This window comes from Streptacidiphilus melanogenes (assembly GCF_000787835.1).
Taxonomy (GTDB): Bacteria; Actinomycetota; Actinomycetes; order Streptomycetales; family Streptomycetaceae; genus Streptacidiphilus; species Streptacidiphilus melanogenes.
Map to the genome: position 1 here is coordinate 293,999 of NZ_BBPP01000004.1, position 45,023 is coordinate 339,021.

The window sequence follows — 45,023 nt, forward strand, 5'->3', positions numbered from 1 at the left end:
CTGGCGTCCCCCGCGCGGCGTACGCGCGGGTCCCTGCCCGACCTGCCCCGCACCAGGAGGAACCCCGCCGTGACCACACGAGAAGGCGTCCCGCACGACCCCTACGCCTACCTCTACGGGGACGACCGGCCCGCAGCGAGCGCCGTGCCCGACGCGGCGCCGGTGGGAGCCACCCGGGTCGTCCACCGCGCCGTCGCCAGCCACCGGGGCCCGCGACGCCGCCACCCGGTGCAGGTCGCGGCTGCGGGCGGGCTCGTCGCCGTCGCGGCCGGGATCGTGATCGCGGTGACGCTGACCGGTGCCGCGCCTGCGCCCCACCCGGCCGCCGCCCCTCCCGTCGCCGGGCGCACCAGCGGCGCGCCCGGCGGCCCCGGACCGCTGGCCGGCGCGACGAGCCCGCTCGACGCTGCGCACACGGCGTCGGCGGCCGCCTCGGCGTCGACGCGCACGGCGGGCACCGTCTTCTCCTCGACGCCGACATCGACGTCGGCCCGGCCCGCCGCCACGCACGGACTCGCCGCAGCGGCCGCGCCGTTCCTGACGCATGCCACCACGACCGGCAGCACCCCGCCCACCGCTTCCTCCGCGAGCTCCGCGCAGGCGGCGCCCGCCGCGTCGCAGCTCGGGACGGGAACTCCGACGGCGGCCCAGGCCACCACGACGAGCGCCGCTCCGGCTCCCGCCCGGACGACCACGTCGTCGCGCCCCACGAGCCCGCCCGCCACCACGTCGCCCGCGACGGAGCCGTCGTCCTCGCCGTCGCAGACCGGGTCCTCGCCGTCGTCGGAACCGACGTCACCGACGTCCACCTCGTCGGCGCCTGCGGAATCGCCGACCGGCACGACCACGCCCACGCAGGCCGCCGCCTCCCCGTCCGCGACCGGGACGGAGAGCGCCGCCCCCACCGGCAGCACCACGCCCTGACCCGGCAGGCGCTACGCCGGGCCCTCCCCGACACGGACCGTCGCGGGCGCGCTCTCACGGTTGGCGCGGTCGACCGCCGTCGCGGTGTAGACCCAGCCGTCGGGGGCAGCCGGGCCGGTCCACGCCGTGGAGAGACGCCCCGGGAGGACGGCCACCAGCGTGCCGGAGCGGGGAGCGGCCCCCTCGCCCCGTAGCCGGATCGCGTAGCGGCTCGGGGCCTCGCCTTCGCGCGAGCGCAGGCTCAGGACCGTTCCGGCGGAGCCGACCCGCCCCGTCGCGATCGGCGGGAGCGGAGGCCGACCGGCCGCCAGCCGGGGCAGCACCGGTGGCAGGGCGGGACGCGGCCAGTGCTCGGCGACCATGGTGCTGACGGCGCCGAGGCGGTCCGCGACGACGTCCGAGCAGCTGTAAAGGATCTCGCCGCAGATCTGCGGCAGTCTCGCGTCGAGGGTCAGATGCCGGCTGAGCTCGCCCGGATCCTGCCAGGCGGCGGACGGGCCGGGGACGCCCACGCGGGAGACCGCCTGCCCGATCCACAGCTGGACGTCCGTCCCGTCGACGGCCTGCGCCCACCACGGGGCCAGTACCGCGTAGTCGGCGACGGGGAGGCTGATGCTCCAGTACAGCTGGGGCGCGACGTAGTCGACCCAGCCCTTGCGGACCCACCCCAGGGTGTCGGCGGCCGACGCCCCGTAGGACTCCAGACCGTGTGTCGCCGAACCCCGTGGATCGGTCGAGGCGTTGCGCCAGATGCCGAAGGGGCTGATGCCGAACGCGGCCTCGGGGCGCACCGCGCGGACCCGGGCCTGCACCTCGCGGACCAGCAGGTCCACGTTGTGCCGCCGCCAGGCCGCCCGGTCGGTCCAGCTCCCGCCGTAGGTCCGGAACGTGTCGTCGTCGGGGAAGGGCGCGTCGCCCACGGGATACGGGTAGAAGTAGTCGTCGAAGTGGACGCCGTCGACCTCGTAGCGCTCGACCGCGTCCAGGATCGCGTCCTGGACGAAGGCGCGGGCCGCGGGCACCCCGGGGTTGTAGCAGAGCCGTCCGCCGTAGCTCACCACCCAGTCGGGATGGAGCCGGGCCGGGTGGTCGGGGACGAGCGCCCCCAGGTCGGCGCGCAGGGAGATCCGGTACGGGTTGAACCAGGCGTGGAGCGCGAGTCCGCGGGCGTGCGCCGCCTCGACCATGAAGCCCAGCGGATCGTATCCGGGGTCCCGTCCCTGCACACCCGTCAGATACTGCGACCACGGCTCGAAGCGGGACGGCCAGAACGCGTCCGCGGTCGGACGCACCTGCACGAAGACGGAGTTGAGCCCCAGCGCGTGGGCGTGGTCGAACCACGCCACCAGTTCCGCCCGCTGTGAGGCCGGGCTCAGTCCCGGCCGGGAGGGCCAGTCGGCGTTGGCGACCGACGCGATCCACTCGCCGCGCACCTCGCGGTCCGCGCCACGGGACGGCGCCGCGCTCGCCGGGGTGCCGGGGAAGGCGAGTGTCGCGGCTGCTGCGGCGGTTCGCAGCACGGCGCGCCGCGAGGGGCGGCCGGGCACCCGAGCGGGCCGGCGCTGAAGCTCCGACACGGGCGCTCCTGGGCTCACGGGACAGCTGGTGACTCCGCCCAGGCTCTCCGGCAGACGCCCCCGGCCACTGCTCCGACGCCCGAAGCGTCCTCGCTCTCACCCGATCGGCCGCCGAACGGGGGTGCCGGGCGGCCCGGCGCCGACGCCACGGCGCGGTGAACGCCACGGCGTGGTGAACGCTACGGCGCGGTGAAGTAGGTGGGGAAGCCAGGGGCCAGCCACGGCTTGCGGCCCCAGGCGAGGATCCGGCCGCGGGCGATCGCCGCCCACGGGTTGCACCGGCCGAGGGCCAGGAGCAGGAAGGTCACCGGCTCGGACACGATCGTGCAGTCCGGCCGCTGCGGCGGCGCCTCGCTCACCTCGGCGACGCCGTCGTCGATCCGGACCCCGAAGCGGAGGCCGCCGCGCACGCCGATCGTGTAGCTGGCCCGCACGCCCGCCGCCGTACGGGGCTCGACCACCCGGGGCATCGCCGTGAGCAGGAACGGCATGGAGAGGTCGACCCGCTGACGGTCGATCATGTGTGGGCGGCCGAGTGCCCGGGCGAGGTCGTAGCCGTGGCCGAGCATGTGCACGATGAGGTAGGAGCCGAGGACGCCGAGGTCCATCGGACCCATCGGCGTCGTCACCCGGTCGGTCGCCGACCGCGCGGACGCGGCCGTGACGAAGCCGCGCGCGTGCTCCACGATCGCCTCGGCCAGGACCACCGGATCACGTTCGGGGAAGGCCGCGAGCGAGGCCGTGTTCGCGTCGGCGAGCGAGTCCGGAGAGCCGTCGCCGTACGGGCGGTCGACGCCCCGGGCGAGGTCGGACATCAGCTGGTTGGCCAGCGCCAGATGGGCGGCGGCCTCCCCGACGGTCCAACGCGCGCCGGGGATCGGCACGTCGGCGTCCGGTCGTGCCTTCAGCACGGCCGCGATGTCCTCGGCCACGGTGACGACCTCGGCGAGGAGCAGCGGACTCAGGGCGGCCTGGACGGGGGACTCGGTCATGGGGCCGAAGCCTGTCCCATGGCCGCCCGCCTGTCCAGGCCTCGGAGCCGGCGAACCGGACTCGCGCGGTAAAGGTCAGAGCGACTCGGCGAGGAGGTTCAGGGTGTCGACGACGCGGTTGGAGAAGCCCCACTCGTTGTCGTACCAGGCGACGACCTTGATGTGGCGGCCGTCGACCCGGGTCAGCTCGGAGTCGAAGATCGAGGAGGCCGGGTTGCCGGTGATGTCGGCGGAGACCAGCGGGTCCTCGCTGTACTCGAGGATTCCCGCCAGCGGACCCGCCGCGGCCTCGCGGTAGGCAGCCAGCACCTCGTCGCGGGTGACGTCGCGGGAGACCGTGGTGTTGAGCTCGACGATCGAGCCGACCGGCACCGGGACCCGGATCGAGTCGCCGGACAGCTTGCCGTCCAGCTTCGGCAGGACCAGGCCGATCGCCTTGGCGGCACCCGTCGTGGTCGGCACGATGTTGACGCCGGCGGCGCGGGCCCGGCGGGGGTCGCGGTGCGGGCCGTCCTGGAGGTTCTGCTCCTGCGTGTACGCGTGGACGGTCGTCATGAAGCCGTGCTCGATGCCGGCCAGCTCGTCGAGCACGCTCGCCAGCGGCGCGAGCGCGTTGGTGGTGCAGGAGGCGTTGGAGATGACGGTGTGCCGGTCTGCGTCGTACTCGCCGGTGTTGACGCCGAAGGCGAGGGTGACGTCCGCGCCGTCGGACGGGGCGCTGACCAGGACCTTGCGCGCCCCTGCGGTCAGGTGCACGCGGGCGGCCTCGGCCGACGTGAAGCGGCCGGTCGCCTCCAGCACCACGTCGACGCCCAGCTCGGCCCAGGGCAGCTGGGCCGGGTCGCGCTCCGCCAGCACGGTGATCCGACGCCCGTCGACGACCAGCGTGTCGCCCTCGACGGTCACCGGGCGGCCGAGGCGGCCCGCGGTGGTGTCGAAGGCGAGCAGCCGGGCGAGCGCGGTCGGCTCGGTGAGGTCGTTGACGGCGACGACCTCGAGCTTGCTGTCGCGCTCCAGCAGGGCGCGCAGCACGTTGCGTCCGATCCGGCCGAATCCGTTGATCGCGATGCGGGTCATGGGTGGTGTCCCTTCCTTCTGGGTGAGCACCTCCACCCTGTCGCGCCGAGCCGGTCCACGGCCGTGGCAGGAGCGCCACGGTCCGCAAGGATCGCGCCAAGCCTCAGGGAGCTACTCGCCGCGGGTGAAGGTGCGCCGGTACTCGCTCGGGGTGGTCCCCAGGATCTGCTGGAAGTGCAGGCGGAGGTTGGCGCCCGTGCCCAGCCCCACGTCGGCGGCGATCTGCTCGACGCTGCGCTCCGAGCGCTCCAGCAGCTCCCGGGCCAGGTCGACCCGGGCGCGCAGGATCCATTGCATCGGCGTGTAGCCCGTGTCCTCCACGAACCGCCGCGAGAAGGTGCGCGGCGACACGGCCGCGTGCCGGGCCAGGCTCTGCAGGCTCAGCGCCTCCCCGAGCCGCCCGAGCGCCCACTCGCGCGTGGCGGCGAACCGCTCGCCGATCGGCTCGGGGACGCTGCGCGGCACGTACTGCGCCTGCCCGCCGCTGCGGTACGGCGCGGCGACCAGCCGCCGGGCGGCGTGGTTGGACGCGGCCACCCCGAGGTCGCCGCGCAGGACGTGGAGGCACAGGTCGATGCCCGAGGCGGCACCCGCGGAGGTCAGCACGCTGCCCTCGTCGACGAACAGCACGTTCTCGTCGACCCGCACCCGCGGATGGCGGGCGGCCAGCGCCCGGGTGTAGTGCCAGTGGGTGGTGGCGCGGCGGCCGTCGAGCAGGCCGGTGGCGGCGAGTGCGAAGGCGCCGGTGGAGATCGCCGCCAGGCGCGCGCCGCGCTCGTGGGCGGCGAGGAGGGCGGCGACGACCGCGGGTGGCGGGTCCTCCCGGTCCGGGTGGCGGTAGCCGGGGACGAAGACGATGTCGGCCCAGTCCAGCGCGTCCAGGCCGTGCGCCACGTGGTACGACAGACCGTCACCGCCGGTCACCAGCCCGGGCGACGCGCCGCAGACCCGCACCTCGTACGGCATGCTGGCCCGGGTCGTGAACACCTGCGCCGGGATGCCGACGTCGAGCGGCTTGGCGCCCTCGAGCACGAGCACGGCCACACGACGCAGGCGGGAGACGAACACAAGGTCAAGGGTATGGACTGCGCGCAGCGCGCACGTGCCGCGCCCGAACGGCGCGGACGGGTGCGGACGGGCCGACCGGTGCAGACTGAAAGCCATGCGCATCTGGTCCCCCGGGATCCCCGACGCGGCGGACAGGGACGCGGTCGAGGAGATCCTGCGGGCCCACCAGCGGCGCGCGGTCCGGGTCCAGGCGGCGCTGCGCGTCTCCGTGGTCGTGGTCGCCTTCGCCGTCATCCTGCTGATCCGGCCCCGCGAGCACCTGTGGGCCACCGTCGCGCTCACCACGCTCTACGCCGCCTGGAGCGCGGCGATGATGGCCGTCACCTGGCACGAGGAGGGCCGGGTGGGCCGTGGCCCGCTCGCCTACGCGGTGCCGCTGGTGGACCTGCCGTTGCTGACCGTGATCCTGATCGTGTCCGGCGACTTCACCGACCCGAGCTGGTCCTCGCCCTTCAGCGAGGACGCGTTCGTGTTCATCCCGCTGCTGGCCGCCTTTCAGCTGCGGCCGTGGATCACGGCCCTGTCCGGCGCCGCGGCGACCCTCACCTACGCGGTGGCCTCCGGCCTCGGGCACCTGCACGCCAACCCCGACCTGCAGTTCACCGTCGGGCACGCGCTCTTCATCGCGATGATCAGCATCGCCAGCGTCGTGCTCTCGCTGATCCAGCAGTCCCGGGTGGCCATGATCACCGAGCTGGCCCGGCAGCGTTCCGAGCTGCTGGCCCGCACGGTCGCGGCGGGCGACCGGGAGCGCCGCGATCTCGCCGAGGCGCTGCACGACGGCCCGCTGCAGAACGTGCTCGCCGCCCGACTCGACCTGGACGAGGCACGCGGCACGCCGCCGGACGGCGGCGGCCTCGCGGAGGCACTCGGCCGGGCGGAGGGCGCGCTGCGCGACGCGGCACGGCAGCTGCGCTCCTCCGTCACCGAGCTGCATCCCGCGGTGCTGGAGCGGGCCGGGGTGGCCCGGGCCCTGGAGGAGCTGGCCCAGCGCTCCGCGCGGCGCGGCGGGTTCGAGGTGCGCTTCACCAGCGACGTGACCACCGCCGGCCGCGAGGCGGACCGGGTGCTCTACCAGTGCGGTCGCGAGCTGCTCGTCAACGTCGTGCGGCACGCGGAGGCCGCGCACGTCGAGGTGCTGCTGACGCTGGCGGGGCCGGTCGCCGTGCTGGAGGTCAGGGACGACGGCGTCGGCCTGCCGAGCGGACACCTGGCGCTCGGCGACCGCCTCGCCGACGGGCACATCGGTCTGGCCGCGCAGCGTGTGCGGGTCGAGGAGGCGGGCGGCACCATGGTGCTCACGGCGAACACGCCCAAGGGCACCGCCGCCCGGATCACCCTCCCGCTGGACCGGCCCCGGTCCGGTGACGGTGCGGGATCCGGCAGCGCCGGCGCAGGAAACGGACGGTGAGGCGATGGGACGCACCGTCCTGGAGAACGCGAGGATCCGCGTCGTCGTGGCCGACGACCACCCCCTGTACCGGGAGGGGGTGTGCCGGGCGCTGGTGCAGAGCGGGCGGATCGACGTCGTCGCCGAGGCGGACAACGGCCGCGACGCGCTCGCGGCGATCCGGGAGCACCGGCCCCAGGTCGCCCTGGTGGACTACCAGATGCCCAGCCTCGACGGCATCGCCGTCGTCCACGCCGTGGTCCGCGACGAGCTGCCGACCCGGGTGCTGCTGCTGACCGCCTTCGAGGAGAGCGCGCTGGTCTTCAAGGCGGTCCAGGAGGGCGCCGCCGGCTACCTGCTCAAGGACTCCTCCCGGGACGAGATCGTGGGCGCGGTGGCCCAGGCGGCCTCCGGCGCGACCGTGCTGCCGGCCGGGCTGGCCACGGGGCTGGCCGCGGAGATCCGGTTGCGGCACGAGTCCGACGAGCCGGTGCTCTCCGAGCGCGAGCGTCAGGTGCTGGAGCTGTTCGCGGCGGGCAAGAGCGTGCCCGAGGCGGCTGCCGAGCTGTTCCTGTCGCCGAGCACGGTCAAGAGCCACGTGCAGCACCTGTACGCCAAGCTCGGCGTCTCCGACCGCGCCGCGGCCGTCGCGGAGGCGCTGCGGCGCGGCCTGCTGGAGTAGACCGGTTCATCCCCCCGATCCACCGATCGGATGACCCTGCGCGCGCCCGTGCCGAAGGACCTTGGTGGTGCGGGCCGAACGGCCTGTACGGACCGGCACGACGGTCCGGGAGCCAGCGAAGCAGGTATGTGATGAAGACCATTCTGATCTCCGGAGCCGCACTCACCCTCGGGGCCGTCGCCCTCGCCACCGCCCCGGCGTTCGCCGCCACCCCCTCTCCCTCGGCGTCCGCCTCGACGGCCCCGGGATCCGGTGGGGTCATCAGCATCACCTCGGCCAAGGACGTCTCGGCTCCGATCTATGGAGGCAGCAACGTCACCATGAGCGGCACCTGCCCCGATGACGCGGTCACGCTGAACAGCATCACCTCGCAGTTCTTCGCGGGCGGCCAGGCGACGATCGGCAAGGACGACCCGCAGGCGTTCACGGGCAGTGCCACCGTGCTGCCCGACATCCCGGCCGGTTCGCACGGCGTCACGGTCAGCTGCACCAACCAGAGCGGCCGGACCGAGTCCTTCACGGGTTCGTTCACCGTCACGCCGACCTCCACGCCGACCACGCCGGTCGCCCCCGTGACCCCGACCCACCCGACCACGCCGACGACGCCGGTCACTCCCACGCACCCCACGACGCCGACCACGCCGACGACGCCGGTCACGCCCGCGCACCCGAGCACCTCCGGGACGACGCCCGCGCACACGATCCCCTCCGGTGCCCCTGACACCGGTGCCGCCGCGGGCACCGGAGCCAACGACTCCGTCTGGCCGATCGCACTCGCGAGCGCAGGCGTGGTCGCCGGGGCCGGGATGATCTGGTGGGGCACCCGTCGTCAGGCCCGCGGCAAGTGAGCGGCGACTCGTCCCGGGATCGCGGTCCCGGGAGGCCCGCTCCGGCCTCGGCCGCGGGGAGCGCCGCACGCTCCCCGGCCGGGTCCGGCCCGGCCCGGGGCGCCGGGGGGCGTCCCGGACGGCGGGGCCGCGTCGCGGCCCTCGGCCTGGCGGTCGCGGCCCTCGCCTTGGCCGCCGGGTGCGCCGGAGGGCTGACCACCGACCATCCCGTCGCCGGAGCGCCCGCGCCGGGCACGACCGGCCGGCCGGGCGGCTCCTCCGCCCCGGCGGGCTCCCCGGCAGCCGCCCCGCTGGCGGCCTCGACGCCGGAGCGCCTGGACATCCCCGCCATCGGAGTGGACACGTCGCTGATGCGCCTCGGCCTCGCCGCGGACGGGACCGTCCAGGTCCCGCCCATCGCGGCGAACGCCCCGGCCGGCTGGTACGACGGCTCGGTCACCCCGGGCGAACGCGGGTCCTCGGTCATCCTCGGGCACGTCACCGTCGGCCGGTACGGCGACGGCGTGTTCCTGCGGCTCGGTCACCTCGCCGCCGGGGACCGCGTCGAGGTGAGCCGCGCGGACGGCACCACCGCCGACTTCACCGTCACCTCCGCGCACCGCTACACCAAGTCCTCGTTCCCCGACCAGCAGGTCTACGGCCCGAACCCGCAGCCGGTGCTGCGCCTGGTCACCTGCGCCGGGGCCCCGAACGCGGCCACCCACAGCTATCCGGACAACCTCGTCGTCACCGCCGTGCTGACCGGCTCCACCGGTCAGGGTGGCTGACCCGCCGAAAGACCCCGCCCATGCGCCACCACCGCCCGCTGCGCCCCTGCGGCACCCCCGACCCGCGTCGCCTCGCCTTCCAGGCGCGCCCCTGCCACGGCTCGCCGCGTCCCGCCTGCTGCCCGGTCCTGCACCTGGCGGGCGAGCTCGACGTCGCGGCCGCGCCGTCGCTCCTCCTCGCGGTCGCCCGCACCCTCGACCTGCCGCGCGGACGCGCGAGGCAGGGCCTGGTGCTGGACCTGAGCGCGCTCACCTTCTGCGACGCGGCCGGGCTGACGGGCCTGCTGCGGGCCCGGCGGCTGGCCGAGGCCGCCGGTGTGCCCGTCTTCCTGGCGGCGCCGCCGCGCACGCTGTCGCGCATCCTCCTGGTGTGCGAGCTGCAGCCGTCCTTTCCGCTGCACCCCTCGACGCCGGGCCGACGCCGTCCCTGCTCCACGCGCTGATCAGCCCTCCAGCACCTCGTGGAGAACGGGGAGGCAAAGGCCCTGGCGGACTCAGGCCTTGGACTCCACCCGCCCGAACGGGTGCGGGTCCGCTGACAGCGCGTCACATGCCTTCTGCCAGGCGGGGTCGGCCGGGTCGAGGGCGGTGCGCAGGTAGGCCCAGGTCAGGTGCCGGACCGCGGTGACGCGGGCGGGGTTCTCGTCCGTGGTCTCGGCCACGTCGTAGCCGGAGACGCCGCCGAGGCCGTGACCGGCGTCGAAGAGGGTGAGCAGGGTCTTGGGGGCGGGGGACAGATGGTACGGGTCCGTGTGCCAGGACGGGCCGCGGACGGTCAGGTGCGGGGAGGGGTCGTCGTCGCCCGCGACGACGAGGGCGGGCGTGGCCATGGTGGAGAAGTCGGTGGTGGCGAAGAACGAGTAGTGCTCGACCACGAACTCGGTGAGCGCGTCACCGCCCCGACCGGGTGCGGCGAGGAGCACGCCGGCCTTGATGCGTGGCTCGGTGAGGTCCACCTCCGCGCCGGTGCCGGGGTCGGTGAGCCGGGCCCCCAGGAGCAGGGCGGCGGTGTGGCCGCCCATCGAGTGGCCGGCCACGGCCACCTTGTCGCGGTCCAGGCGGCCGCGGAGCTGGGGGACGGCCGCCTCGATCGCGTCGAGCCCGTCGAGGACGCGGCTCATGTCCTCGGCGCGGGAGCGCCAGTAGAGCGGGGCCTCGGGGTCGTCGGGGTCCAACTGGAGTGTGCGCGAGCTCAGATGGGTGGGCTGGATGACGGCGAAGCCGTGCGCCGCCCAGAAGTCGGCGAGCGGGGCGTAGCCGTGCAGGGACGAGAGGTGGTTGGACGGGCCGTGGCCGTGCGAGAGGAGCACGATCGGCAGATCGTCCCCGCTCGTGGGCACGGAGACGCGGACCTGCAGGTCGACGGGCCGGCCCGGGGCGGCCAGGGTCACCGGGGCGACCGACAGGACGGGGGTGGGCGTGCCGATGGCGGCGGCCGCGTAGGTCGGTGCGGTGGTCATCAGGAGTCTTCCCTTCCGAGAGCTCCGCCGCGGGCCCGGTCGGGCGGGGGCAGGAGCGGGGGACAGGAACGCCGCGCTCGGCTAGGCTCTAAGCGGAGCGCTGTTCCGAAAAAAACTATACGGATCAGCGTTCCGTTTCGTCAACGGTCCTCGGCGCCGCGCGCCCGGGGCGTCGGAGAGGGGAGTGCGGTGTCCGCAGCAGAGCAGCCCGCGTCGGTGGCGGTACGAGGCAAGCGCGCCGATGCGCTGCGCAACCAGCAGACGCTGCTGAGCGCCGCCGCCGAGGTGTTCGTCGCCTCCGGCGTCGACGCGCCGATCCGGCAGATCGCGGCCAAGGCGGGTGTCGGCATCGGCACCATCTACCGCCACTTCCCGACCCGGGCGGACCTCGTCGTCGCCGTCTACCGCCACCAGGTCGAGGCCTGCGCCGAGGCCGGCCCCGCGCTGCTGGCCGAGGCCGGCTCCCCGCTGGCGGCGCTGGGTCGATGGGTGGACCTGTTCGTGGACTTCCTCGTGACCAAGCACGGACTCGCCAACGCGCTCCAGTCCGACAGCGGCGGCTTCGAGGCCCTGCACGCCTACTTCCTCGACCGGCTCGTCCCCGTCTGTGGCCAACTCCTCGACGCCGCCGAGAAGGCGGGCGAGATCACGCCCGGCACCCGCCCGTACGAACTCATGCGCGGCATCGGCAACCTCTGCGTCGGCCGCGACGGCGACCCGGACTACGACCCCCGCCGCCTGGTCGGGCTGCTCCTGCGGGGACTTCGGCAGGAGCAGCCCTGACGGGTCAGCAGCCCTGACGGGTCAGCTGAGCGGACGGCAGAGCAGGGCGTCGGGAACGCCCCCGTCGTTCCAGTTCCAGGTGTAGGCGACGCCGGCGACGTACTCGTTGTCGGCGCACTGGCCCTTGTAGTAGCCGGGGGCCCAGTCGCTCGCGGTGGAGCCGCCGGAGGCGGGGCGGTTGTCGCCGTGGTCGAACCAGACGTCGTGGCCGGTGGTCGGCAGCGGCGCGGCCGAGGGGGCGCAGAGCAGGGCGGCCATGGCGTTGTTGTGGACGCTGTAGCCCACCGCGAAGGTGTTGTCGGGGCACTGGAGCTTGTTGTACCCCGAGGCCCAGTCGCCTTCGGTGACGTAGCGCTCGTCGGTGACCACCGTCCAGGCGCCGGAGGCTTTGGCGGGTTCGTTCGCGTCCGTGCACAGCCCGCGGCTGTCGCTGCGGCCGAGCGCGACCAGGCGTTCGGTGTCGGGGCAGTCGCCCTTGCGGTTGCCGTAGGACCAGTCGGGCTGGGCGAGCATGGTGGCCGACACGTCGTAGTCGGCGTGGTCGAGGTCGAGCATGTTCCAGTGGTTCACCGGCGCGACCTGGCCGGTGTAGCCCGGTGCGGAGACCAGCTTGTTCCAGTCGGCGGCGCGCCAGTCGCCGCCGTCCTCGATGCCCTGGCGGACGCCGCTCGCGGAGTAGGACAGCAGGGACCAGTTGTCCTGCTGGTTGCCGCTCGCGTCGGTGTAGCCGATCAGCGGCCAGACGGCGAAGTCCGTGTCGTTCTGCTCCAGGATGTTCGTGAAGCCGTCGAACCAGGCCTGCTCCTTGGTGTCCGTCGAACCGCGCCCCGCGGCGCCGAACTCGCTGACCCACACCGGTGCGGTGAAGTGCTGGCCGGACTGGGTGACGAACAGCGCCTCGGAGTTCACGACCTGGGCGAGCTGGTCGGGCGTCATGTCCTCGTAGCGTGGGTCGCTGGTGACGCCGAGACCGCTGGTGGCACCGGAGTTGGCGGGGCCGGTGTAGGCGTAGAAGTGGGCCGAGTAGACCAGCTTGCCCGAGTCGATCAGGGTGTTGGAGAGGTTCGCGACCGGGGTCAGCATGGGACGTCCGTGCGGCAGCCCGTTGAGCGGGATGCCGTACCAGTTGATGCCCTCCATGATGACGAGCATGTCCGGATCGGCCTGGAGGATCTTGTTTCCGGCGTCCTCGAAGGCGGCGTACTCGTCGTGGTCGTCGTACCAGCCCCAGTTGGGGTCGTCGAGGGTGTCGCGGCGGACCTCGTTGCGCAGGTCCGCGCCGACCACGCGCTTGTTCGCCCGGTAGCGGTTCACCATGAACAGCCAGTCGGCCTCCCACTGGGCGGTGGTCTGGCCGCTGTTCCAGCGCTCGTTGCCGTCCAGGCCGCAGCACCAGCGGTAGCCGGTGGTGTGGTTGTTGAGGATCACCGCGAAGCCGTCGGCGGTCAGGGCCGCGACGACCGCGTCGTAGACCTGGAGCGGGGTGTCGCCGCGCAGTTGCGGGTTGGCGGCCACGGCCGCGTCCGGAACGGTGGAGGTGTCGTGGATCAGTGCGTCGGCGAACGGGAGTCGGATCGCGTTCAGGCCCAGGGAGTGGTAGTCGGCCAGGATCTGCGCGATCGGCGCCCGGTCCAGGCCCAGCGGGATGTCGTACGACACCTCGCCGTGTTCGTTGTTCGCCGGGTCCGCCGCGTCGCCGCTGCCCAGGTAGTGGCCCTGCGCACCGTCCCAGTTCCCGGCCTTGAGCTTGAACCGGTTCCCGTTCGCGTCGACGACGTACCGCCCGCGCGTGCTCAGCGGCCCCGTCCAGGACGCCGAGAGCTGCTCGCCGGTCAGCGCGACGGGCGCGGCCGTCGAGGCGGCGGCACGGGCAGCCGTGACGGAGGCCGATGCGGGTGCGGCGCCGACCAACAGGCCTGCTGTGGCCAGCGCGAGGGGCATCACCCGGGCGACCGCCCGGGTGACGGCCGACGGGCGACTGGTGGATGTCATGAAGGTGCCCTCCAAGGCTGAGGGTTGGGGAGAGGAGGGTGACAGGAGCGGTGGTGCGTGCCGGGGCGGGGCCCCGGTGTCGGAGGCTCCCGGACGGGCCATGTCCCCGTCAAGGAGCGGGCTTTGGGCGCGGCACGGGGTCGGCCGCATCGCTGGACGCGGTCGCGTCCGGTGCCGGGTGCGTCAGTCGAGCGTCCACTGCTGGTTGGCGCCGCCGTTGCAGGTCCACTCGTCGATCCGGGTGCCGTTGCCGGTGCCCTGGCTGTAGGCGTCCAGGCAGAGGCCGGAGGCCGTGTTGGTCAGGCTCCCGTCCGGGTGCGGGACCCAGCTCTGGCCGGGGCTCCCGTCGCAGCTCTCGATCTCGACCCCGGTCCCGGGCGAGGTGCCGCCCTGGGCGGCGCCGAGGCAGCTGAGGGTGCTGCCGCCGTAGACCGTCACGGCGCCGGAGGCGGTGAGGGTCCAGCGCTGGTTGCCGCCGCCGTTGCAGTCCCACAGTTCGAGCCCGGTGCCCTCGGTGGTGCTGACGTCGGGGACGTCGAGGCAGCGCCCGGACTGGGCGCCGACGAGCGCCTGGCCGGCCGGGGCGCTGCTGCCGGGCCGGCCCGCGCTGGCCAGGACGTAGGTGGTGATGCTCTGTGCGGGCAGCGTCGCGCTGAGGGTGGAGCCGGAGATGCTCGGCGCGGCGACCGGGGCGAGGTTCTCGGTGGCGCTGGTGCGGTAGCTGCCGGTCGGGGTGAGCGCGCCGCTGCCCGCGTTCAGCGAGAGGGCGGTGGCCGAGGTGTTGGTGTTGGCCGCGACGACCGTCCAGGCGTTGTTCTGCCAGAAGGCCAGCGTCTGCACGCCGCCCGGGGATCCGGCGACGGCGTAGCGGACGGCGCCGGGGCGCACGTACCTGCTGTACTGGCCGAGCGCGTAGAACCGCTTGGTCGGGTAGACGTTCTGGTTGCCGTCGCTCGCGTAGTTCGGGTCGTAGTAGATCAACCCGTCGTTCCACCCACCGGAGTTGACCGACGTCGTGCAGGAGCTGCTGGTCACCGGGTCGCAGCCGAGCTCGGGGGAGAGGGCGGTCCACCACTGGAAGGCGCTGTCGTCCCCGTAGGCCAGGTCGTCGTAGAGCGAGTCGACCATGGTGAGCGCCCCGGTGACGGTGGGGTCGTACTGCTGCCCGTAGCCGCCGCCGCTGACCTGGCAGCAGATCTCGGTGGCCCACACCGGTTTGCCGGCGGCGGCGCCGAGGGCGCCGACCTGCTCGAGCCGGCTGCCGGAGGGGAAGTCGTACGTGTGGTGGGCGATGGCACCGACATGGCCGGGAGCTTGGGCGTCGGCGAGCCAGGTCGGGGCCTCGGAGGTGAGCTGGGTGGTGAGGCTGGACTCGTCGGCGATGACGGTGGTCGGCAGCCCGGCGCTGCTGAGGGCGGAGCCGACGGCGTCGATCACCCCGGCCCGGTCCGAGGCGGAGACCGACATGCCCTCCTGGCCGCAGGTGCCGAAGGAGTCGTCGGGCTCGTTCATGGGGCTGATCTGGCCGAAGCTCTCACCCTGCGCGGCGAAGTGGGCGGCGACGGTGGCGAGGTAGCTGCCGTAGGCGGCGTCCTTGCCGGTGCTGATGGACCCGCCGCAGTTCCGTCCGTTGGTGGTGAAGGCGGCCGGGGCGCTGTTGACGAAGCCGATCAGGTCGGGAACGCCGTCGGCGGCCGCGAGCGAGAGGAACGCCCGGCCGCCCGGGTCCTTGGTCCAGTCGTACCCGCCGCCGGAGGTGAGGAAGGTCTGCGGCGCGCGGGCGGCGTTCGTGACCCCGACGCCGCCTCCTCCGATGTTGTAGCGGTACTGGCTCAGCTGGATGCCGGAGCTCGTGAAGAGCAGGTCGCCCACCTGCTTCTGGGCCGAACCGGAGAAGTTCGCGAGGTCGTCGGGCCACCAGGCGCCCGAAGCGCCGAAGCCGCTGATGGTCTGCGCGGCTCCGGCGATCTGCGCGGTGCTGCCGGTGGTGGCCGCGGCGGTCGCCGACGTCTGGGATGTCGGTATCAGGACGGCGCCGACCAGGGCGCCGAGGGTGAGCGCGGTGCGGGCCGCTCCGCGCCGCCGGGCAGCGCGTATCGCAAGGAGCATGGAGTCGTTCCTCCAGGGAGGGGTGGGTGGTGGCGACGGCACGAGCCGCCACCCGGCCACCCCGAGGGGAGCCGCTTCCCTTTGTTGGTGACGGACCCGACGTCGGACGGCGCAGCCAAAATGATGTTTACGTAAACATCACTTCGCTGGCGGCGAGTCTGGGTCCCGGCGGGGTGGAAGTCAAGACCGCTGCACCAAAAGTGACGAAGCGTCAGCCTGCGTGTGGCGGCGGTGCGGTGCTGGCTCGGGCGACGAGCCGGGTGGGTACCAGGGCGGTGCCGTGCTCAGCGGTCCGGTTGCGGATCTGCCGCAGCACGCCCTCCACGCAACGGCGGCCCACCTCGCCGAAGTCCTGGTGGACCGTGGTCAGCGGCGGGATGAAGGACCCCGACTCGGGGATGTCGTCGAAGCCGACCACGCTGATGTCCTGCGGCACCCTGCGCCCGCGCTCGTGCAGGGCGCGCAGCAGCCCGAGCGCCATCTGGTCGTTGGCGGCGAAGACGGCGGTGCAGTCCTCCGGGACGAGCTTGCCGACCGTGTAGCCCGACTCCGCCGACCAGTCCCCGAACAGCAGCGGCGGCACGGGCCGGCCCGCCTCCTTGAGCGCGGCCAGCCAGGCCTCGGTGCGGCGCTGGGCCGCGAAGGAGTCCGGCGGGCCGGCCAGGTGCCACACCGTGCGGTGGCCGAGCGCGAGCAGGTGCTCGACGGCGGCGCGGGCGCCGCCGCGCTGGTCGGTGTCGACCACGGCATAGCGGTCGCCGGCGTCGGAGTCCACCACGACGACCTGCACGTGCGGCGGGAGCGAGACGGTGGAGGAGTCCAGCAGGTGGACCTCCATGATGACGATGACGCCGTCGACCGCGAGCTCGCCGAGGCGGGTGAAGGCACCGTCGACCTCCGACTGCGTGGGGATGGCGACGGGAAGCAGCGTGATGGCGTAGCCCTCGCGCGCGGCGGAGTCCGCGATCGCCTCCAGGGTGCGCACGTTGCCGGTGGTGGAGAGGTTGAACAGGATGACGCCGAGGGTGCGGAACTCGCCGTGCTTGAGTGCGCGGGCCGCGCTGTTGGGGCGGTAGCCGAGCTCCTTCATCGCCGCCAGGACGCGGCGCCGGGTGTCCTCGACGACCCCCGGGCTGCCGTTGGACACCCGCGAGACGGTCTGCGAGGACACGCCTGCCAGGCGGGCCACGTCCGCCATCGACGCGCTGCGGCGTCGCTGCGCCGCCCCGGCCTGAGCACGGCTCTCCACGCGCTTCCTCGTTCTGTCGTTCAAACCTTTGATCCAAGAGACCTCTTGACGCCTCTCGGAACCCGATGCCAGCATCAGGTTACGCGATGTTTACGTAAACATCCAGGCGTCGGAGCTGTGTCGACACGCCGGTGTTGCGCAGGCGGCACGTCCGCCGGGCGCCAGTGACGAACCCTCGAAGGAACTCCATGACGGTTGCCGCACCCCCCGCACCCCCAGGCCGGTCCGGTCGCGCCCGCTTCGCCCGGGTCCGGCGCGACTGGACCGGTCTCGGGTTCGCCGCGCCGTTCCTGGCGGTCTTCGCGCTGGTCTTCCTGGCGCCGATCGCCTACTCGGTCTACCTGAGCCTGTTCCAGGACCGGCTGATCGGCGGCACCACCTTCGTGGGCATCGCCAACTACCGTCAGGCGGTGGACGATCCGCAGTTCTGGGACGGGCTCGGCCGGGTCGGGCTGTTCCTCGCGGTGCAGGTCCCGGTGATGCTCGGCATCGCCCTGCTGGTGGCCCTGGCCCTGGACAGCGGACGGCTCTACGGGCGGGACTTCTTCCGGATCACGGTGTTCCTGCCGTACGCGGTCCCTGCGGTGGTTGCCACGCTGATGTGGGGCTTCCTGTACGGCACCCGGTTCGGCCTGGTCGCCGACCTCGACCGCAGCTTCGGCATCACGCTGCCCGACCCGCTCTCGCCGCACCTGATCCTCGGCAGCATCGGCAACATCGTGACCTGGGAGTTCATCGGCTACAACATGCTGATCTTCTACTCCGCGCTGCGCGTGATCCCGAGCTCGCTCTACGAGGCGGCGGCGATCGACGGGGCCGGCCAGTGGCGGATCGTCGCCGCGATCAAGCTGCCCGCGATCCGCGGGGCGGTGGTGATCGCCACCGTCTTCTCGATCATCGGGAGCTTCCAGCTGTTCAACGAACCGAGCATCCTGCGCCCCCTGGTGCCGGACTCCGTCACCACCTCGTACACCCCGAACCTCTACACCTACTCGCTGGCCTTCTCCGGGCGGCAGGAGGACTACGCCGCCACGGTCGCGATCGTCATGGGCGTCGTCACCATGGTCGTCGCGTACGCCTTCCAGCTGCGCGGCATGCGAAAAGAGGCGTGAGCGATGACCGCCACCACGACCCCCGCCCCCGCCAGGGCCGGGACACCCGACCGCCGTGACCGGGTGCGCACCCCGCTGCCGCGACCGCGCCGCCGGCACTCCGTGGACCGGCCCCGCCGCAGCGTCACCCTGACGCTGCTGTCGAGCCTGGTCGTGCTCTACACCCTGCTCCCGCTCGCCTGGCTGGTCGTCAGTGCGACCAAGACGCAGCCCGATCTGCTCGGCTCACCGGGCCTGTGGTTCAGCGGCCGCTTCGCCCTGTGGGACAACATCACCCAGACGCTGAGCTACGACCACCACGTCTTCCTGCGCTGGCTGCTCAACACGCTCCTCTACGTGGTCCTGGGCGCGGGCGGCGCGACGCTGCTGGCGGTGCTGGCCGGATACGGCCTGGCGAAGTTCGACTTCCGGGGCAAGAAGGCCGTGTTCGCCGTGGTGATCGGCGCCGTCGCGGTCCCCGCCACCGCGCTCGCGGTCCCCACCTTCCTGATGTTCAGCAAGATGGGCCTGACCAACACCCCCTGGGCGGTGATCATCCCCTCACTGGTCTCGCCGTTCGGCCTCTACCTGATGTGGGTCTTCTCCGCCGAGGCCGTGCCCGCCGAACTGCTGGAGGCGGCCCGCGTCGACGGCTCGGGGGAGGTGCGCACCTTCTTCCGCATCGCACTCCCACTGCTGGCCCCGGGCATTGTGACGGTCCTGCTGTTCACCGTGGTCGCGACCTGGAACAACTACTTCCTGCCGCTGATCATGATCAAGGACCCGAACTGGTACCCGCTCACCCTCGGCCTCAACGCCTGGAACGACCAGGCCGCGACGGCCGGCGGACAGCCGGTCTTCAACCTCGTCATCACCGGCTCGCTGCTCACGATCGTGCCGCTCGTCGCCGCCTTCCTGCTGCTCCAGCGCTACTGGCAGTCGGGGCTGGCCGCAGGCAGCGTCAAGGAGTAGCCGCCCTCACCCCTCAGGACCCCCTGCGGCCCCACCCGGCCGCAGGGCCGCTCCACCCTGCCCGTTCCACCCACCCTCACCCGAGTACCACGGAGCCACGACCTTGAGAGCCACCACTCCCCGCACCCTGAGCGGCCTCGCCCTGCTGTGCGCCACGGCGCTGAGCCTGACCGCCTGCGGCTCGTCCGGCACCGACGCCGGATCGGCCGCCGGTTCCGGCGACGCCGCCGTCTCCGCCTCCGCCCTCCAGTCGGCCCTGGCCAAGGGCGGCACCATCACCGTCTGGGCCTGGGAGCCCACCCTCAAGCAGGTCGTCTCCGACTTCGAGGCCACGTACCCCAAGGTGCACGTCGACCTGGTGAACGCCGGGACCGGCGACAAGCAGTACACGGCCCTGCAGAACGCCGTCCAGGCCGGCAGCGGCGGCCCCGACGTGGCGCAGATCGAGTACTACGCGCTCGGCCAGTTCGCACTCGGCAAGTCCGTCCAGGACCTGGGCAAGTACGGCGCCGCGAAGCTGTCAGGCTCCTACTCCACGGGTCCGTGGAACTCGGTCGACATCGGGGGCGGCGTCTACGCCCTGCCGATGGACTCCGGCCCGATGGCGCTGTTCTACAACAAGAAGGTCTTCGACAAGTACCACCTCACGGTGCCCACGACCTGGGCGCAGTACCTCGACGACGCCAGGAGGCTGCACGCCGCCGACCCCAACGCCTACATCACCAACGACACCGGCGACGCCGGTTTCACCACCAGCCTGATCTGGCAGGCCGGCGGCCACCCCTACAAGGTGGACGGCACCAAGGTCTCCGTCGACTTCACCGACGCGGGCAGCAACGCCTTCACCGGCACCTGGCAGCAGTTGGTCTCCGGCAAGCTCCTCGCTCCGATCAACTCCTGGAGCGACCAGTGGTACAAGGCCCTCGGCGACGGCAGCATCGCCACGCTCGCCACCGGCGCCTGGATGCCCGCCAACCTCGTCTCCGGCGTGCCCGGCGGCTCCGGCGACTGGCGGGTCGCGCCGCTGCCGCAGTGGCAGGCCGGCCAGAACGCCAGCGCAGAGAACGGCGGCAGTTCGCTGGCGGTGATGAAGGCGAGCACCCACCAGGACCTGGCCTACGCCTTCGCCCAGTTCGCCGCCGCGGGCGCGGGCGTGCAGGACCGCATCAAGGGCGGGGCCTTCCCCGCGACCACGGCGGACCTGAACTCCCCGGCCTTCCTGAACACCGCCTTCCCCTACTTCGGCGGCCAGCAAGCCAACCAGGTCTTCGCCCAGTCGGCGAAGAACGTCGTCAAGGGCTGGCAGTACCTGCCCTACCAGGTCTACGCCAACTCGATCTTCAACGACACGGTCGGCAAGGCCTACGTCTCCTCCACCACGCTCGCCGAGGGCCTGAAGAACTGGCAGGACGCCTCGCTCAACTACGGCACCCAGCAGGGCTTCACCACCGGCAAGTGACCCGTCCGGGCTGATCCGCCCCCGACCGCCCGGCGGCGGCAGGCACACCCCGCACCGCCCGCCGCCGGGCCCGGCGCCGAACCGCCCGCGCATCCGAAGGGATCACCATGACCACGAACCCGTCCGTCCAGCATCGCTGGATCCGTTGGCCCGAGGGCGCCACCCCCCGGCTGGGCTACGGCGCCGACTACAACCCGGAGCAGTGGCCACGCGAGGTGTGGCGGGAGGACGTCCGACTGATGCGCGAGGCGGGCGTGACCATCGTCTCGCTGGCGATCTTCTCCTGGGCCCGGCTCCAGCCCACGCCGGACACCTGGGACTTCGCCTGGCTCGACCAGGTCATGGACCTGCTGCACGAGCACGGGATCGCGGTCGACCTGGCCACCGCCACAGCCTCCCCGCCGCCGTGGCTGAGCACGTTGCACCCCGAGATCCTGCCCGTCACCCGCACCGGCGAGACGCTGTGGCCGGGCGCGCGCCAGCACTGGCGTCCCACCTCGCCGGTCTTCCGCAGCCACGCGCTGCGGCTCGTCGACAAGCTCGCCACCCGCTATGCGACCCACCCGGCGCTCGCCGCCTGGCACATCTCCAACGAGCTGGGCTGCCACAACGTCCACGACTACTCCGACGACGCCGCAGGCGCGTTCCGGCTGTGGCTGCGCGACCGCTACCGGAGCCTGGACACGCTCAACCACGCCTGGGGCACGTCCTTCTGGTCCCAGCACTACAGCGCCTGGGAGCAGATCCTGCCGCCCCGTCTGGCCGCCTCGCATCCCAACCCCACCCAGCAGCTCGACTTCAAGCGCTTCTCCTCGGACGCCCTGCGCGACCACCTGTGCGCCGAGCGCGAGGTGCTGCGCCGGATCACCCCGGACGTGCCCGTCACCACCAACTTCATGGTGATGGGCGAGACCAGGGGCATGGACTACGCCGGTTGGGCGGCGGAGGTCGACTTCGTCTCCAACGACCACTACGTGCACCCCGGCCCGCAGGCGCTGGACGAGCTCTCCTTCTCCGCCAACCTGGTCAGCGGCATCGCCGGGGGCCGGCCGTGGTACCTGATGGAGCACTCCACCAGCGCGGTCAACTGGCAGCCGGTCAACCGGGCCAAACTGCCCGGCGAGCTGGCCCGCGACTCGCTGCTGCACGTCGGCCACGGCGCGGACGCCGTCGCGTTCTTCCAGTGGCGCCAGTCCGCGGCCGGCGCCGAGAAGTACCACTCGGCGATGGTGCCGCACGCGGGCGCCGGCAGCGAGGTCTTCCGCGACGTCACCCGGCTGGGTGCGACGCTCGCCGCGCTCGCGCCCGTCGCCGGGAGCGTCCGCAAGGCGGCCCGTGCCGCGATCGTCTTCGACTGGGACTCCTGGTGGGCCGCCGAGCACGACTCCCACCCCAGCGAGCTGCTGCGCTACCGCCAGGAGGCGCTCGACTGGTACTCCGCCTTCCTTGCGCTCGGCGTCCGCGCGGACGTGGTGCCGGCCGGGAGCGACTTCTCCGGCCACGACGTGCTGGTCGCCCCCGTCCTGCACGTCGTCCCGGCCGAACTCGCCAAGCGCCTCACCGACTTCGTGCACGGCGGTGGCCACCTGGTGACCACCTACTTCTCCGGCATCGTCGACGAGAACGACCACGTCCACCTCGGCGGCTACCCCGGCGCCCTGCGCGAGCTGCTCGGCGTCCAGGTCGAGGAGTTCGCTCCGCTGTCCGACGGTGAGCAGGTCCGGCTCGACAACGGCGACACCGCGACGCTGTGGACCGAGGCCGTCACCGCGACCGCCCCCGAGGTGCGGGTCCTCGCCCGCTACGCGGACGGCCCGCAGGCCGGCCGACCCGCCGTCACCCGCCGCCCCGTCGCCGCCGGGTCCGCGGCCTACGTCTCCACCCGGCTCGGCCCGCGGCAGCTCGCCGGTCTGCTCGGCGGGCTGCTCGACTCGGCCGGTGTCGTGAGCGAGCTGCCCGCGGCCGCGCGCGGCCGCGTCGACCTCACCGTCCGCCGCGACGAGCGGGCCGAGTACTGGTTCCTCGCCAACCGCACCGACGAGCCCGTCGACCTCGCCGGGCTCCCCGACGGCGAGGTCCTGGCACGCTCCTGGCCGACACCGGCGGACGGTTCCGGTGCGGAGAACCTGGCGCCGCGCGGCGTCCTGGTGCTGCGCCTGTCCGACGGGGGCGCTCCGCCGCGCCCGGTCTGATGCGCGATGGGCTGATCAGGCCATAATGTTGCCCGGCCATCGTGATGACGTCCCGGAACCGCCGGATCAGGGGCGGGTGGCTCCAGGACGACACATGGGGGGCTGCTGTGGGTCTGATGGACCGCATCCGCGGTGAGTTCATCGACATCCTCGAGTGGACCGACGACAGCCGGGACACGATCGTGTGGCGCTTCCCGCGCTACGACAACGAGATCAAGATGGGCGCGCGGCTGGTCGTGCGCGAGTCCCAGGTGGCGGTCTTCGTCAACGAGGGCCGCCTCGCGGACGTCTTCCCGCCCGGGACCTACACGCTCGAGACGCAGAACATGCCGGTCCTGTCGACGCTGAAGGGCTGGAAGTTCGGCTTCCACTCGCCCTTCAAGGCGGAGGTCTACTTCGTCAACACGCGGCAGTTCACCGACTTCAAGTGGGGCACGCAGAACCCGGTGATCCTGCGGGACCCGGAGTTCGGCATGGTGCGGGTGCGCGCCTTCGGCGCCTTCGCGGCCCGGGTCGTCGACCCGGCCGCGCTGCTGCGCGAACTGGCGGGCACCGACCCGCAGTTCCGCACCGAGGAGGTGGGCGAGTACCTGCGCCAGCTGGTCGTCTCCAAGCTGGGCTCGGCGCTCGGCGCGGCGAACGTGCCGCTGCTGGACCTGGCCTCCCGGCAGGAGGGCATCGGGCAGCAGCTGGCCGGCATCCTGAGCGAGGACCTGGCCTCCGTCGGCATCGCGATCCCGAAGTTCGTCATCGAGAACATCAGCGTGCCCCCGGAGGTCGAGGCCGCCATCGACACCCGCTCGCGGATGGGCATCGCGGGCGATCTCGACGCCTACACCAGGTTCCAGGCGGCCGACGCGATCGCGACGGCCGCGGCGAACCCCGGCGGTGGCGGTGAGGGCGTCGGTCTCGGCGTCGGCATGGCGCTGGGCCAGCGCATCGCGCAGGGCCTGACGCCCCAGGCGCCCGCTCCCGCCGCTCCCGCCGCCGCGCCCGCGGCCCCGGCAGCGGCCGTGCCGCCGCCGCTGCCGACGGCCGCGCAGTGGTTCATCGCCGTCGGCGGTCAGCAGCAGGGGCCGTACGACGCCGGCGTGCTCGCCGGGCAGGTCGCCGCGGGCAACCTGACCCGTACGACGCTGGTGTGGCGCAACGGCCTGGCGAACTGGCAGCCCGCCGAACAGGTGGCGGAGCTCGCTGCGCTCTTCGCCGACGTCCCGCCGCCGCTTCCGCCGCAGTGACGGACCGGCTCGGCGCCGACGCAACCGACCACAGAGTGCCCAAGAGAGAAGGACCATGACGGAACAGGGCTTCGCGCCCGCGCCGGATCGCGCGTTCGAGTGCGAGGCGTGCGGCGCACGCTGTGAGTACGCGCCGGGGACGTACGCGCTGCGCTGCCCCTACTGCCGGCACGAGCAGGGGATCGTGCCGGTGCCGCGGCAGGTGGTCGAGCACCCGATCGCGGAGCTGGCCTACCTGCCGCAGCGCGCGGTGGTGCCCGCGGGCACGAAGGTGTACACCTGCCCCGGGTGCCATGCCGTGACCGAGAGCGACACGCTCAGCGACAAGTGCCAGTTCTGCGCCACCCCGCTGGTCGCGGACGCCGCCGCCATGGAGCGGATCGTGCCCGAGGCGGTCCTGCCGTTCGGGGTGACCAGGGACGAGGCGCGTGGGGCGCTCGGCGCGTGGACGAAGTCCCGCTGGTTCGCTCCGTCGAGCCTGAAGCAGGTCACCGAGGCGGAGACCTTCCGCGGCAGCTACCTGCCGCACTGGACCTACGACGCGCAGACCACCACGCGCTACACCGGTGAGCGCGGCGTGCACTACTGGGAGACCGAGACCTACACCGAGACCGTCGACGGCCAGCCCGTCACCCGCACCCGTCAGGTGCAGCGGACGGCCTGGTACCCGGCGTCCGGGACGGTCGGCCGGTTCTTCGACGACGTGCTGGTCCCGGCGAGCAGCCGGACCCCGGAGAAGCAGCTGGACAAGCTGACGCCGTGGCCGCTGCTGGAGGCCGTGCCCTACCAGCAGGAGTACCTCGCCGGCTTCCGCACCGTGCGCTACGACGTCGAACCGGAGGTGGGGCTGGAGTCCGCCAGGCAGCGGATGGCGCCGGTCATCCGGGCGGACTGCACCAGCGACATCGGCGGCGACGAGCAGCGGGTCCACTCGATGTCCACCGAGTACAGCGCGGTGACCTACAAGCTGCTGCTGCTCCCGGTCTGGTTCCTGACCTACCTCCACGCCGGCAAGCCGTGGCAGGTGATGGTCAACGCCCGCACCGGCGAGGTCATCGGCGAGCGTCCGTACAGCCCGATGAAGATCGTGCTGGCCTCGCTGGCCGCCGCGCTGCTGGTGGCTCTCGTGGTGGCCCTGGTGATGCTGAACACGTCGCACAACTGAGGACGGGTCAGTACTCACCCTTGATCACGAAGAAGGAGCCGCGGATCTCACCCGCGAGCTTCGACTTCTGCCGGGCGAACTTGAAGCGCGTCGCGAGCTCCTCGGGGACCTCCATGCCCTGCGAGAGCTTGAACCCCACGGCGCGCTTCTTCCCTTCCTCGACGCCGTACATCACGTTGACGGCAAGCCCGGACTCGTAGAACACGTACGCCATCCGCAGGCCGTCGACCTCGAACGAGGTCACCTCCAGCGGGCGGGAGGAGATGACGATGTCGCGCTCCTCGGCCAGGACGCGGTGTACCCACGCGAGCACCTCGGGCGCCTCGTCCGCAGCGGTGACCGTGAACACGTGGTCGTACTTGTTCCTGTAGTAGCGGGCCTCGTTGGCGCGCAGACCGGCGAGGGCCTCCGCGACCGGGGACGACTCCAGGCCGACGGTGGACACGTTCACGAAGTCGACGGCGTAGGGCATGCACTCTCCTGATGACGATGGACCGGACATCATCGCAGCCTACGGGCCCTACGCCGGGGACGCCGCGCCGTCGCTCGCGGCGAGCTTGGCAGAGATCCTGGCCTCGCCCGGGTGCCCGGTCCGCCGGAGCAGGGCGGCGGCCTGCTCCCAGGCCTCCCTGGCCTGCGCGACGCGGTCCTGGGCGGCGAGAGCGTCGCCCAGGTTCTCCTGGCCGACCGCCTCGCCCATCGTGTCGCCGATCCGGACCCGGATGCCGATGGACTCGCGGAAGAACGACACGGCCGCCTCGCCCTCGCCGAGGTCCACGGAGACCGAGCCCAGGCCGTCCAGCACTGCGGCCTCCAGGTACTCCAGACCCGAGCCGCGGCTGATCTCCAGCGCCTCGCGGTAGCAGTCCGCCGCCCGGTCGGGACTGCCGTTCGCGTGGTGGACGCAGCCCAGGTTGTTGAGGGTGGCGGCGACCCCGCTGAGATCGCCGACCTGACGCCGCAGCGGAAGCGCGCGCTCGAACCAGAGCACCGCCTCCTGCGACCGTCCCAGCAGGTGCAGCACGCTGGCCAGACTGCTCGTGTGGGTGGCCTCACCCGGTACGTCCCCCGACCGTCGGCAGACCTCCACGGCCTCCTGGCTCTCGGTCAGGGCCAGGTCGTACTGCTCCAGGACGCGGTGCGCCACGCTCAGCCCGCCCAGCATCCACGCCTCGCCGTCGGCGGAGCCGGCGCGGCGGGCGTGGGCGAGGCCGATGGTGAAGCACTCCAGCCACTCGGTGAGGTGTCCGCGCATGTTGAAGAAGTGCAGCAGGTTCGCCGGCAGCGTCCAGGCCTCGGTGTCCAGACCGGAGCCCCCGGCCAGCCGGGTGACCGCCACCAGGTTCGCGCGCTCGGTCTCGCACCAGGAAAGGGCTGCCGCGGCGGTGTCGAAGCACAGCCCGGCGGGGCCGGGAGCGGCCGGGTCCGAAGGGAACCGGCGGCGGTGGGAGTAGACCAGGTCCATCGCCTGTTCCGCGGTGCGCACGTACCAGCCCACCAGCCGCGCCACCGCGGCGTACCGCGGGCCCTCCTGCTCGTCCTGTGCCGCGCACTCGCGGGCGTAGCTGCGCAGCAGGTCGTGCATGCGGTAGCGGCCCGGCGCGGGTGACTCCAGCAGGCTCACGTCCACCAGTTGCTCCAGCAGCCGCTCCGCCTCCCTGACGCCGAGGCCGAACAGGGCGGCCGCGGCGTCGACGCCGATCTCGGTCAGGGGGGCGAGTCCGAGGAGGCGAAAGGCGCGCCCCGCATCGGAGACGCCCTGCCGTTCGGCCAGGACCAGCTGCGTGTAGCTCACCCGAAAGCTGGTGCGCACCGCCGCGTCCGCGGTGTCCAGGGTGTCCAGCCGCTCGCGCTCGTCGGCCAGTCGTGACGCGAGGTGGGCCACCGTCCATCCGGGCCTGCTGGCCAGGCGGCTCGCCGCGATCCGCACCGCCAGCGGCAGTCCGGCGCAGTGGGCGAGCACCTCGCGGACGGCCTCGGGCTCGGCGGCGACCCGCTCCCGGCCCACGACCGCGGCGAACAGCTCCGCGGCCTCGGCCTCCTCCCACACGTCCAGGTACTCCGTGGCCGCACCGGCCAGGCCCACCAGCCGGGTGCGGCAGGTGACCAGGACGCCGCAGCCGCCGTCGCCGGGGAGCAGCGGCCGCACCTGGGCGGCGTCATGGGCGTTGTCCAGCAGGAGCAGCATCCGGCGGCCCGCGAGCAGGGTCCGGAAGCTCGCGGAGCGCGCCTCCTCGCTGCGGGGGATCTCGCCGTCGGGCACCCCGAGGGCCCGCAGGGCGTCGCCGAGGACCTCGGCCGGGCTGAGCGGCGTCTCGCTCATGCCGCGCAGGTCGACGTAGAGCTGTCCGTCGGGGAAGGACGCGGCCACCTGATGGGCCGTGTGGACCGCCAGGGTGGTCTTGCCGATGCCGCCGGTGCCGGTGATGGTGGACACCACGACGGCGCGCGGCGCGGCCGCTCCGGCGACGGACGGCAGCAGCAGGTCCCGCAGGCGCTTCAGCGGGACCCGGCGGCCGGTGAAGTCGGGCAGATCGGCCGGGAGCTGGGCGGGGGAGCGGAACGTCGAAGCGGCGCCGCCCACGGGGGCGGCGTCCGGTTCCGGCCCCCTGGTCGCCTCTTCGGTGCCCGGTTCGAGGTCGAGCGAGGGGTCCAGGGCGAGGACGCGTCGGTGCAGCTGTTGCAGGGGCGGACCCGGGTCGGCCCCCAGCTCCTCGGCGAGCACCTGTCGGGCCTGTTCGTAGGCGGCGAGCGCATCGGCCTGCCGTCCACTGCGGTAGAGCGCGAGCATCAACTGGGCGTGGAACACCTCGACCAGCGGGTGCTGGGCCGTCAGTGCCCGCAGCTCGGCGAGGACCTCGGCATGGCGGCCCAGCCGCAGGTCCGCCTCGATCCGCCAGTCCAGGGCCTGCAGCCGCAGCTCCCTGAGCCCCTCCACGTCGGGGTGCTCGCCGGCATGGCGGGCCAGGTCGGGCAGGGGTTCGCCGCGCCAGAGCGCCAGCGCCTCGCCCAGTACCGCCGCGCACTGCGCCCACTCGCAAGCGGCCCGGGCCCGGCGGCCCCGCGCCGCGAGGTCGGTGAAGACCTGGAGGTCGAGTTCGCCGGGACGCACCTCCAGTCGGTAGCCGGTGCCCACCGCCCGCACGCGTCCCCCGTCGGCCGGGCCGAGGACGCGGCGCAGGCGCATCACGTAGCTGCGCAGCGTGGTGGCCGCGGCTTCGGTGGGCTTTCCCTGCCAGACGGAGTCGGCGAGTTCGTCGAGCCCCACGACCTGGTTGGCCCGGAGCAGCAGCGCGGTCAGCAGCGCGCGTTGCCGAGGCCCGGGCAGGTCGAGCGGCAGGCCGTCACGCCGGATCTCCAGTGATCCGAGCAGCCCGAACCACAGTCCCGGTTCCCCCATCGCGTCCCCCCGTCACGCCCGCGTGACGGCGACGATAGGAGCGTTGAACGAGGTTCGTCAATCGCCGACCGACGGGGTGAGCCAGCTGGGGCGGCAGCCCAGGGAGGCGATCCGCTCGGTGCGGATCTCGGCGTAGAGATCCAGGACGGTCGGCGGGTGGGCCCCCACCAGCGTCGCCCAGGACGGCTGGGCCGTCGCCGTCGCCGTCGCCGTCGCCGTCGCCGTGGAGCGTGGCGCGGCGGCCGCCGGGCCGGTGGCGGGGGAGCCGTCGGACAGGCAGCGCTGCTCGGCGCGCAGCCAGTTCAGCAGCGCGGTGTCGGTGGTCGCGTCGGCGCCCTGCGGCTGGGCGAGGAGCCGGCCCACGGCCGTGGCCGACCACCGGCGGGCGCGGGTGAGCGCGGGACTTCCCGAGGGGAAGCACACCGCGGCGTCGTGGATCGCGAACATCGACCAGAGCGGGTCGGCCGCCTGTCGCCCCCCGGATCCGGTGACACCGGAGAGCCAGGACCCGAACAACGCGGTGGTGCGCTGGTCGCAGGCTCCCAGCACGTCCGAGGCGGCGCCCAGGAACGCGAGGTCCTGCGCCGAACCGGGGGTCAGCTGCGCCTCGAAGGACCGCACCAGCGCGGGGGTGACGGCGTGGGGATCGTCCGCGAGCGCGGCGACGATCCCGGTGCGGGGGTCGCCGGTCACCGCACCCGGCTTGACGAGCGCCAGCTCCTGGCCGACGAGCTGACGGTCGGCGGCGGAGAGCGGCGCCGAGCGCAGGGCCGCGGTGCCGAAGCCCATGCTGATCGCGGACGGCGTCACCGACTCGGGCAGGCTGCCGTCCCAGCGCAGCGCACGCTGCGTGCACTGCGCCAGCGCGGCCGGGACGGGAGCTGCGTCGCCCGCGGCCGCGGCGTCCACCCCGACGGCCGCGTAGAGGTTGCTGATGGGGCAGGTCAGCGTCGGCGTCGCGGCCAACTGTTGTTCGAGGGAGGCGAAGTAGCCGCCCGCCGCGCGGGCGAACGAGGTGCCCGGGGCCAGCGTCGGATCCACGCCCTGCCGGACGAGCTCGGCGGTCACCGCCAGGTCCGCCAGGCCCGGCGCGCGGGTGCCGCGCTGCGCGGCGTCGTAGCGGGTCCGTACCTGGGCGGCCGGGAAGCAGTGCTGCGCGGGGACGGCGTCGGCGACGTCGACGAGCAGGCCGAGCAGGGCCGGGTCGCCCGCGCTGTCGGCGGTCCGCACCAGTGCGCAGGAGGCGTCCAACGTGCGGGCGAGAAAGGACGACAGACTGGCTGTCAGCGCCGTGTCCGCCGGGGTCTGGCGCGACTGCCGAAGGTCGCGGGCGGCCGCCTCCAGGGTGTTCAGCACCAGATTGAGGCTGCCGCCGCGCAGGTCGGCCGAGGCCAGGTAGCTGCCCAGGGCGCGCCGGCGCGCGGGGGTGAGCAGCCCGTCGTGTCCGCTGCGGTCCAGGTGCACGATGCCGAGGACGTCGACCAGCGGCTGGCCCGCGGCCTGCTGCCGCGGCAGGGAGTCCAGGACCGAGGCGAGGGAGCCGAGCACGGCGGCGCTCGGCCGCACGCCCGGGGCGGTGAACTGGGAGATCTGCACCGCGTCGACGAGCTCGGTCGTGTCCGCGGGGCCGGGGTCCACGAAGACCGGGAGCGGAGAGGAGGGTTGGAGCAGGTCGATCAGCGCGTCGGCGGGGGTGGCGCCCGTGGACGCTGCGGGGGCTGACGTGGGGGCGGCCGAACTGCCGCCAGCGAGCAGCCAGGTGCACAGCAGCGCCGCGCAGACGGCCGCCGAGACCAGGGCGAGGAGCGGGCGCGCCGCCCGGCGAAGCCGCCGGACGACGCGCCCCGTGCGGGAGGGCTCCACGTCACATGTACTTCGTACCGGAGGCGGACGGCGTGCAGGCGGTGCCCGGGAACTGCAGGTCGACCGAGGTCGTCTGGGCGAAGGAGGTGGCGAAGCCGCCGAACTGCACCTCGTACTCGCCGTGGTGGTAGGTGCGGACGTTGTTCTGCGACACCGTGTAGCTGATCTTGTCGCCGGAGATCGTCTTGAAGCCGCTGCCGGGACCGTTCCAGCTGGTGGCGACGCCGGAGATGCTGTAGGTGTCGGTGAGGGTCAGGGTGCTGGCGTTCGCCGGGCTCTTGCCCCACCAGTAGCCCCAGGAGTCGCCGTAGATCTGCCCGCTGGTGGCGCCGTAGGAGATCACGCCGTCGTTGAACTTCGCCTCGGCGCCACCGGCCACGCCAAGGCAGTTGAGCTTGCTGTCCTCGGCGAGCGACACCGTGGTGTCCGGGTGCATGAGGTCCGGGTGCACGCCCTGGGCGTGCGCGCCGACCGCGGCGAGCCGCGCGGCGGCGGCCTGCTGGATCGAGCCGGCCGCAGCGGCCTTGACCGGACCGGCCTGGGCGAAGGCCGGGGTGGCGCTGAGCGCCGCCAGCCCGGGGCCGAGCAGCGCGAGGGTGCCGAGGACGGCGGCGGCCTTGCGCTTACCTGCTTGTGCCATGTTGCTGCTCCTTGTGCGTGCCACGAAGTGCGGAAGGCGTCGTCCGACGTGGACCCGTCCCCCGGAGCGAGTCCGCCGGGTCCACGTCGCTGAAGACGGGACCAGCCTCCCGGCACGCGGTTGCGCCGCCGTGGCATCCGCGTGGCACCCCGCTCGGGGCGGGCCGGGCGTCGTCTCCACCTGGCCGAACAGGAGCGGGAATCAGCAGGTCAGAGGCCTGGGACGGCTGCGGGACAAATTGGGATGCGGCTGCGTACGGCGGCGGTTGAGGGCGCCTCGGCGAGCCTGGAACGATCAGGCGTGCCGCGATGCGGCGGGCCCAGCCGTCTCCCGCGGACTTCTCCCGCGCGGAGGTCGGCACTCTTCCGCCGCCTTCGGCCCCCGCACCCGCACGAGAGGTCCCCATGTTCCGCACCGTCCCGCACCGCACCGCAAAGGCGCTCGTCCTCGGCGCCTTGGGCCTGGCGGCGGCGGGCCTGTTGTCCTCCTGTTCGACCGCGCCCGGTCGGCACGGAGCCCTGACTGGGCCGCTCTCGCTGGCCGGTCGCCCCTCGCCGGTGACCACCCGGGCCGCAGGCTTCGAGCTCGACCCCTTCCTCGCGCACGAGAAGCGGCGCTGGGGCATCACCGTCACCCCGCAGCAACAGACCGAGCCCGTACGCCCGGACCTGGCCCGCCGGCTGTCCGGTTCGGCGACGGTGTCGGGCAGCCGGCTCAGCGTCAGGCTCTGGCTCGACAAGCAGCAGCAGCTGACGCAGATCCGCTGCTCCTTCAGCGAGAAGGACTCACCGGCCGCCGAGGGGTTCATCGACGACTGCGCTTCGGTGCGCCTCGCGGGCGCAAGCCCCTCCCGGGCCGTGGCGTACGTCCACAGCGAGCGCCGGGCCATCGCGGCGCGCGACGCCGCCCCGTCCTCGAAGGGCGCGGAGTTCGTCGCGCCCCCGAAGGCGTTGGCCGGTTTCACCTACGTCCTGTCGGCAGGGTCCGCCGACGAGGTGCTGAGCATCAGGGGGCAGGTGGGGAACGCCTGAGAGACCGGCTCGGCCCTCCCGGAGTGCGGAGGGCCGAGCCGTCGCTCACGGTGTGGTCGGGGCGGTGGCGTGCGCCGTGCAGGCCCGGTTGCTTCCGCCGGCCAGGGTGCCGCAGGCCCAGATCTGCAGGGGGGCCGAGGCGTTCACCATGGGCGAGTAGACGTCGTACCCCCAGTGCACCGGCATGGGCTCGGTCTCGCCGGACGAGTTGTCGACGTCCACGATCGCGCCCGTGGACGCGTAGGTGATCCGGCCCCACGCCGAGGAGCACGCCTTGCTGTAGCGCATCTCGACGACCATCTTCTGCACCGTGGTCACCTCCAGCGTCCGTGCGTCCTCGGTGCAGTGCATGGCCTGCGGATCCTTGCCCACGCACCCCTCGGCCAGGCAGCCCGGCAACGCCGTGGCGGCGGGCGACGCCGTGTGACGGGCGGCCGCGGCGCTCGCCGCGGCGGCCGGTGTGCGACCGTCGTGGGCGTGGGAGAGCTCGGGCACGAGCACGACCGCGGCAATCGAGGCCGCGACGAACAGACCGACCGGAACCAGCCTGCGCCGCCGCCTCGGACCGGTGGCGGCCTCGGCCGCCGCCGAGGGCTGCCCCGGTCGATCCGACGTCGCCACCGCGTCGGCTGCATCCGCCGCCTCACCCGCTTCTGCCTGCTGCGGTTCGACCGGGACGGCGTCGCCGCCCTCGGCGGCTCCCGCCGGACCCCCGGGCGCCGCCTCCTCGGTGGCCCGCGCGACGGACGCCTGCTCCCAGAGGACCAGCAGATCCGAGACGTCGCGTCCCAGTCCGGGCCCCAGACTCTCGACGGCGGCCCGCGGGGGGAACTGCTTCCCGTTCAGCCAGCGTTCCCAGGACGACCTTGAATAGTGGGTGCGTTGTCCCAACTGGGTGTAGCTGAGCCCCGAGATCTCCTTGACGACCCTCAATTCCGCGCGAAGCATTTCGCCGGAATCCCCCTGGGCCTGATCACCGGAGAATGTTGTGCTTTCCATCGGTTGCCGTTTCTGACCATGCAGTGTCGACACACGGCCGACGGAAACGGAATAGAAGATTCGCCCCCGTCACTCCCCATGCCCCCCTGCTCTGACGAGTGCGGAAATGATCATACAAGTCCTCAGGTGGTGCTCCGGAATGACCCTTTGACGATTTCCGGCTGCGGCGGCAGCAAACGAGCCGGGCCCCGAGGGGCCCGGCTTCTCTTGTCATGCGGGGAGGGGAACCGGCTCAGTACTGGTAGTAGCCGATGACGGTGCCGCCCGCGGAGACCGGGTCGGTGCGCACGATCGTGCCGGTCTCCAGCGCGTTGATCATCTGCCCGTTGCCGATGTAGACGCCCACGTGGTGCGTCGACGACGCGCTGCTGCCGAAGAAGACGAGGTCGCCCGGGACGGGCGAACTCACCCGGGTCATCTCGGCGATCTGGTCGCCGGTGGCGCCGGCCCCGAGGACGTCCTGACCGTAGGCCAGGTCGTAGACCCAGCGCGCGAAGCCGGAGCAGTCCAGGCCGATCGCCCCGGGGTCGGTGCAGCTGAGCGACTGCGGATCGCCGACGCAGGTGCCGGTGGACGGCCCCGGGGTGCCCTCGTGGCCGCCGCCCCAGACGTACTGGATGTTCCCGCCGTTCCAGCCCGGTTCGGCCGAACCGTTCTCGATCGCCTGGGCGTACGCGACGATCCTGGAGAGCACGTCCCCGGAGGGCGGAGGCGGCGGGGTGGTCGACTGGCCCGTGCCGTAGAGCGCGGCCTTGGTGTTCGGTCCGACGACGCCGTCGGCGGCCAGCCCCTGACTGGTCTGGTAGTTCTTGACGGCGGCGAGGGTGCCGGGGCCGAAGTCGCCGTCGACGGTGAGGCCTGCTCCGTGGGTGTTGAGGAGGTCCTGGAGCTCCGTCACGCAGCCGTCGTCCTCGCCCTGGGCGATGTCCGCGGGGCAGGCCGGGGAGGTCAGGTTGACCGGCGCCGGAACGGAGCTGCCGGAGCCCGCGAGCGAGGCCTTGGTGTTCGGGCCGACGATGCCGTCGGCGGAGAGGCCGTGGGCGCTCTGGTAGTTCTTGACGGCGGCGAGGGTGCCGGGGCCGAAGTCGCCGTCGACGGTGAGGCCTGCTCCGTGGGTGTTGAGAAGGTCCTGAAGCTCCGTCACGCAGCCGTCGATCTCGCCCTCGGCGATGTCCGTCGGGCAGGCCGACGAGGTCAGCGTGACCGGTGCCGGAACCGAGGTGGCGTCGAGCGAGGACTTCGTCAGCGGGCCGACGACGCCGTCGGCGGAGAGGCCGTGGGCGCTCTGGTAGTTCTTGACGGCGGCGAGGGTGCCGGGGCCGAAGTCGCCGTCGACGGAGAGGCCTGCTCCGTGGGTGTTGAGGAGGTCCTGAAGCTGCGTCACGCAGCCGTCGATCTCGCCCTGGGCGATGTCCGTCGGGCAGGCGGACGAGGTGAGCGCGATCGGTGCCGGAGCGGACGCCGCCGAGGCGGGCGACGCAGCGCCGAACAGGCCGAGGGCGGCCGCCGAGGCGGTGGCGGCCGCGGCGACCCAGGGCCGGAGCCGCACGAAGTACGGCGCGCGAGTAGGCATGGCCATGCCAATCCTTCTCTTGTCGGGGACGGAGGAATGGAGTTCACACACGGGCGACGCCCCCGACCGACCCGAGGCCGGATCCGACGGGCGGCGCCGGGGACAACCCTCGCGCCGCCGCGCGCATCTGTCAGCACCGCCGCCGCCTCCTGGGACACGCACAGCCGTCCCAGGGCGCTGACCAGCGATTTGGGACATCCCTGGGGACATGCCGGCAGGCGTTGACCCGCTGCTGACCACGAAGAGTGATCCGAACGTCGCCTACTTCGAAACGCCGTCGGTGACGCCGCCGTCGCCCGCGTCGGCTGAGGCGGGGGAGAGGGGCAGGCCGGGAATGCTCTCCAGGTCGGACAGGACGAGTTCGCGGTCCTCGGCCTCGGCGATGTCGTCCGCGGCGGCAAGGGCCTGCTCGGCCCAGGCGCGGGCCTGGTCCTTGTCGCCCTCGACGGCGGCGGCGCGGGCGAGCGCCTCGAACGCGAAGGCCAGGTCCCAGTCGCCGATCCCGTTCTCCCGGCAGATGTCCAGGCAGCGTCGGGCGTGGTGCAGCGCGGGTTCGGCCCGTCCGAGCACCGCGTAGACGCGGGAGCACTGCCACTCGCCGCGGCTGCGGTTGACGGCCGTGCCGACCTGTCCCCAGTGGTGGCGGGAGGCGTGGGCCATGTGGAGCATCCGGTCGTCTTCCTCGGCCGAGCGGTCCTCCTGCTCCAGGAGCCGCCACACCCCGTTGAACAGGTCGACGGCGAGCTGTCGCTCGTCCGAGGGGGCGGTCTCGGTCGTGGGCCGGGTGCCGGTCATGGTGCTGGTGGTCCCTTCGCTGATGAGGTGGTCGGTGCGGTGGAGGGCGCCTCGGATCCGGTCCAGTCGGGCCTGGAGCCGTCGGCGGTGCTGCGTCAGAACGCGTGCGGTGGCGGCTTCCTGGTCGCCGTCCGCGGCCAGGCAGGCGCGGACCTGCGCCAGCGGTACGTCCACCGCGCGCAGCGTCTGGATCAGGCGGGCCGCTGCGACCTGGTCCGGCCGGTAGTAGCGGTACCCGGTCCCGGGATCGACGACCGCCGGCTCCAGCAGACCCACCCGGTCGTAGTGCCGCAGGGCTTTCGTGGTCAGGCCGGTCTGACGGGCCAGGTGGCCGATCGTGACCAGCCGGTCCGTTCTCTCGTTCACAGCCCGAATGTAGAACCTTGCCCCGCGGCAAGCTCAAACCCTCGCCGGACACGGCCGCGCCACCACCGGGTCGCTGCGCTCCCCTGCGCCGCAGGACCCGCGCGATGGCATGCGCGATGGCATGGTGTGGTGGCTCCCGCGCCGTCCGGGGGGTTGTGCGCGGGAGCGCTCCCAAGAGGATCCCCCGCGTCCGCCCACCCTGTCCAGAGGGCGTCCCGCGCAGCCTCGAAGGCGATCTTTGCGCCGTGGTTCCCGCCGCTCGCGCCACGGGCGGAGCCGGGGCGGGGGTGGACTCGCCCGGGTGTCAGGCCCGAAGGTGGGCTACATGAGTGATCACCACGTGCCGCCGAGCGATCCCGCCGACTCTCCCGAAGCGGCCCCGACCACGAGCGCGAGTGCGGAGGCCGCCGAGGTGCGGCGCTTCTGGGGCCGGCTGGGTCTGCCGGGGCTCGTCGACGTGCACACGCACTTCATGCCCGAGCGCGTTCTGCACAAGGTCTGGGACTACTTCGACACGCAGGGCCCGCTGATCGGCGGGGCGGAGTGGCCGATCACGTATCGCGCGGAGGAGGCGGAACGAGCGGCCGTGCTGCGGGAGTTCGGCGTCCGGGCCTTCACCTCGATGCTCTACCCGCACAAGCCCGGCATGGCCCGGTGGCTGAACGGGTGGGCGGCCGACTTCGCCGCCCGGACGCCCGAGTGCCTGCACACCGCCACCCTGTACCCCGAACCGGGCGTGGAGGCCTACGTCCGCGAGGCCGTCGAGTCCGGCGCGCGCGTCTTCAAGGCGCACGTCCAGGTGGGGGCCTACGACCCGGCCGACGAACTGCTGCGACCGGCGTGGGGCCTGCTGGCCGAGGCGGGGGTTCCCGTCGTGATCCACTGCGGCTCCGGACCCGCGCCGGGCAAGCACACCGGTCCCGAGCCCGTCGCCCGGGTACTGGAGCGCCACCCGAGGCTGCGGCTGATCGTCGCCCACCTCGGCATGCCCGAGTACGAGGACTTCCTCGACCTGGCCGAGCGCTTCGGAGAGGTGCGGCTCGACACGACGATGGCTTTCACCGACTTCACCGAGCAGATCATGCCCTTCCCGCGCCGGGCCCTGCCCCGCCTCGCGGCGGTCGGGGACCGCGTGCTGCTGGGCTCCGACTTCCCCAACATCCCCTACCCCTACCTGCGGCAGCTCCAGGCCCTGGAGGGGCTCGGCCTCGGGGACACGTGGCTTCGAGCCGTGTGCCACGACAACGCGGCCGTGCTGTTCGGGCTGTGAACGCGTGAACGGGGTCAGGCGGCGCGTCTGTGCAGCAGACGCCGCAAGAGTCCGCGCGGCCGGGGGATCTCCGGCGGCGGGGCCGCAGGCTCCTGTGGCTGCCCCGGACGGTGCGCGCGCCAGTCGCGCACCACGTCCTCGACGTCGTAGGGAACCAGGTTGAGCGGGGGACCGTCGGTCGGCTCGCGCAGCGACGCGCGGATCTTCTCGTTGACGTCCAGCACGATCCGCCGCGCCTCCGCCTCGGTCGCGGCGGTGGACGCGGCGGCGAGCGCGTCCTCGGCCTCCTTGCGCAGGGCGAGCGTGGGCGGCAGGAAGGACAGCCCCTCCCGGGCGAGCTTCTGCCTGACCCACCACAGCTCGTCGTAGGGCTCGTCGACGTCCGGCAGGGGCTTGCCGGAGCCCGGCAGGTTCTCGAACTCGCCCCGTTCCTGCGCCTCCCGGATCTGCTGGTCGACCCAGGACTCGAAGCTGACGCCCGCGGGCTTGCGCTCGGTCATGCTACGAGCCTCGCATGATCTGCGCGACGGACAGCGGGTCCTCGCCGAGTTGGACCAGGCGTTCCGCGAGCCTGCGGTTCTCGGCGTCCTTGGTGTTGTCCAGCTCCGCGATGTTGGCGAGCGCGGCGTTCGCGCCCTCCTCCGCCCCGTGCTGGAACACCCGGCGCAGGAGGTCGTCCGCGGTGGCGCGGGAGAGGTCCGGCGCCAGCCGCAGCAGCTCGTCCGTGTAAAGGTCGACGGGATGCGGTTCCATGCCACCATGGTCCGCTCAGGCGGAGGGATCGTGCCAGCCGTCGCCCTCGGGGAGCAGCGCGTCCGCCTCCCTGGGGCCCCAGGTGCCGCGCGCGTAGGGGTGGACGGGGGCCACGTCGCCGAGGATCGGGTCGACGACACGCCACGCGGCCTCGACGGTGTCCTCGCGGGCGAACAGCCAGCGGTCGCCGTCGAGCGCGGCCCCGATGAGGCGGTCGTAGGGACGCATGTCGGAGCCGGGGATCTCGCTGAAGGAGAGCTCCTCGTGCTTGGCCTCCCAGGCCCCGCCGGGAACCTTGCCCGCCAGGGTGAGGCCCACCTGCGTCTCGGGCCAGATCCGGAACCGCAGACTGTTGGCGGCGGGGGTGGGCCGCAGCCCGAAGACGTCGTGCGGGGCCGGACGGAAGTGGATGGTCACCTCGGTGGCGGTGACGGGCATGCACTTGCCGGCGCGGATGAGGATCGGCACGTCCGCCCAGCGCCAGGAGTCGGCGGCGAGCCGGACGGTCGCGAAGGTCTCGGTCGTCGAGCCCGGCGCGACGCCGTCGACGTCGAGGTAGCCCTCGTACTGCCCGCGCACGATGTGGCGTGCGTCGAGCGGCCGCAGCGAGTTGACGACGTTGGACTTCGCGTCGCGCCAGGACTCCAGCCCCCGTCCGGCGGGGGGTTCGGCCAGCACGGTGGCCAGCACCTGGAGCATGTGGTTCTGCACGACGTCCCGGACGGCGCCGGTGCGGTCGTAGAACCGGCCGCGGTCGGAGACGTCGAACGCCTCCGCCATGGTGATCTGGATGCTGCGGACGTGCGTCCGGTTCAGCAGCGGCTCGATCACGGAGTTGGCGAACCGGGCGAAGAGCACGTTCTCCACCGGGTCGAGGCCGAGCCAGTGGTCGACCCGGTAGATGGCCTCCTCGGGGAAGTACTGGTGCATGGTGTCGTTGAGCGCGCGGGCGCTGGCCAGGTCGGTGCCGAACGGCTTCTCGACCATGACCCTCGCGCCCTCCGCGCAGCCGGCGCCCGCGATGCCCTGGGCGATCCGGCCGAACAGCGGCGGGGGCACCTCCAGGTAGTACAGCGCCTGCCTGCCGCCACCCATCTCGCGCGTCATGGCCGCGTAGGTCGCGTCGTCGTCGAGGTCGCCGTCGACGTAGCGCAGCAGCCCCAGCATCTTCGTCGCCGCGGGCGTGGCCGGGTCCATGCCGTTGAGCTTCAGCGACGCCTCGGCGTAGTCGCGGAACTGCGGAAGGCCCCAGCCGCTCTTGGCCACGCCGATGACCGGCTTGTCGAGCACGCCGCGCTCCACGAGACCGACCAGCGCGGGGAAGGTCTCCAGCTTGGCCAGGTCGCCGGTGGCGCCGAAGATGACCAGAGCGTCCATCTGGTTGCTTGCCATGTGCTGACCCTCCTGCTCACCCGAGGCGCTGGGCGATGTGGTCGCCGACGCGCAGGGCGTTGGCGATGGCCGTCAGCGACGGGTTCACGGCGCCGATGCTCGGGAAGAAGCTGGTGTCCACGACGTAGAGGTTGTCCAGGTCGTGGGCCTTGCAGTTGACGTCCAGGGCCGAGGAGGCGGGGTCGGCGCCGAAGCGCACGGTTCCGGCCTGGTGGGCGGTGGCCCCGATGGGCATCCCCTTGTGCAGGTAGATGCTGTGCGGGATCAGGTGGTGCTCGTGCATGCCCAGACGCCCCAGCATGCCCTGGAGTTGGTGGCGCAGCCGGTTCAGCCCGGCGATGTTGTTCTTCTCGTCCAGGGCGAGGTGGACGTTGTCGTCCTTGTCGAGCGTCACCCGGCTGCCCGCCAGCGGCAGGTCCTCGCCGCACAGCCAGAAGTCGACGGCGTGGTGGGCGAGCACCTCGAACGGCATGTCGGGGGAGGCCAGGCCGGCCCAGCGCGGGGCCTCGCCGTGGATCTGGTCGGCGTCGGACTTGCCCAGCATCTGGATGCCGCCCATGGGGAACTCCCAGTCGTCCCCGGCCAGGTACCAGTCGTGCAGGGCGAGCGTCTTCTGGAAGGCGGTCGGGTTGGGCTCCTTCGAGACCGCCATCAGCGCCAGGTTGTTGTGCCGCATGTAGTGGCGGCCCACGACGTCGGAGCTGTTCGCCAGCCCGGCGGGGTGCCGGTCGTTGGCGGAGCGCAGCAGCAGTACGGCGGAGTTCACCGCGCCGCAGGAGACCACGACGATGTCGCCGGTGAACGTGCGGGTCCCGCCGTCGTCCATGCGCGCGACCACGCCGGTGACGGTGCGGCCCGAAGGGTCGGTCTCCAGCCGGCGCACGTCCGCATGGGTGACCAGCCGCACGTTGTCGTGGCGCAGCGCCGGGTCGACGCAGACGACCTGGGCGTCGGACTTCGCGCCCAGCAGGCACGGGAACCCGTCCACGCGGTCGCAGCGGATGCACACGCTGCCGTGCGTGGCGGCCCCTCGCTCGTCCTGGGTCAGGTTCACGCCGATGGGCAGGTGGAACGGGTGTAGGCCCTGCTTCTCCAGGTCGTCGCTGAGCTGCTGGATCCGCGGCTCGTGGGCGACCGGGGGATAGGCGTACTGGGCGCTCGCCGGGCCCTCGGTCGGGTCCTCGCCGTGCCGGCCGTGGACGAGGTAGAGGTGCTCGGCCTGGGTGTAGTAGGGCTCCAGGTCCGCGTAGCCGATGGGCCAGGCGGGGGAGACCCCGTCGTGGTGGCGCAGCTCGCCGAAGTCCTCGGGGCGCAGCCGGAACAGCGCGGCGCCGTAGAACTTGGTGTTCCCGCCGACGTAGTAGTTGACCTCCGGCGGGAAGGCGTTGCCGTCCTTGTCGTACCAGTACTCCGGGGCCCGGTACTTTCCCTTGACGAAGACGGCCGTCGAATCCCAGTTGTCCCGTTCGCGGGGCAGATAGCCGCCGCGTTCCAGGATCAGGACCCGCTTACCGGTGGACGCCAGCCGGTGGGCGAGTGTGCCACCGCCCGCACCGCTGCCGATCACGATGACGTCGTAGTGCTCGTTGTCAGCCAAGAGGACTCCTCACACGCACCCGGTTTCCACGCTAGGGCGAGTGCTGTCCGGTTGCGACCGCACGGGAGTAGATCGAATGTGTGTTCGCATGCGGCCGAATGGCTGAGGCTCGGCATGTTGCCGTCTCCCCGCCCGGCCATGCGTGATTCACTCGCGGAGAAAAGTGGTCTTATGTACGAAATGCACCGACGAGGCGGCGGGGAGCACCGTGAGTCAACTCGACCTTGCACGGCTCCAGTTCGCCATGACCTCGATCTACCACTTCCTGTTCGTCCCGGTCACCATCGGCCTCGGCTTCCTCACCGCGCTGCTCCAGACCGCCTGGCACCGCACCGGCCTGGCCGACTACCTGAGGCTCACCAAGTTCTTCGGCACCCTGCTGCTGATCAACGTCGCGGTGGGCGTGGTGACCGGCCTGGTCCAGGAGTTCCAGTTCGGGATGGACTGGTCCGTCTACTCCCGCACCGTGGGGGACGTCTTCGGCGCACCGCTGGCCATGGAGGGGCTGGCCGCGTTCTTCCTGGAGTCGACCTTCCTCGGGCTGTGGGTGTTCGGCTGGGACCGGCTGCCGAAGCGCGTCCACCTCGCCACGATCTGGGCCGTCGCCCTGGGCGGAGCCCTTTCGGCGGCGTTCATCATGGCGGCCAACTCCTGGATGCAGCACCCGGTCGGATACACCGTCAACCCCACGACCGGTCGGCCGCAGCTCAACGACGTGTGGAAGCTGTTCACCAACCCCGTCTTCCTCCGCGGCTATCTGCACGTGCTGCTCGCCTCCGTGGTCACCGGGGCGGTCGTGATGCTGGCGGTCTCGGCCTGGCAGCTGCGCAAGGGGCGCGCCCCCCTGGTGTTCCACGCCTCGGCGCGGCTGTCCCTGGTGGTCCTCGTGCCCACGATCCTGGTGGCGATGCTGGTCGGCAGCGAGCTCGGCGTCACCGAGGGCAAGTACCAGCCGATGAAGATCGCCGGCGCCGAGGCCCAGTGGACCACCTGTCAGCCGTGCTCCTTCTCCCTCATCCAGGTCGGCGGCGGGAAGAACGACGAGACGCCGACGAAGATCGTCGAGATTCCGCACCTGCTCTCGCTGCTGGCCACCAACCACTGGAACGGCAAGGTCCTCGGTCTGAACACGGTGCAGAGCCAGTACGAGGCGCAGTTCGGCCCCGGGAGCTACGTGCCGAACATCTTCATCCAGTACTGGGCGATGCGGGTGATGGCCTACCTCGCGGTGGTGGTGCTGCTGGTGGGTCTGTGGGGGCTGTGGCTGCTGCTGCGCAGGAGACTCAGCGGGGCCAAGGTCTTCCAGCGGGTGGCGACCTGGGCGGTCGTCCTGCCCTTCCTGATGAACACCGCCGGCTGGCTGCTCACCGAGAGCGGCCGCCAGCCCTGGATCGTCCAGGGCCTCCAGCTCACCCGGAACGCCGTGTCGCCGTCGATCAGCACCACGACGGTCGCGATCAGCATCCTCGTCTTCTTCGTCCTGTACGCCGCGCTCGCCGTCGTGGAGATCGTCCTCATGGCCCGCTTCGCCCGCCGCGAGCCCGCCGCGCCGACCAGCGAGCTCCCGCAGCCGGCCCCCGTCTACTGACCCCTGCCGAGACCTACCGACACCGCACCAACGAGGTCGCACGATGGCGCTCGCCACCTTCTGGTACATCCTCACGGCCGTGCTGTGGACCGGCTTCTTCGTCCTGGAGGGCTTCGACCTCGGCGTCGGCCTGCTGCACACCGTGGTCGCCAGGGACGAACCCGGCAGGCGCGCCGCGATCGGCACGATCGGACCGCTGTGGGACGGCAACGAGGTGTGGCTGATCGTCGCCGCCGCGGCCATGTTCGCCGCCTTCCCCGGCTGGTACGCCACCCTGTTCTCCGGCTACTACCTGGTGCTGGTCCTGGTCCTGGTCGGCCTGATCCTGCGCGGGGTCTCCTTCGAGTTCCGCGACAAGGTCGAACGGTCCGGCTGGCGCCGCACCTGGGAGACCACGCTCACCGTGGGCAGCCTGCTCGTGCCGTTCTTCCTCGGCGTCATGCTGGGCGGGATGCTGCACGGCATCCCGATCGGTCAGGACCAGGAGTTCTCCGGCACGTTCGCCGACCTGTTCTCCGGATACGCCGTCTTCACCGGCGTGACCCTGGTGCTGCTGTGCCTCCTGCACGGCGCGGTCTTCCTCACCCTGCGGACCACCGGCACCGTCCGCGGCCGGGCCCGGTTGCTGGCCCGGCGCATCGCGCCGGTCACCGCCCTCGCCGTGCTGGCTTTCCTCCCGTGGACCCACTCCACCGCCGGCAAGGGCGTCCTGCCCAGCATCATGCAGTTGATCGCGGTCCTCCTCGTGCTCGCCGCGGCCTGGCTGGTGACGGCCGGTCACGAGGGCTGGGCCTTCACGGCGACCACGCTGACCATCGCCACCTGCGTGCTGTCGGTCTTCGTCGACCTCTACCCCCACCTCATCGTGTCCAGCACCAACCAGGCGTACGACATCACCGTCAGCAACGCCGCCTCGGGGAACTACGCGCTCAAGGTCATCTCCGTGGTGGCCATCGTCCTGCTCCCGGTCGTGCTGGCCTACCAGGGCTGGAGCTACCACGTCTTCTGGCGCCGCGTGTCACCCGAAACGTACGACGGCGGCGCCGCGCAGCCCGCGAAGTGACCTCCCTCGTCACAGCACCGCGATCGGGTTGACGGGGCAGCCGGTGCCGCCGCGCAGCCGCAGCGGAGCGATGACGCACAGGAACGACCAGCGGCCCTCGGCCGCGCACAGCGGTGCCAGCCCCTCGAAGTCGAGATAGTCCAGCAGGTGCAGCCCCAGGTCGTGGATCGCGAGCACATGGACGGGGAAGCCGACGCCGTCCACCAGGGTCGGGGCGCAGTCGTTGTTGCCGTCACCCCCGAGGACGGCGATCCGCCGCTCGGCGAGTAGCGTCACCGCCTCCGGATGCAGGCCCGCCCGGGTCTCGGCCGCCTCCCACGGGCCGAGCTCGCGCCAACGGCGGCGGTGCCCGACCCGCACGAACAGCAGGTCCCCCTCGCCGAACCGCACCCCCTGCGCCTCCTCGGCGGCCAGGAGGTCCCCGGCCGTCACGAACTCCCCCGGCTCCAGCCACGGCACGCCCCGCAGCCGTGGGATGTCCAGCAGGACCCCGCGGCCCACGATCCCGTCCGCCGCCGCGGTGACGGCCAGGGCCTCGGCCCCCGCGTCGGTCAGCGTGTCCGCGGGGACGCCCCCGTACAGCGTGCCGTCGTAGACGACGTGGCACAGGGCGTCGAGGTGGCTGTCGACGTCGCCGTGCACGTTCATCTCGACCCGGTCCCGGGCGAAGTCCAGTCCCTCGTCCGGCATCCGACCCGCGATCGCGCCGGTCATGGGATGCCGGGCCGGGTCCGGGTTCCCCGGCGTCCGCTCCGTCGCCACAGCCGCACCCAGCCCGACCTGACGTCCTGCCCGCACCTCGGCCGCGGCGGCGAGCACGTGCGCGGGGGTGACGCGCGCCAGGGCGCCGCGGGCGGGGTTCCCGGACGGGGCGAGGCCGCCGAGCCGCCGCCGCAGGTCCTCGAAGGCGGCCCGGCTCAGTCGGTCGGTCCCGGCGCCGGGCGGTGATCCGTCCATCGTCTCGTCCTTCCGGTCAGTGCAGGGCCGCGCCGCGCAGGAGCAGCAGGGCCAGGTCGAGGGCGCTGAGGCCGATGGTGAGCAGGAACGGGAGGCGGCTGTCCGGCCGCCGCGCGCCGGGGAGCGCGGCGGCCGCCGTCAGCGCGGTGGCGAGGGCGAGGCCCGTCCAGCCGACCGGGCCCGGTGGGCCTGGCGGCCCGAGAGCGAGCAGGGCGGAGGCGCAGAGCAGTGCGAGCGCGGCGAGGGCCCGGCTGCGGGTTGCGCCCAGGCGGTGGGGGAGCCCGCGGACACCCTGGGCGAGATCGGCGTCGATGTCCGGCAGCACGTTCGTCAGGTGGGCTCCCACGCCGAGCAACGCGGCGGCGGCGAGCAGCCAGCCCGGCGGCCAGGGACGGCCCGGCAGGCCGAGGGTGACGAAGGCCGGCAGCAGCCCGAAGGCGAGGGCGTAGGGGAGCCAGGACCAGAGGGTTCGCTTCAGCAGGGCGTTGTAGGCGAGCGCCGAGGCCACCCCCGTCAGGTGCGCGGCCCCCGCGGCCGCACCGGAGGCGAGGGAGAGCGGCACGCAGGCGACGCCCGCCCCGCAGGCCGCGGCCCGCGCGGTCGACGCGGCCAGCGCCCCGGCGGCCAGCGGCTTGTCGCGGCGTCCCGCCGCGATGTCCCGCCGCACGTCGATGACGTCGTTGCTCCACCCGACGCAGAGC

At 72.8% G+C, this 45,023-nt stretch carries 37 protein-coding genes and 1 pseudogene; 16 read left to right on the forward strand and 22 right to left on the reverse strand.

What is annotated here, in order from left to right; genetic code table 11:
* Positions 1 to 113: 113 nt before the first annotated feature.
* The 5 genes from TR49_RS07030 to TR49_RS07050 all read right to left on the reverse strand — a co-directional run bounded on the left by TR49_RS07030 (position 114) and on the right by TR49_RS07050 (position 5,638).
* Positions 114 to 917, reverse strand: coding sequence for a hypothetical protein (locus tag TR49_RS07030; protein WP_042378297.1), 804 nt, complete (start codon positions 915 to 917; stop codon positions 114 to 116).
* An 18-nt stretch (positions 918 to 935) separates the two neighbouring features.
* On the reverse strand, positions 936 to 2,501 hold the full coding sequence (locus TR49_RS07035) for a glycoside hydrolase family 10-like protein (RefSeq protein WP_369405295.1): 1,566 nt from the start codon (positions 2,499 to 2,501) through the stop codon (positions 936 to 938).
* Between the two features lie 179 nt (positions 2,502 to 2,680).
* On the reverse strand, positions 2,681 to 3,493 hold the full coding sequence (locus TR49_RS07040) for a maleylpyruvate isomerase family mycothiol-dependent enzyme (RefSeq protein ID WP_042378298.1): 813 nt from the start codon (positions 3,491 to 3,493) through the stop codon (positions 2,681 to 2,683).
* A 75-nt stretch (positions 3,494 to 3,568) separates the two neighbouring features.
* Positions 3,569 to 4,570: a type I glyceraldehyde-3-phosphate dehydrogenase gene (gene gap / locus TR49_RS07045; RefSeq protein ID WP_042378299.1), complete on the reverse strand. Its 1,002-nt coding sequence runs from the start codon at positions 4,568 to 4,570 to the stop codon at positions 3,569 to 3,571.
* A gap of 111 nt (positions 4,571 to 4,681) precedes the next feature.
* Positions 4,682 to 5,638, reverse strand: coding sequence for a GlxA family transcriptional regulator (locus tag TR49_RS07050; protein ID WP_042378301.1), 957 nt, complete (start codon positions 5,636 to 5,638; stop codon positions 4,682 to 4,684).
* Between the two features lie 94 nt (positions 5,639 to 5,732).
* Here TR49_RS07050 and TR49_RS46320 point away from each other — a divergent pair, with 94 nt between their 5' ends.
* From TR49_RS46320 to TR49_RS07075, 5 genes are all read left to right on the forward strand, one after another.
* Positions 5,733 to 7,049: a sensor histidine kinase gene (locus TR49_RS46320; protein WP_052434071.1), complete on the forward strand. Its 1,317-nt coding sequence runs from the start codon at positions 5,733 to 5,735 to the stop codon at positions 7,047 to 7,049.
* Between the two features lie 4 nt (positions 7,050 to 7,053).
* On the forward strand, positions 7,054 to 7,710 hold the full coding sequence (locus TR49_RS07060; RefSeq protein ID WP_042378303.1) for a response regulator: 657 nt from the start codon (positions 7,054 to 7,056) through the stop codon (positions 7,708 to 7,710).
* A 131-nt stretch (positions 7,711 to 7,841) separates the two neighbouring features.
* Positions 7,842 to 8,558, forward strand: a complete 717-nt coding sequence (locus TR49_RS07065; protein ID WP_042378304.1) for a hypothetical protein — start codon at positions 7,842 to 7,844, stop codon at positions 8,556 to 8,558.
* 167 nt (positions 8,559 to 8,725) lie between these two features.
* Positions 8,726 to 9,325 carry a class F sortase gene (locus TR49_RS07070; RefSeq protein WP_236653252.1) on the forward strand — a complete coding sequence of 200 codons (600 nt, stop codon included), beginning with the start codon at positions 8,726 to 8,728 and terminating at the stop codon, positions 9,323 to 9,325.
* 20 nt (positions 9,326 to 9,345) lie between these two features.
* Entirely contained in the window at positions 9,346 to 9,768 is a 423-nt protein-coding gene (locus TR49_RS07075) for an STAS domain-containing protein (RefSeq protein ID WP_084724627.1), read from the forward strand.
* A gap of 51 nt (positions 9,769 to 9,819) precedes the next feature.
* Here the strand turns inward: TR49_RS07075 and TR49_RS07080 are convergent, their stop codons facing one another.
* Positions 9,820 to 10,785 carry an alpha/beta hydrolase family protein gene (locus TR49_RS07080; protein ID WP_042378305.1) on the reverse strand — a complete coding sequence of 322 codons (966 nt, stop codon included), beginning with the start codon at positions 10,783 to 10,785 and terminating at the stop codon, positions 9,820 to 9,822.
* Between the two features lie 189 nt (positions 10,786 to 10,974).
* Between TR49_RS07080 and TR49_RS07085 the strand changes: the two genes are divergently transcribed.
* Positions 10,975 to 11,568 (forward strand): TetR/AcrR family transcriptional regulator, encoded by a 594-nt coding sequence (locus tag TR49_RS07085; protein ID WP_042378306.1) that lies wholly within the window; start codon positions 10,975 to 10,977, stop codon positions 11,566 to 11,568.
* A 21-nt stretch (positions 11,569 to 11,589) separates the two neighbouring features.
* Here TR49_RS07085 and TR49_RS07090 read toward each other — a convergent pair whose 3' ends face one another.
* The 3 genes from TR49_RS07090 to TR49_RS07100 all read right to left on the reverse strand — a co-directional run bounded on the left by TR49_RS07090 (position 11,590) and on the right by TR49_RS07100 (position 16,867).
* On the reverse strand, positions 11,590 to 13,560 hold the full coding sequence (locus TR49_RS07090; RefSeq protein ID WP_084724628.1) for a glycoside hydrolase family 5 protein: 1,971 nt from the start codon (positions 13,558 to 13,560) through the stop codon (positions 11,590 to 11,592).
* 183 nt (positions 13,561 to 13,743) lie between these two features.
* A complete protein-coding gene (locus TR49_RS07095; RefSeq protein ID WP_042378307.1) occupies positions 13,744 to 15,669 on the reverse strand; it encodes a glycoside hydrolase in 1,926 nt (641 codons plus the stop codon).
* Between the two features lie 211 nt (positions 15,670 to 15,880).
* Positions 15,881 to 16,867: a LacI family DNA-binding transcriptional regulator gene (locus tag TR49_RS07100; protein WP_042378536.1), complete on the reverse strand. Its 987-nt coding sequence runs from the start codon at positions 16,865 to 16,867 to the stop codon at positions 15,881 to 15,883.
* A 239-nt stretch (positions 16,868 to 17,106) separates the two neighbouring features.
* Here TR49_RS07100 and TR49_RS07105 point away from each other — a divergent pair, with 239 nt between their 5' ends.
* From TR49_RS07105 to TR49_RS07130, 6 genes are all read left to right on the forward strand, one after another.
* Positions 17,107 to 18,030 carry a carbohydrate ABC transporter permease gene (locus tag TR49_RS07105; protein WP_042378308.1) on the forward strand — a complete coding sequence of 308 codons (924 nt, stop codon included), beginning with the start codon at positions 17,107 to 17,109 and terminating at the stop codon, positions 18,028 to 18,030.
* A 3-nt stretch (positions 18,031 to 18,033) separates the two neighbouring features.
* The gene (locus tag TR49_RS07110; RefSeq protein ID WP_042378310.1) at positions 18,034 to 18,981 is read left to right on the forward strand and encodes a carbohydrate ABC transporter permease; all 948 of its coding nucleotides are present in this window, start codon (positions 18,034 to 18,036) and stop codon (positions 18,979 to 18,981) included.
* Positions 18,982 to 19,084: 103 nt separating this feature from the next.
* Positions 19,085 to 20,440 (forward strand): ABC transporter substrate-binding protein, encoded by a 1,356-nt coding sequence (locus tag TR49_RS07115; protein ID WP_042378312.1) that lies wholly within the window; start codon positions 19,085 to 19,087, stop codon positions 20,438 to 20,440.
* 107 nt (positions 20,441 to 20,547) lie between these two features.
* Complete coding sequence (locus TR49_RS07120) at positions 20,548 to 22,632, forward strand: beta-galactosidase (protein WP_042378315.1); 2,085 nt, start codon at positions 20,548 to 20,550, stop codon at positions 22,630 to 22,632.
* Between the two features lie 116 nt (positions 22,633 to 22,748).
* The gene (locus TR49_RS07125; RefSeq protein ID WP_236653253.1) at positions 22,749 to 23,870 is read left to right on the forward strand and encodes an SPFH domain-containing protein; all 1,122 of its coding nucleotides are present in this window, start codon (positions 22,749 to 22,751) and stop codon (positions 23,868 to 23,870) included.
* 55 nt (positions 23,871 to 23,925) lie between these two features.
* Positions 23,926 to 25,035 carry a TFIIB-type zinc ribbon-containing protein gene (locus TR49_RS07130; RefSeq protein WP_042378318.1) on the forward strand — a complete coding sequence of 370 codons (1,110 nt, stop codon included), beginning with the start codon at positions 23,926 to 23,928 and terminating at the stop codon, positions 25,033 to 25,035.
* A gap of 7 nt (positions 25,036 to 25,042) precedes the next feature.
* On the opposite strand, the gene TR49_RS07135 is transcribed toward TR49_RS07130, so the two are convergent.
* Genes TR49_RS07135 through TR49_RS07150 form a run of 4 tightly spaced genes read right to left on the reverse strand, consistent with a single transcriptional unit; the run spans position 25,043 to position 30,938 of the window.
* Positions 25,043 to 25,507 (reverse strand): DUF8821 family protein, encoded by a 465-nt coding sequence (locus TR49_RS07135; protein WP_042378320.1) that lies wholly within the window; start codon positions 25,505 to 25,507, stop codon positions 25,043 to 25,045.
* 48 nt (positions 25,508 to 25,555) lie between these two features.
* Positions 25,556 to 28,435, reverse strand: a complete 2,880-nt coding sequence (locus TR49_RS07140; RefSeq protein WP_052434072.1) for an AfsR/SARP family transcriptional regulator — start codon at positions 28,433 to 28,435, stop codon at positions 25,556 to 25,558.
* A 57-nt stretch (positions 28,436 to 28,492) separates the two neighbouring features.
* Positions 28,493 to 30,298 carry a hypothetical protein gene (locus tag TR49_RS07145; protein ID WP_042378321.1) on the reverse strand — a complete coding sequence of 602 codons (1,806 nt, stop codon included), beginning with the start codon at positions 30,296 to 30,298 and terminating at the stop codon, positions 28,493 to 28,495.
* A 1-nt stretch (position 30,299) separates the two neighbouring features.
* Positions 30,300 to 30,938 (reverse strand): hypothetical protein, encoded by a 639-nt coding sequence (locus TR49_RS07150; RefSeq protein ID WP_042378322.1) that lies wholly within the window; start codon positions 30,936 to 30,938, stop codon positions 30,300 to 30,302.
* A gap of 404 nt (positions 30,939 to 31,342) precedes the next feature.
* On the opposite strand from TR49_RS07150, the gene TR49_RS07155 reads away from it, so the two are divergent.
* Entirely contained in the window at positions 31,343 to 31,969 is a 627-nt protein-coding gene (locus TR49_RS07155) for a hypothetical protein (RefSeq protein ID WP_042378324.1), read from the forward strand.
* A 45-nt stretch (positions 31,970 to 32,014) separates the two neighbouring features.
* Here the strand turns inward: TR49_RS07155 and TR49_RS07160 are convergent, their stop codons facing one another.
* The 3 genes from TR49_RS07160 to TR49_RS44935 form a co-directional block, all read right to left on the reverse strand.
* Positions 32,015 to 32,917 carry a helix-turn-helix domain-containing protein gene (locus tag TR49_RS07160; protein ID WP_160311549.1) on the reverse strand — a complete coding sequence of 301 codons (903 nt, stop codon included), beginning with the start codon at positions 32,915 to 32,917 and terminating at the stop codon, positions 32,015 to 32,017.
* A gap of 283 nt (positions 32,918 to 33,200) precedes the next feature.
* Positions 33,201 to 34,541 (reverse strand): C40 family peptidase, encoded by a 1,341-nt coding sequence (locus TR49_RS07165; RefSeq protein WP_160311550.1) that lies wholly within the window; start codon positions 34,539 to 34,541, stop codon positions 33,201 to 33,203.
* Positions 34,542 to 34,802: 261 nt separating this feature from the next.
* Positions 34,803 to 35,702, reverse strand: coding sequence for a MerR family transcriptional regulator (locus tag TR49_RS44935; protein ID WP_084724631.1), 900 nt, complete (start codon positions 35,700 to 35,702; stop codon positions 34,803 to 34,805).
* 325 nt (positions 35,703 to 36,027) lie between these two features.
* On the opposite strand from TR49_RS44935, the gene TR49_RS07175 reads away from it, so the two are divergent.
* Positions 36,028 to 36,972 (forward strand): amidohydrolase family protein, encoded by a 945-nt coding sequence (locus TR49_RS07175; protein WP_042378328.1) that lies wholly within the window; start codon positions 36,028 to 36,030, stop codon positions 36,970 to 36,972.
* Between the two features lie 101 nt (positions 36,973 to 37,073).
* On the opposite strand, the pseudogene TR49_RS07180 reads toward TR49_RS07175, so the two are convergent.
* The 4 genes and pseudogenes from TR49_RS07180 to TR49_RS07195 form a co-directional block, all read right to left on the reverse strand.
* A pseudogene (locus TR49_RS07180) lies at positions 37,074 to 37,472 on the reverse strand (DnaJ family domain-containing protein); the annotation flags it as partial.
* Position 37,473: 1 nt separating this feature from the next.
* On the reverse strand, positions 37,474 to 37,725 hold the full coding sequence (locus TR49_RS07185; protein WP_042378329.1) for a hypothetical protein: 252 nt from the start codon (positions 37,723 to 37,725) through the stop codon (positions 37,474 to 37,476).
* A 15-nt stretch (positions 37,726 to 37,740) separates the two neighbouring features.
* Positions 37,741 to 39,117 carry a glucose-6-phosphate dehydrogenase gene (gene zwf / locus TR49_RS07190; RefSeq protein WP_042378330.1) on the reverse strand — a complete coding sequence of 459 codons (1,377 nt, stop codon included), beginning with the start codon at positions 39,115 to 39,117 and terminating at the stop codon, positions 37,741 to 37,743.
* 16 nt (positions 39,118 to 39,133) lie between these two features.
* Positions 39,134 to 40,714 carry a GMC family oxidoreductase gene (locus tag TR49_RS07195; protein WP_042378331.1) on the reverse strand — a complete coding sequence of 527 codons (1,581 nt, stop codon included), beginning with the start codon at positions 40,712 to 40,714 and terminating at the stop codon, positions 39,134 to 39,136.
* Positions 40,715 to 40,922: 208 nt separating this feature from the next.
* On the opposite strand from TR49_RS07195, the gene TR49_RS07200 reads away from it, so the two are divergent.
* A complete protein-coding gene (locus tag TR49_RS07200) occupies positions 40,923 to 42,302 on the forward strand; it encodes a cytochrome ubiquinol oxidase subunit I (protein ID WP_042378333.1) in 1,380 nt (459 codons plus the stop codon).
* 43 nt (positions 42,303 to 42,345) lie between these two features.
* Entirely contained in the window at positions 42,346 to 43,365 is a 1,020-nt protein-coding gene (cydB, locus tag TR49_RS07205; protein WP_042378335.1) for a cytochrome d ubiquinol oxidase subunit II, read from the forward strand.
* A gap of 9 nt (positions 43,366 to 43,374) precedes the next feature.
* Here the strand turns inward: cydB and TR49_RS07210 are convergent, their stop codons facing one another.
* Both TR49_RS07210 and TR49_RS07215 read right to left on the reverse strand, forming a co-directional pair.
* Complete coding sequence (locus TR49_RS07210; protein WP_084724633.1) at positions 43,375 to 44,322, reverse strand: cyclase family protein; 948 nt, start codon at positions 44,320 to 44,322, stop codon at positions 43,375 to 43,377.
* Between the two features lie 16 nt (positions 44,323 to 44,338).
* Positions 44,339 to 45,023, reverse strand: a 685-nt coding sequence (locus TR49_RS07215) for a UbiA family prenyltransferase (RefSeq protein ID WP_042378336.1), incomplete at its 5' end; no start/stop codon positions are given.

Coding starts and splice junctions, on each gene's coding strand:
- TR49_RS07185 (WP_042378329.1), bottom strand. CDS start 37,725: ATGGAACCGCATCCCGTCGACCTTTACACGGACGAGCTGCTGCGGCTG.
- TR49_RS07080 (WP_042378305.1), bottom strand. CDS start 10,785: ATGACCACCGCACCGACCTACGCGGCCGCCGCCATCGGCACGCCCACC.
- TR49_RS07160 (WP_160311549.1), bottom strand. CDS start 32,917: ATGCTTCGCGCGGAATTGAGGGTCGTCAAGGAGATCTCGGGGCTCAGC.
- zwf (WP_042378330.1), bottom strand. CDS start 39,117: ATGGCAAGCAACCAGATGGACGCTCTGGTCATCTTCGGCGCCACCGGC.
- TR49_RS07075 (WP_084724627.1), top strand. CDS start 9,346: ATGCGCCACCACCGCCCGCTGCGCCCCTGCGGCACCCCCGACCCGCGT.
- TR49_RS07110 (WP_042378310.1), top strand. CDS start 18,034: ATGACCGCCACCACGACCCCCGCCCCCGCCAGGGCCGGGACACCCGAC.
- TR49_RS07150 (WP_042378322.1), bottom strand. CDS start 30,938: ATGGCACAAGCAGGTAAGCGCAAGGCCGCCGCCGTCCTCGGCACCCTC.
- gap (WP_042378299.1), bottom strand. CDS start 4,570: ATGACCCGCATCGCGATCAACGGATTCGGCCGGATCGGACGCAACGTG.
- cydB (WP_042378335.1), top strand. CDS start 42,346: ATGGCGCTCGCCACCTTCTGGTACATCCTCACGGCCGTGCTGTGGACC.
- TR49_RS07060 (WP_042378303.1), top strand. CDS start 7,054: ATGGGACGCACCGTCCTGGAGAACGCGAGGATCCGCGTCGTCGTGGCC.
- TR49_RS07105 (WP_042378308.1), top strand. CDS start 17,107: ATGACGGTTGCCGCACCCCCCGCACCCCCAGGCCGGTCCGGTCGCGCC.
- TR49_RS07125 (WP_236653253.1), top strand. CDS start 22,749: ATGGACCGCATCCGCGGTGAGTTCATCGACATCCTCGAGTGGACCGAC.
- TR49_RS07175 (WP_042378328.1), top strand. CDS start 36,028: ATGAGTGATCACCACGTGCCGCCGAGCGATCCCGCCGACTCTCCCGAA.
- TR49_RS07095 (WP_042378307.1), bottom strand. CDS start 15,669: ATGCTCCTTGCGATACGCGCTGCCCGGCGGCGCGGAGCGGCCCGCACC.
- TR49_RS07065 (WP_042378304.1), top strand. CDS start 7,842: ATGAAGACCATTCTGATCTCCGGAGCCGCACTCACCCTCGGGGCCGTC.
- TR49_RS07130 (WP_042378318.1), top strand. CDS start 23,926: ATGACGGAACAGGGCTTCGCGCCCGCGCCGGATCGCGCGTTCGAGTGC.
- TR49_RS07135 (WP_042378320.1), bottom strand. CDS start 25,507: ATGCCCTACGCCGTCGACTTCGTGAACGTGTCCACCGTCGGCCTGGAG.
- TR49_RS07210 (WP_084724633.1), bottom strand. CDS start 44,322: ATGGACGGATCACCGCCCGGCGCCGGGACCGACCGACTGAGCCGGGCC.
- TR49_RS07155 (WP_042378324.1), top strand. CDS start 31,343: ATGTTCCGCACCGTCCCGCACCGCACCGCAAAGGCGCTCGTCCTCGGC.
- TR49_RS07090 (WP_084724628.1), bottom strand. CDS start 13,560: ATGACATCCACCAGTCGCCCGTCGGCCGTCACCCGGGCGGTCGCCCGG.
- TR49_RS07165 (WP_160311550.1), bottom strand. CDS start 34,541: ATGCCTACTCGCGCGCCGTACTTCGTGCGGCTCCGGCCCTGGGTCGCC.
- TR49_RS46320 (WP_052434071.1), top strand. CDS start 5,733: ATGCGCATCTGGTCCCCCGGGATCCCCGACGCGGCGGACAGGGACGCG.
- TR49_RS07120 (WP_042378315.1), top strand. CDS start 20,548: ATGACCACGAACCCGTCCGTCCAGCATCGCTGGATCCGTTGGCCCGAG.
- TR49_RS07040 (WP_042378298.1), bottom strand. CDS start 3,493: ATGACCGAGTCCCCCGTCCAGGCCGCCCTGAGTCCGCTGCTCCTCGCC.
- TR49_RS07140 (WP_052434072.1), bottom strand. CDS start 28,435: ATGGGGGAACCGGGACTGTGGTTCGGGCTGCTCGGATCACTGGAGATC.
- TR49_RS07100 (WP_042378536.1), bottom strand. CDS start 16,867: ATGGCGGACGTGGCCCGCCTGGCAGGCGTGTCCTCGCAGACCGTCTCG.